The 57671-nt window shown below is 65.3% G+C and carries 48 protein-coding genes and 3 pseudogenes (1 of these 51 running past the window's edge); 28 read left to right on the forward strand and 23 right to left on the reverse strand.

The window, feature by feature from the left end:
• On the forward strand, positions 1-643 hold a 643-nt coding region (locus LGR69_RS26255; protein ID WP_230367875.1), incomplete at its 5' end, for an MFS transporter.
• A gap of 162 nt (positions 644-805) precedes the next feature.
• On the opposite strand, the gene LGR69_RS26260 is transcribed toward LGR69_RS26255, so the two are convergent.
• The 8 genes from LGR69_RS26260 to LGR69_RS26295 form a co-directional block, all read right to left on the reverse strand.
• The gene (locus tag LGR69_RS26260; RefSeq protein ID WP_307355876.1) at positions 806-1132 is read right to left on the reverse strand and encodes a CobW C-terminal domain-containing protein; all 327 of its coding nucleotides are present in this window, start codon (positions 1130-1132) and stop codon (positions 806-808) included.
• A complete protein-coding gene (locus LGR69_RS26265; RefSeq protein WP_230367876.1) occupies positions 1113-1484 on the reverse strand; it encodes a hypothetical protein in 372 nt (123 codons plus the stop codon). Before LGR69_RS26265 ends, LGR69_RS26260 begins: the two co-directional genes overlap by 20 nt.
• Before the next feature lie 461 nt (positions 1485-1945).
• Positions 1946-2848, reverse strand: coding sequence for an FAD:protein FMN transferase (locus tag LGR69_RS26270; RefSeq protein ID WP_230367877.1), 903 nt, complete (start codon positions 2846-2848; stop codon positions 1946-1948).
• 89 nt (positions 2849-2937) lie between these two features.
• Positions 2938-3741 carry a DUF4198 domain-containing protein gene (locus LGR69_RS26275; RefSeq protein WP_230367878.1) on the reverse strand — a complete coding sequence of 268 codons (804 nt, stop codon included), beginning with the start codon at positions 3739-3741 and terminating at the stop codon, positions 2938-2940.
• An 8-nt stretch (positions 3742-3749) separates the two neighbouring features.
• Positions 3750-4262: a DUF2271 domain-containing protein gene (locus LGR69_RS26280; protein WP_230367879.1), complete on the reverse strand. Its 513-nt coding sequence runs from the start codon at positions 4260-4262 to the stop codon at positions 3750-3752.
• 10 nt (positions 4263-4272) lie between these two features.
• On the reverse strand, positions 4273-4935 hold the full coding sequence (locus tag LGR69_RS26285) for a PepSY-associated TM helix domain-containing protein (protein ID WP_230367880.1): 663 nt from the start codon (positions 4933-4935) through the stop codon (positions 4273-4275).
• Positions 4932-5615, reverse strand: coding sequence for a Fe2+-dependent dioxygenase (locus tag LGR69_RS26290; RefSeq protein ID WP_230367881.1), 684 nt, complete (start codon positions 5613-5615; stop codon positions 4932-4934). The genes LGR69_RS26285 and LGR69_RS26290 overlap by 4 nt, the downstream gene beginning before the upstream one ends.
• A 2-nt stretch (positions 5616-5617) precedes the next feature.
• Entirely contained in the window at positions 5618-7798 is a 2181-nt protein-coding gene (locus LGR69_RS26295; RefSeq protein WP_230367882.1) for a TonB-dependent receptor, read from the reverse strand.
• Positions 7799-8136: 338 nt separating this feature from the next.
• Between LGR69_RS26295 and LGR69_RS26300 the strand changes: the two genes are divergently transcribed.
• On the forward strand, positions 8137-9003 hold the full coding sequence (locus LGR69_RS26300) for a tetratricopeptide repeat protein (protein ID WP_230367883.1): 867 nt from the start codon (positions 8137-8139) through the stop codon (positions 9001-9003).
• 285 nt (positions 9004-9288) lie between these two features.
• Here LGR69_RS26300 and LGR69_RS26305 read toward each other — a convergent pair whose 3' ends face one another.
• The 3 genes from LGR69_RS26305 to LGR69_RS26315 all read right to left on the reverse strand — a co-directional run bounded on the left by LGR69_RS26305 (position 9289) and on the right by LGR69_RS26315 (position 10937).
• Positions 9289-9504, reverse strand: a complete 216-nt coding sequence (locus tag LGR69_RS26305; RefSeq protein WP_230367884.1) for a hypothetical protein — start codon at positions 9502-9504, stop codon at positions 9289-9291.
• Between the two features lie 332 nt (positions 9505-9836).
• The gene (locus LGR69_RS26310; RefSeq protein WP_230367885.1) at positions 9837-10544 is read right to left on the reverse strand and encodes an RNA-guided endonuclease InsQ/TnpB family protein; all 708 of its coding nucleotides are present in this window, start codon (positions 10542-10544) and stop codon (positions 9837-9839) included.
• 15 nt (positions 10545-10559) lie between these two features.
• Entirely contained in the window at positions 10560-10937 is a 378-nt protein-coding gene (locus LGR69_RS26315; protein ID WP_230367886.1) for a hypothetical protein, read from the reverse strand.
• A 16-nt stretch (positions 10938-10953) separates the two neighbouring features.
• On the opposite strand from LGR69_RS26315, the gene tnpA reads away from it, so the two are divergent.
• Positions 10954-11361 carry an IS200/IS605 family transposase gene (gene tnpA / locus LGR69_RS26320; protein WP_230367887.1) on the forward strand — a complete coding sequence of 136 codons (408 nt, stop codon included), beginning with the start codon at positions 10954-10956 and terminating at the stop codon, positions 11359-11361.
• Between the two features lie 67 nt (positions 11362-11428).
• Here tnpA and LGR69_RS26325 read toward each other — a convergent pair whose 3' ends face one another.
• The 3 genes from LGR69_RS26325 to LGR69_RS26335 are packed head-to-tail and all read right to left on the reverse strand — an operon-like array spanning position 11429 to position 14493.
• Positions 11429-12268, reverse strand: coding sequence for an IclR family transcriptional regulator (locus tag LGR69_RS26325; protein ID WP_328505093.1), 840 nt, complete (start codon positions 12266-12268; stop codon positions 11429-11431).
• The gene (locus LGR69_RS26330) at positions 12265-13191 is read right to left on the reverse strand and encodes an SMP-30/gluconolactonase/LRE family protein (protein ID WP_230367889.1); all 927 of its coding nucleotides are present in this window, start codon (positions 13189-13191) and stop codon (positions 12265-12267) included. The genes LGR69_RS26325 and LGR69_RS26330 overlap by 4 nt, the downstream gene beginning before the upstream one ends.
• A gap of 12 nt (positions 13192-13203) precedes the next feature.
• Complete coding sequence (locus LGR69_RS26335) at positions 13204-14493, reverse strand: MFS transporter (protein WP_230367890.1); 1290 nt, start codon at positions 14491-14493, stop codon at positions 13204-13206.
• A gap of 291 nt (positions 14494-14784) precedes the next feature.
• Between LGR69_RS26335 and LGR69_RS26340 the strand changes: the two genes are divergently transcribed.
• From LGR69_RS26340 to LGR69_RS26375, 8 genes and pseudogenes are all read left to right on the forward strand, one after another.
• Positions 14785-15795 carry an ABC transporter substrate-binding protein gene (locus LGR69_RS26340; RefSeq protein ID WP_230367891.1) on the forward strand — a complete coding sequence of 337 codons (1011 nt, stop codon included), beginning with the start codon at positions 14785-14787 and terminating at the stop codon, positions 15793-15795.
• Positions 15796-15841: 46 nt separating this feature from the next.
• A complete protein-coding gene (locus tag LGR69_RS26345; protein ID WP_230367892.1) occupies positions 15842-16993 on the forward strand; it encodes an acyl-CoA dehydrogenase family protein in 1152 nt (383 codons plus the stop codon).
• The gene (locus LGR69_RS26350; RefSeq protein ID WP_230367893.1) at positions 16990-18120 is read left to right on the forward strand and encodes an acyl-CoA dehydrogenase family protein; all 1131 of its coding nucleotides are present in this window, start codon (positions 16990-16992) and stop codon (positions 18118-18120) included. Before LGR69_RS26345 ends, LGR69_RS26350 begins: the two co-directional genes overlap by 4 nt.
• 16 nt (positions 18121-18136) lie before the next feature.
• Positions 18137-19378: a CaiB/BaiF CoA transferase family protein gene (locus LGR69_RS26355; RefSeq protein ID WP_230367894.1), complete on the forward strand. Its 1242-nt coding sequence runs from the start codon at positions 18137-18139 to the stop codon at positions 19376-19378.
• Positions 19375-20178: an enoyl-CoA hydratase/isomerase family protein gene (locus LGR69_RS26360; protein ID WP_230367895.1), complete on the forward strand. Its 804-nt coding sequence runs from the start codon at positions 19375-19377 to the stop codon at positions 20176-20178. The genes LGR69_RS26355 and LGR69_RS26360 overlap by 4 nt, the downstream gene beginning before the upstream one ends.
• A 311-nt stretch (positions 20179-20489) precedes the next feature.
• On the forward strand, positions 20490-21317 hold the full coding sequence (locus LGR69_RS26365; RefSeq protein ID WP_230367896.1) for an alpha/beta fold hydrolase: 828 nt from the start codon (positions 20490-20492) through the stop codon (positions 21315-21317).
• A gap of 179 nt (positions 21318-21496) precedes the next feature.
• Positions 21497-22099, forward strand: coding sequence for an amidohydrolase family protein (locus tag LGR69_RS26370; protein ID WP_230367897.1), 603 nt, complete (start codon positions 21497-21499; stop codon positions 22097-22099).
• A 257-nt stretch (positions 22100-22356) separates the two neighbouring features.
• Positions 22357-23085 (forward strand): annotated as a pseudogene (locus LGR69_RS26375) (amidohydrolase family protein).
• A gap of 263 nt (positions 23086-23348) precedes the next feature.
• Here LGR69_RS26375 and LGR69_RS26380 read toward each other — a convergent pair.
• Complete coding sequence (locus tag LGR69_RS26380) at positions 23349-24029, reverse strand: FadR/GntR family transcriptional regulator (protein WP_307355869.1); 681 nt, start codon at positions 24027-24029, stop codon at positions 23349-23351.
• Positions 24030-24353: 324 nt separating this feature from the next.
• Here LGR69_RS26380 and LGR69_RS26385 point away from each other — a divergent pair, with 324 nt between their 5' ends.
• The 8 genes and pseudogenes from LGR69_RS26385 to LGR69_RS26420 all read left to right on the forward strand — a co-directional run bounded on the left by LGR69_RS26385 (position 24354) and on the right by LGR69_RS26420 (position 33139).
• Positions 24354-25835 carry an FAD-binding oxidoreductase gene (locus LGR69_RS26385; protein ID WP_230367899.1) on the forward strand — a complete coding sequence of 494 codons (1482 nt, stop codon included), beginning with the start codon at positions 24354-24356 and terminating at the stop codon, positions 25833-25835.
• A gap of 34 nt (positions 25836-25869) precedes the next feature.
• Entirely contained in the window at positions 25870-27201 is a 1332-nt protein-coding gene (locus tag LGR69_RS26390) for an MFS transporter (RefSeq protein WP_230367900.1), read from the forward strand.
• Between the two features lie 11 nt (positions 27202-27212).
• On the forward strand, positions 27213-28313 hold the full coding sequence (locus tag LGR69_RS26395; RefSeq protein ID WP_230367901.1) for a four-carbon acid sugar kinase family protein: 1101 nt from the start codon (positions 27213-27215) through the stop codon (positions 28311-28313).
• On the forward strand, positions 28310-29338 hold the full coding sequence (gene pdxA, locus LGR69_RS26400; protein WP_230367902.1) for a 4-hydroxythreonine-4-phosphate dehydrogenase PdxA: 1029 nt from the start codon (positions 28310-28312) through the stop codon (positions 29336-29338). Before LGR69_RS26395 ends, pdxA begins: the two co-directional genes overlap by 4 nt.
• Positions 29339-29346: 8 nt before the next feature.
• On the forward strand, positions 29347-30474 hold the full coding sequence (locus tag LGR69_RS26405) for an iron-containing alcohol dehydrogenase (RefSeq protein WP_230367903.1): 1128 nt from the start codon (positions 29347-29349) through the stop codon (positions 30472-30474).
• An 11-nt stretch (positions 30475-30485) separates the two neighbouring features.
• Positions 30486-31376, forward strand: coding sequence for a dihydrodipicolinate synthase family protein (locus tag LGR69_RS26410; protein ID WP_230367904.1), 891 nt, complete (start codon positions 30486-30488; stop codon positions 31374-31376).
• Between the two features lie 142 nt (positions 31377-31518).
• Positions 31519-31983: pseudogene (locus tag LGR69_RS26415) on the forward strand (SMP-30/gluconolactonase/LRE family protein); the annotation flags it as partial.
• Positions 31984-32043: 60 nt separating this feature from the next.
• Positions 32044-33139 (forward strand): annotated as a pseudogene (locus LGR69_RS26420) (IS630 family transposase).
• Positions 33140-33298: 159 nt separating this feature from the next.
• Here LGR69_RS26420 and LGR69_RS26425 read toward each other — a convergent pair.
• Positions 33299-34630 (reverse strand): MFS transporter, encoded by a 1332-nt coding sequence (locus tag LGR69_RS26425; RefSeq protein WP_230367905.1) that lies wholly within the window; start codon positions 34628-34630, stop codon positions 33299-33301.
• Between the two features lie 175 nt (positions 34631-34805).
• Between LGR69_RS26425 and cyoA the strand changes: the two genes are divergently transcribed.
• From cyoA to LGR69_RS26450, 5 genes are all read left to right on the forward strand, one after another.
• Complete coding sequence (cyoA, locus tag LGR69_RS26430) at positions 34806-35960, forward strand: ubiquinol oxidase subunit II (RefSeq protein WP_230367906.1); 1155 nt, start codon at positions 34806-34808, stop codon at positions 35958-35960.
• 21 nt (positions 35961-35981) lie between these two features.
• Entirely contained in the window at positions 35982-37976 is a 1995-nt protein-coding gene (gene cyoB, locus LGR69_RS26435) for a cytochrome o ubiquinol oxidase subunit I (protein ID WP_230367907.1), read from the forward strand.
• A gap of 1 nt (position 37977) precedes the next feature.
• Positions 37978-38610, forward strand: coding sequence for a cytochrome o ubiquinol oxidase subunit III (cyoC, locus tag LGR69_RS26440; RefSeq protein WP_230367908.1), 633 nt, complete (start codon positions 37978-37980; stop codon positions 38608-38610).
• The gene (gene cyoD / locus LGR69_RS26445) at positions 38607-38987 is read left to right on the forward strand and encodes a cytochrome o ubiquinol oxidase subunit IV (protein WP_230367909.1); all 381 of its coding nucleotides are present in this window, start codon (positions 38607-38609) and stop codon (positions 38985-38987) included. Before cyoC ends, cyoD begins: the two co-directional genes overlap by 4 nt.
• A gap of 120 nt (positions 38988-39107) precedes the next feature.
• On the forward strand, positions 39108-39650 hold the full coding sequence (locus LGR69_RS26450; RefSeq protein WP_230367910.1) for a hypothetical protein: 543 nt from the start codon (positions 39108-39110) through the stop codon (positions 39648-39650).
• A gap of 3 nt (positions 39651-39653) precedes the next feature.
• On the opposite strand, the gene LGR69_RS26455 is transcribed toward LGR69_RS26450, so the two are convergent.
• Positions 39654-40361 carry a Crp/Fnr family transcriptional regulator gene (locus LGR69_RS26455; protein ID WP_230367911.1) on the reverse strand — a complete coding sequence of 236 codons (708 nt, stop codon included), beginning with the start codon at positions 40359-40361 and terminating at the stop codon, positions 39654-39656.
• 2491 nt (positions 40362-42852) lie between these two features.
• Here LGR69_RS26455 and LGR69_RS26460 point away from each other — a divergent pair.
• Entirely contained in the window at positions 42853-43116 is a 264-nt protein-coding gene (locus LGR69_RS26460) for a hypothetical protein (protein WP_230367912.1), read from the forward strand.
• 189 nt (positions 43117-43305) lie between these two features.
• Here LGR69_RS26460 and LGR69_RS26465 read toward each other — a convergent pair whose 3' ends face one another.
• The 5 genes from LGR69_RS26465 to LGR69_RS32250 all read right to left on the reverse strand — a co-directional run bounded on the left by LGR69_RS26465 (position 43306) and on the right by LGR69_RS32250 (position 52224).
• Positions 43306-44124, reverse strand: a complete 819-nt coding sequence (locus LGR69_RS26465; RefSeq protein WP_230367913.1) for a phosphoadenosine phosphosulfate reductase family protein — start codon at positions 44122-44124, stop codon at positions 43306-43308.
• Positions 44117-47536, reverse strand: a complete 3420-nt coding sequence (locus LGR69_RS26470) for a hypothetical protein (protein ID WP_230367914.1) — start codon at positions 47534-47536, stop codon at positions 44117-44119. Before LGR69_RS26470 ends, LGR69_RS26465 begins: the two co-directional genes overlap by 8 nt.
• Positions 47533-48417 (reverse strand): DUF4007 family protein, encoded by an 885-nt coding sequence (locus LGR69_RS26475; protein ID WP_230367915.1) that lies wholly within the window; start codon positions 48415-48417, stop codon positions 47533-47535. The genes LGR69_RS26470 and LGR69_RS26475 overlap by 4 nt, the downstream gene beginning before the upstream one ends.
• Positions 48418-48536: 119 nt before the next feature.
• Positions 48537-49733: a cysteine desulfurase family protein gene (locus tag LGR69_RS26480; RefSeq protein ID WP_230367916.1), complete on the reverse strand. Its 1197-nt coding sequence runs from the start codon at positions 49731-49733 to the stop codon at positions 48537-48539.
• Between the two features lie 2290 nt (positions 49734-52023).
• A complete protein-coding gene (locus tag LGR69_RS32250) occupies positions 52024-52224 on the reverse strand; it encodes a zinc ribbon domain-containing protein (RefSeq protein ID WP_412768914.1) in 201 nt (66 codons plus the stop codon).
• Positions 52225-52448: 224 nt separating this feature from the next.
• On the opposite strand from LGR69_RS32250, the gene LGR69_RS26485 reads away from it, so the two are divergent.
• Positions 52449-53459 (forward strand): hypothetical protein, encoded by a 1011-nt coding sequence (locus LGR69_RS26485; protein WP_230367917.1) that lies wholly within the window; start codon positions 52449-52451, stop codon positions 53457-53459.
• A gap of 847 nt (positions 53460-54306) precedes the next feature.
• Here the strand turns inward: LGR69_RS26485 and LGR69_RS26490 are convergent.
• A complete protein-coding gene (locus tag LGR69_RS26490; protein WP_230367918.1) occupies positions 54307-54924 on the reverse strand; it encodes an RNA-guided endonuclease InsQ/TnpB family protein in 618 nt (205 codons plus the stop codon).
• A gap of 1195 nt (positions 54925-56119) precedes the next feature.
• On the opposite strand from LGR69_RS26490, the gene LGR69_RS26495 reads away from it, so the two are divergent.
• Together LGR69_RS26495 and LGR69_RS26500 are read left to right on the forward strand one after the other, a co-directional pair.
• Positions 56120-56359, forward strand: coding sequence for a hypothetical protein (locus LGR69_RS26495; RefSeq protein ID WP_230367919.1), 240 nt, complete (start codon positions 56120-56122; stop codon positions 56357-56359).
• A 657-nt stretch (positions 56360-57016) separates the two neighbouring features.
• A protein-coding gene (locus tag LGR69_RS26500) for a hypothetical protein (protein WP_230367920.1) crosses the window boundary here: on the forward strand, positions 57017-57671 show its 5' portion. Its footprint extends 257 nt past the window's final position; 655 of the gene's 912 nt are visible here — the first part of the coding sequence; its start codon is at positions 57017-57019; its stop codon lies off the right edge, out of view.

Below are 57671 nucleotides of genomic sequence, written 5' to 3' on the forward strand. Positions count from 1 at the left end.
GGCTTCAGCACCCTCCTGGAAGCATCGTCATCCCGGCCACTCAACCCCGCCTCAGACCATTTTCGGACGGGCTCTAAAGGACGCACGGATCTGGAAGCTCAGCGGCGTCTACTTCATGACCATTATCGGCCTGTACGGGATCAGTTTCTGGCTGCCGTCCATCGTCAAAGAATCCGGCATCAAAGACGTTGCGACGATCGGCTGGCTCTCGGCGATCCCCTACCTCGTCGCGATCCCGACCATCATCCTCACCGGCATCAGCGCCGACCGTACCCGCCGGCGACGGGCGCATTTTGCGGTTGCTCTGGCGTCCGGCGCCGTCGGCCTGGCGCTTGCCGGCTATGTCGGCCAGAGCCCAACCGCGGCGGTGGCATGCCTCTGCGTCGGCACGGCCGGCATGCTGTCGGCGCTGTCGCTGTTCTGGGGTGTTCCCTGCGCGTTCTTGGCTGGCACCTCGGCAGCGGCTGGCATCGCGACGATCAACTGCATCGGCAATCTCGCCGGGTTTGTTTCTCCCTACATGGTTGGCGGCCTGAACGTGCTTACAGGTGATCCGGCAATCGGTCTCTACGCCGTGGCCGCTTGCATGCTGGTGGGCGCGGGGCTGATCCGGATCATCCCGGCCTCGCTGGGCGACCGGTGACGGGACGTTTAAGGGGTGCATCCGCAAAGGTTGAGGCCGCTGCCGCGAATGTGAGGCGGCGGCCACCGAACAATCCGCGATTACTGCTGCAGGCCTTTTCGGTCGACGCGCCCTCGCGGGCATCGGCTTGCAGAGGTGGCGGCGGCCCGCTCGGGCTATCGCTCACGCCATGGTCCCTCGACCGGCGACACGGCGCGACATCGCCTGGAAGGCGTAGAACGAGGCCTCGATCCGGGTATGGTCCAGCCCGTTCACGACGAAGACGAGGCGCGACGTCCTGCGACCGTCCGGCCAGCGCTCCAGATGGATTGGCGAATGGACGAGACGCTGGACGCCGTGCACGGCCACCGGGCGCTCCTCACCCTCCAGGCTCATGATGCCCTTCACGCGGAAGACGTTCTCCCCGTGTCGGTCGAGGAGCATGGTCAGCCAGAGGCCGAAACCCGTCCAGTCGATGGGCTCCTCGATCTCAAGAGAGAAGGACGTCACCGGGGACTCTGCTCGGAACGTCCCGCCACGATGATGCGCGAGCGTTGCGGCGGGCGCGGCCGGCGCTCTCGAAGATCAGCGCGACGTACCAGCCGCGACCGACCTTGGTAAAGGTCGCGCCCAGGAGGCGCGCATCTTCGGGCAGCGACCGATCCGGGCAGAGCCGGATCGGTCGATCCATGCCTTTCAGGCGGATACGCTGATGCCGCAGATCGAGCCGTAGGCCTGTGATCTCGTAAAGTCCGAAGCTCCGCCACCGGCTCTTGGCCATGAAGCGGGGAAAGCCGGCCTTGCCGGCCCCGCGCTTCATCCGGCCGAAGTATCCGGTGAACGCGTCCTCGATGCGGGCCAAGGTCCATCGACCCATCGTCACTGGGTCCGCGCCGTGACCCGCCGGGTCCTCGGCACGGATGACCGTCAGCGAATTCTGCTGATCGAGACGCGTGATCGGCTTCTTCGCGAGCCGCCAAGCATCTCGGCGCTCCTGAAGCGCCGCGTTGTAGAGCAGACGCTGCCGCTCCAGCCGCTCGTCGAGCAGGCGGTGCTGCGCCCGGGTCGGGCGCAGCTTCTAGCGGTACGTCAGGATCACGGAGGCGACGCTACGGAACAGATCGCGAACCCGTCAAGTCGTCCTACCCGCCATCAACCCCAAATCACGAATGACCGAATAACCTAAATATCCCCAGTTCGACGCTTTGGATTAAGCCTGAGGCGCTGCCTCCGAGTTTTTCAACACAATCGGCCGAAAGCCGCCGGTCCGCTTCGGAGCACGCGCCCCAGGGAAGAAGACATATGTGCGACAGCCCCGTTGATCTAGTCGAGCATTGCACGCAAGCTCGGGCTTAGAACCTCGACGGACTGGGGACACCTCTTCGACAGGAAGCGAGCCGACAAGTTCGCCCGCGTTGCCAGTCGTGAGCCGCGCTCCAAACCGAGTGCCAGCAGCGCGGTGGCATAGGCGTCCGCCAGCATACACGACGAATGGAGCACACTCACGGCCAAGAGGCCTGTGTCGATCGGTTCTGCTCGATGCGGGTCGAGCGTATGGCCGAAGTGGCGCCCAGCGTTGACGAAGCAGCGGCGATACTCCCCGGACGTGGCCACCGCGAGGCCGTGCAGGGCAGCGACCATCTCCGGAACAGTGGCGTCGGGACTCTCCATGGCGCCCCACCAGGGGCTGCCATCCGGCTTCAGCCCAGAGCCTCGCAGTTCGCCGCCGATCTCGACAAGGTGGTCCGGTACACCTCTCTCTATTAGGAGCGCTGAGACGCGATCGACGGCGTAGCCCTTCGCGATGCCGGACAGATCGAGGCTGAGGCCGCCTGGCTGCCAGGCATCGCCCCTGGTGCGATCGAATCGAAGCTTCTGCCAGCCGCAGCAGGACGCTGCCTGGGCCAAGGCTTCAGGATCCGGCGGTACGGGAACCGGGCCCTGAGGACCGAAGCCCCAGAGGTCGACGAGGGCCCCGAGCGTCGGATCGAAGGCACCACTCGTCTCCTCCGCGATTGCAAGGGCCGCCTCCAGCACCTCCCTGAGCGCCCCCGGCAGGCTATGCAAGGTGCCGGATGGAGACCGGTTGAAGCGGCACAGCGCCGAGGCCGGCTCCCAGTGGCTCAGGTCCATCACGAGCCGGTCGAGAAGAACCGCGATCGCGGCGCCGAGCGATGCCGTCCTGCCGTGCGCGCCCGCCAAGCGCACGCTCCAGGTGGTGCCCATCGTGCAACCGCCCAGCGTCTCGACCGGACCTGAAGGCAGCCTCGACGCTGACGCGACCACTGCGGGAAGTATGACGCGACGCAAGACTTCTACGGGGGCAACACTTCGAGGGTGGCGTTGTAGACTGCACGGCGGCGCGCCTTCGGAACGGTAGCCTTGTCGTCCTGCACTTCCGCCCCAAGCCAGTAGAGGCCGGCCTCTGGCCACGTCACGCTGAAGGTGCCATCAGCGCCGGTCTTGAGCTTGATCTCGCCAATCTTGTTCCGATAGCGACCGCCGCCGCGCACAATTTCGACATCGACATTTGACGCAGGTGCGCCGTCGAGCAGCAGCGCGAAGCGCGCCACCTCTCCCGCCACGAGATTGTTTGGGTGGGTCTCGGGGCGCAGCTCCAGACCCCTGCCTGTCGGCTTGAGTGCCTCCGTGTTCGGCTTTCCCAACGTCAGGAAGGTCTCCGTGCGGTTCTGGGCCTGTGTGATGCGTACGTCGGTCGCTTCCTTCGGGACGACGCGTTCTAACTCTTCCGCTCGGCCACGCCACCGCTTCTGCTGACCGTCAAGCAGGTAGCTCGCGAACAGGAACTCGCCGGCCTCGCTCGCGCGGTATGTGCCAGGTTTGGTGAGGTGCAGATCGAAGGTGCTGCGTAGCCGGCCTGTCGCCGGGTTCTCGATCTTCACTGGAGTTCCGTCCGGTCCGGTGACCGTCAGCCCATCGAGACGCAGTGGATTGAATTCGAAAACGAAGAGATCGTTCGAGACAGCTGCATCCACAGTCGCCCAGGCCTCGACGCCGGAGAGAACGGTGGCCGAGGGCTGCATCCACAGTCTGTGCGCCTGTGCTGGACCGCCAAGGGCGAGATTGGCGAGCAGTAGGGCAGACAGTGTACGGTACATGGCAACACTCACGGCTTTGCGCTTAGGGTGACGGTGCCGAGTTCGGAGGTGCCCTTCGCCTCGGCAGCGGCGTTCGGGGCTGCCGGCCATGTGAGCGGAAGGCGGAGCACTTCGCGTTCACCGACCTCGCGCGCCGCTTCGACGGCAACCTCGTAGGTACCAGGCTTCAGGTCAGCGAACGGCGGGGTTGCTGTGTCGAAACTCAGCCGGTGCTCGCCTGCAGGCCGGGTCGCACCGCTCACGCCGTCTACAGGAAGGTCCGTCTCCCGGCCGATGCGGCGCCACCATTGACGCAGGTCCTTGAGCCATTTCGTCCCCTCGCCCCCGCGCTTTTTCAAATCGTACCAGACGGCCAGATTGGCCACCGCCTGCCCATCGGGGCCTTCGAGCCACACAGCGACGTAGGGGCGGTGATACTCCGACACGTCGAGCCGCGGGATCTGGATCCCGACGACGACTTCGCCGGCGCAAGCGGGCGCTACGAGCATGGTCGAGAACAGGGCCGTCACGGTGCGGCGCATGAGCGATCCTTCAGGCGTGGATGAACAGCAGCGCCACGAGAAGCGGCGCGAGGAGCCCCAGCCCGACGACGGGCCACGTCATGGGCCGGCGTCCGGCGTGGAAGTACAGGAGAACGAGCCCGGTCAGGCAGAACACGAGGCAGGTACTGGCAAACAGGTCGATGAACAGGGCCCAGGCCGGGCCGGTGTTTCGGCCCTTGTGCAAATCGTTGAGGTAGGAGATCCAGCCGCGGCTCGTCTCCTCGTGCACGACGGCCCCGCCGCGTCTATCGAAGCTGACGGAACCGTCGCCACCCGGGCGCGGCAGGGAGAGCAGCACCTCGCTGCGCGTCAGTTCGACTTCCCGTCCATCCGCGTCGACGCCGAGTGCATCGTTCAGCCAGGCGACGAGCTCGACCGACAGGTAAGCCCGCCCTGCATTCGGGAGAGCAGACAGCTCACCGCTCAGGGAGGCCGGCAGACGCGCCTCGCTGCTCGTCGTGTTCGGCCGACTCTCAAGACCGGAAGCGTGATTCAGGGTGATGCCGGTGATTGCGAACAGCAGCATGCCAACGAGGCACAGGCCGGAGCTGATCCAGTGCCACGCATAGAGCTGCTTCAGCCAGAACGCGCGTTGCGCGCGAGCTGCCTTACGCGGGGCAGCATCTGCCGCGGCCGCACCCTCCGCACTCACAGCTCGGCCCAGCGCCGCAGCAGATTGTGGTAGGTGCTGGTCAACGCAATCGCCGACGGGTGATCGTCGGTCAGCTCCGCACGCACACCGGTGATGCCTCGGTCGAGATCATAGAGCAGTGCCCGCTGGCCGTCGTCCTTGATCATGGACTGCGACCAGAAGAACGCCGACCAGCGTGAGCCCCGGGTGATCGGCTCGACCCGGTGCAAGGAAGTCGCCGGATAGACGATCATGTCGCCGGCCGGCAGCTTGACGGCGTGAGCCCCGAAGGTGTCCTCGATCACCAGCTCGCCGCCATCGTAGTCAGCAGGATCGGTGAGAAACAGCGTCGAGGACACATCGGCCCGCATGCGGATGCCGGCTCGCGGTATCATACGCACCGCGCCGTCGACATGGGCGCCGAAACCCATGCCCACGTCGTAACGATTGAACAGCGGCGGAAGCACCCGGTAGGGCAGCGCCGCCGCGTTGAACGGCCCCGAGCGCCCGAGGGCGCGCAGGATGAGCTCGCCGAGCTCACGCGCGACGGGCGCATCCTCCGGGATCTGCAGGTTGCGTTTGGCGCGGGCCGCCTGCGCTCCGGCGGTGACCCGCCCGTCAACCCAGTCCCCCGCCTCAAGGCGGGCGCGGCAATGGGCGATCTCCTCGGGTGTCAGGACCCCACGGATGTGAACGATCATGATCAGAACCGCGTGCCGAGGCTCACGAGCACGGTACGGCCCGAGGTCGGGATCGCCCGCGTCGAGAATGCACCGGCGTAGTTCAACTCGTCGGTGAGATTGTAGGCGTTGACCGCGACCCGGTAGTTCTCGGTCTCATAGGAGATCAGAGTGTCGAGTGAGAACGTCCCAGGAATGCGTGTGATGTTGTCGCTGGCGGGAAAGTAGCCGTCGTCGAAGCTGACGCCACCACCGATGGTGATCTTACCAGGCAGGTCCCACCATTGCCGCGTGTAAGCGGACATATCGTAGGTCGTCCACATCGTGAACGCGTTCTCGGGAACGTAGGGAGCGACCTTACCGACGTTCGCGCCCGATAGGACCTTGCCCTCCAGATGCGTGTAGCCGGCGAGAATGCTCCAGTCCGGCGTGATGCGCCCTGTCGCGGTGAGTTCGAAACCGTCCACGCGACGCCGTTCGCCCGCGTCGAGCGCGCCGAGGATCAGGCCGCCGGTGACGGGATCGATATCGAAGCTGTTACTCTTGTCGACGCGGAACAGGGCTGCGGCCAGTCCGAGACGTCCATCAAGGACGCTGACCTTGCCTCCGATCTCGTAGAGGTCGGTCTCCTCGGGCTTCAGCGCCGCGGTGCTCGGTATCTCGATGCCGGTCGAGTTGGCCACGTACTGACCTTGGGGTGAGAACCCCTTGGCGTAGGTGATGTAGTAGGTCTGATCCGGCGTCGGTTGCCAGATCGCAGAGCCTTTCGGGCTCACGCCGGTTGAGGCGGCCATGATGGTCGAGCCGAACAGGCCGGTGGTGGTGTTCGTGGTGGCGTATGAACTTACGAAGCGGTCAACACGGACGCCGCCCAGCAATGAGAATTGATCGGTCAGCCAGACGCGATCGCTGAAATAGCCCGCCAGATCAGCCCCATCGCCGACCCGGCGGCTGTTGAAGTTCCGATAATACGCGTAGCCGATCTGCCGAGGATCGGGCGTTAGCAGACGCTGGGTCGGTCGCGTGCCGAGAACCGCGAAGTTGGTGCGGTCGTCATTCTGATAGAAGGCGTCGATGCCGGCGACGACCTCGTGGCGCAGGAAGCCGGTATGGAACTTGGCGATCGCCGTCGTGACGTTCTGGGCTCCCCAGGCGTCCTGATCGAAGGCCGACCCGCCGCCGGCCGTGTAGGCGATCAGCGGATTGCTGCCGCCGAAGAAGCCGCTGATGCAGGCACCGGCACAGCTGGATGGGGTCGAGATAAAGTTGCGCGAGTAGAACGACAGCCGTGTGTCGTTGGTCACGGTGAGCCAGTCGGTGACCGTCCATTTCATCAGCGACGTCGCGAGATGGACGTTGGCGTTGTCGCGATCGGTCGCGCGGGCGTAGGACGTCGAGCGGTCAAGGCCGAACTCGGTGATCGGTTTTGCGTAGCGGTCACCAGGCCGGAGCACGACCGGGACGCCGTAGTCGGGTGTGCGCTCGCTACGCTGGAACAGGTAGTTCAAGTGCCAAGTCGTGTCGGTTCCCAGACCGAAGCCGAGCGAGGCGGCCAAGCCGTAGCGGTCGGACTTGATGTAGTCGCGGTCCTGGATGTCCTGCCGGTTGGCGACCCCGGTGATGCGGATTGCAGTGGTCTCGTCGATCTTGCGGTTGACGTCGAAGGTGCCGCGCGCGGTAGGGCCGCTGCCACCGAGAACGTCCACGGAGGTAAAATCGAAGGGCTGGGCGCGCTTCGAGACGATGTTGATCGCGCCGCCGGCCGTGCCGAGGCCAAGGGACTCTGAGGACGGCCCTTTGATGACGACGACATCTGCGATGTTGAAGCTGTCGCGAGCGTAGACGCCGAAATCGCGCAGACCGTCCAGATAGACGTCGTTCTTGGCCTGGAAGCCGCGGATGCGGAACTGGTCACCGTTGAGGCCGCCGTTACCTTCCCCGGAGGAGAGGGTAACGCCGGGGACGTTACGCAAGGCCTGCTCAAGGGTTGTGGCCTGCTGCTGGCGGATAACCTCGCCCGGCACGACTGAGATGGCCTGTGGCGTGTCCTGCACGCGGCCTGGGAAGCGGGAGAGCCCGAGATCGGCGTTCAGCGTGTTCGGCTGGCGCCCGTCGTACCCGACAACGCTGATCTCACCGAGCGCGATGGTCGCTGGCTCGCCGTCTTGAGGGGCGGGCTGTTGAGCGATGACGTCGAGGGGCATGAATGCTCCAAGGGTCGCAGCGAGGCCAACGCCGATCGAGCCTACTCCGCCCGCGTCCCTCAAAGACAACTCTGTACGCATCACCGGTCTCCGATATCCATTCGGGCATAGACGCTCACATCCGCGTGATGCAATAGATCGTCCTAAGTTCTTTGCTGATGGTGCGCCTTTGCAACAATCTAAAACGGTTCAAAGAACGGGATTAGGCACTCCCGAGTCCTACATTAAACCTATTCTAAACAGCGTGGGATGGAATGATTTCTGAAGTTGATCTCCACGTAACGCATGTCTCTAGCCGGGTGCCTGGTCCGACAGCGGCAGAGCCCGACGTTTGGGAGTTGCATCACAACAGCGAAGCCGATTGGCGCTGTATCCTTGACTGCCACCCGGAGCTGGCCGTTCGCTGGATACAGTTCGCGGCCGAGCGAGGCTTCAAGACCGCGCAGCTTGTGCTCGGTCAGATGCACCTGGATGGTCGTGGCGTTTCCTGCGACCCGGTGATTGCCTACAGCTGGTTCGAGAGAGCAGCGCGCATTGGCAGCCTCGACGCGCGAAACATGCTCGGGAGGTGTCATGAGTTCGGCTGGGGGGTGACGGCCGACCACGCGGCGGCGATGACCCATTACCGCAAAGCCGCAGCAGCCGGTCACCCGTGGGCCTTGTACAACGTCGGCTGTCTCCTTCTCTACGGTAAGGCTGAGCGCAATCACGCCAAGGCATTTCGCCATTTCATGGCAGCGACCGAGGCCGGTCACGCAGAGGCGCGAGCCAAAGCTTTCGGTTTACTTGGGCGCTGTCATGAGGAGGGTTGGGGCACACCGGTCGATCGAGCGGCCGCACTACGATGCTACCAGTTGGCGGCCGAGGGTGGCGACTGCTGGGGAGCGCTGAATCTGGGCCTCCTGGCGCTTGATGCTGGTCGCAAGGAGGTGGCGATGTGCGAACTGGAGCGGGCGGTGGCCCTTGCCACGCCACATGCACGCGACGCCATCGCCCGCACGCTGTCCAGACACCCAGACCCGGCTGTCGCGAAAGTGGTATCCCACATCGCGACGAGTCGGGCAGATCGGACCGCGGCGGCAAGCCAAACTCTCGATCCGCGATCCTTCCTGCATCGTCTGAACCTTCGGCACAGGGCTCAGTTCTGCCTTGCGCTGATTCTCGTTTTTGTCTTTGTGGCAAGAAGACAAGGTAAACTTTTGTAATCACAATTTAGCGCCTGGGTGGCGTTGATCAAGTGCAAGTATTGTTGCCGGTGCGGTGGGCATCCGTGCCTCGGCGTCCGGGCCGCCATCTCAGGTGACTCGCGAAATGCTGCGCGGTAGCTGTCAGGCAGGACCAAAGTGCTTCCTGGCGTCGGCGGCCTCCGCCGCAACCCCGAGACTGCGGACGCCGCGGCATCAAGGCGACGGTCTTTCACCTGATCCGGAGCCGCCTCACCTCCCTGCGGGAGGCGACCTCGAAGATGGCAAGGTCGCCCGTCTTGACGCTCACGACCAGGACGTGCCCGCCGTCCGCGGTGACGGCCAGACGGTGAGCGCGCCGCCGAGCCCGGTCTCCTCGAAGCCCGTCACCGTGCTCGTCTGCAAATCCACGACGGACAAGGTGCCATCGGGCGTCGCGGTCCAGAGCTCCCGCCCACTAGGCGAGACGTCGAACCCTTCGGCGGCCTTGCCCACGGGCAGGACCGTTTGGACCCAGTCCATGCGAGGCTTGGCGCTTGGCGGCAGCACGCCCGTTGGTGGCATGGCCGGCTGCAGGAGTTCGATGGCGAGGAGGCTCACGGTGCCGGAGCCGACTTTGGTCGCGTAGACGCGTTTCCCGTCCGGCGTCACGTGGATTATGTGGGTGGTGTCCTGGCCGGTGCCCAGGATTCAGTCGATCCGGCCCGTGGCCGGGTCGTGGCGGCCGATGGACTTGGACCCCTGCTCCGTGACCCAGAGCTTCCCATCGACGCAAGCGAGGCCGTTTGGACCGAGCAGCGGTGCCGAGTCTATTCAGTCGAAGACGCGGTTGGCCATAGTGATGTCTCCCTGGCTTAAAAGCCGGGGCTTTCATGCCCGGACGGGCACGGCGTCTCACATCCGAGACGAGCGATATTCCGAGCAGCGTTCTGGTCGCGGTCATGTTCCGCTCCGCACTCGCTGCACGTCCACCGCCTGACACTGAGACCGATCAGTCCGGTGGGGCCACTGAGGCAGCCACAGGATGAGCAGGTCCGGGTCGTGTTGGCTTCGTTCACCTCGGCATAGGCCACTCCTGCGTGATCGCATTTGTACCGTAGCATGCCGCGCAACATCGACCATCCGGCGTCGAGCACGCTCTTCGCCATCCGGGTCTTCGTCATCGCCGAGGCCGACACATCGCCGACCGTGATTTTGCGGGCACGATCCACCAGCGCCCGTGAGAACTTGTGAAGGACATCCTTCCGCCGATTGGCGCTCTTGGCGTGAATCGACTTCACCTGCCGCTTGCGCCTCTTACGCTGGGCCTCGGCTAGTTTCGGTTCGAGGTCGCGATAGAACCGGGCCTGTTCGAGTTCGGTGCCGTCCGAGCACTTCGCCACGGACTTCAGCCCGAGATCGATGCCGATGTCATCGCGCCCGCGGCGCTGCGAACGGGGCACCTCGCATACGAGGTTGCAGTACCAGCGGCCCCGCGCGTCTTGGGAGAAGTTGCCTGACTTGATCCGGCCTTCGACGGTGCGGTGCAGCCACAGGCGGAAGCGCTGGCCACGCAGGAGCACGGTTGCCCCGTCGAGCTAGATGTCTTGGTTCGTGAACGGCACCCACCCGAGCGCCCGCTTGGGCCCACGGCTCGCGCGCCAGCGCAGCTTCGGACGGCGCGCAGCCTTCCGTTTCATGACGAACTCGTCGATCACCTCTTGCACGACCTGCGACGGAAGGCCGAGCAGCTTGCCACTGCCCTTGGTCAGGTCGCGAAGCTGCTTCTTGGCCGCCCAGATCGGACCACGCTGTGCCGAGCGCATGCTGATCTCGTTGACGTAGTTCCAGACCGTATTGACCGCATCGCCGAGCGCGATCAGCCGCTTGCCGCTCGTCGCGTCCTTGACGCGAGAGCTGAAGGTCTTCAGACCCGTTTGGTCTGTCAGGGTGGTCACGCTCTTGATATAGGGCATCGAGACGGTTTGGTCTATGGAGCTTCGCACCGGGCGGCACGTCGTCTTCACCCTGCACGCCCACCTCGTGTTCACGACGAAGCGGCGGGGCAAGGTGCTGACCCGTGCGCACCTCGACCGGCTCCAAGCGATCTTCGCCAGCGTGTGTGCGGACTTCGAGGTCGAGTTGCGCGAGTTCAACGGCGAGCGGGACCACGTTCACCTGCTGGTCTTCTATCCGCCGAAGGTTCGGCTCTCGGAACTGGTCAACAGCTTGAAGGGCGTGTCGAGCCGCCTGCTGAAGAAGGAGTTCCCCGAGATCGCCTCGTTCTGGTCTGTCAGGAAGAGCCGGGGCGTGTTGTGGACACCGAGCTACTTCGCCGGGTCGGTGGGCGGCGCCCCTCTCTCGATCCTGAAGCAGTACATCGAGAACCAAGATCGCTGATCGCGGCTGTCGCCGCGAGCGCGCCTACATCCTCTCCCTGAAGGAAGAGGGATTGGCGCGCGTTCCGCTAATCCATATGCACCAGGAAGCGGGCGATCGCATCCTGGATCGTGGCGACGATGTGAGCCTCCCGTCGCTCGAACTCGTCGACCAATCCGGAGATCGCGACAGCGAGAGGCCGGCCTTTCCGGTCGATGCGCTTGGGCAGCGGCACTGCAATAGATCCGGCGCCGGGTGTGACGAGACCGCGGGAGAAGAAGTGCCCGTCTCTCCGCACTCGCGCCAGATTAGCCATGACGGCGGCTACCTGGATCGGCGGCTGTTCGGCCATTGCCTCCGCATTCGTGCGGCGCACGAGCGGACTGATCTCGGCGTCGGGGCTGTCTGCGAGGAGCGCAGTGCCTGTAGCCGACCACACAACGAGGCGGCGCGTGCCGGTCGGGACGTGGAAGCGCATAGCGGTGCGCGCCTGCAAGACGTGGACGTACTGCGAGAAGATCGCGTTGCGTGCGGCAAGGATCACCGTGCCGCCCGTGCGCTCCGACAGGTGCTCAAGCATGCGCACGAGGCTCCCGTCCCGCACGGGCCCCTTGTCAAGCCACGCGCCAAGCAGCGCAACGCGCGGGGATGGCAGAAAACTGCGGCTCCCGGCGTCGTAATCGAGGTAGCCCATCTGGGCGAGGCACTTCAGAAGGACCGAAGTCGAGGATTGCGGAAAGTTCAGCCGTTCGGCGATCTCGGAGACCCTGGCCTCGCGCTGGATCTCGTCGAACATCTCTAGGATCTGGAGCACTCGCCCCGCCGACTTCACGAGAGCCAGACTGGAACCGACCGCGTCGGCGCCCACCGTTAGATCGGTGCCTAGTTCGCCGGCCCGATCGCGTGCAGGACGGCCAAGCTCTGTCACACGTGCCTCCGCGTTGCGTGGGAGGCCATCGGCTGCCCCGGATACGGCATCAGTGCGCTCAGGACCGTCCCGCGACCCGAGTCCGTGATGAACAATTCGCGGCCATCCGCGCCGCCAAAGGCGATGTTAGTCCAGAGTGAGTCGGCCGGCGCCTCGACCAAGTGTGTCGGTCGGCCCCGCGCATCGAAGCGCCAGACGCCGATGCCCACGTGACAAACGCACAGGCCGCCCTCGATGTCGAGGGCGAGACCGTCCGGCCCGGCCGCGCCCCCGGATAGTTGCACGAACAGACCAACCTTCGACACGCCTCCGTCCTGCATCAGCGGTAGACGCCAGACCGCGTTGGCACGGGTTGCCGCCACGAGGAGGTGCGTACCAGCGCGGTTTAAAACGAGGCCGTTCGGACTCGGAACGGTGCCAATGAGGCAGTCGAGCCCGCGCGTCTCGCTCCACCGGTAAACGCGACCCGTCGGATCCTGGAGGCCGGTCTGACCCTGATCGGTGAAGTAGAGCGCGCCGTCAGGACCGAAGTATAGGTCATTGCATCCCTTGAACCCTTCGCAGCGGTAGCTGTCCAGCACCGTCTCGGCGGCGCCCGTCGCCGGGTCGACCCGGAGGATCCCACGGCGGTAATCAGCCACAACGAGGTAGCCGTCGGGATGGACTTTCAGCCCATTCGGCCAACCGTCGTACTCTGCGACGAGATCCCACGCGGCGTCGGGCCGGATCCGGAAGATACGCCCGAACGGAATATCGACGACATAGAGGTTACCGCTTCGGTCGAAGCTCGGGCCTTCGAGGAACGAGGTCAGGGCGTGAGCGGCGAAGTTGATCCGGCCCCAGCTGCTGTCGCGGCGCCCCTTGAAGCGCTCAGGCAAGCTGGCGAACGGTCTGGCCGCGATGATTTCTGGAGGCGGGTACATCCCTACGTCTCCTCATGCGGCGTGGAGTATGCGCCCGCGCGTCTCCGGCAGGAGCAGCGCACCGACCAGCAGCAGCGCATAGGCACCGCACGCGAACACGGCGATCGCCGTTCCCAGCGAGAGCGTCGACGACAAATAGCCAATAAGCGTCGGGAACAAGGCGCCGAGACCGCGGCCAGCGTTGTAGCAGAAACCCTGCGCCGAGCCGCGGATCCGGGTCGGGAACAGCTCAGTAAAGAAGGCCCCCACGCCTGAGAGGTAGCCGGAGGCGAAGAAGCCGAGGGGAAAGCCGAGTAGCCAGATGAACTGTGCCGACATCGGAACCTGCGTGTAGACCAGGACTGTCGCGACCGCGCCCACGGCAAACCCGACGAACAGTTTGCGCCGCCCGAACCGGTCTGAGATCCATGCCCCGGCGAGATAGCCGGTGAACGAACCGAGGATCAGGAAGGCGAGGTAACCGGTCGAGCCGACCACTGAGATCTTGCGCTCGACTTGAAGATAGGTCGGCAGCCATGTGGTCACCGCGTAGTAACCCCCCTGAGCACCGGTGCCGAACATCGCCGCGAGCAGCGTGGTGCGCAGGACGCCGGGACCGAAGATCTCCCAAATCTTCGGCCGGTCACCGATCGCAGCCGCGGCGGCGCGGGTTTCGGCTGCGACCTGCGGCTCCTCGACGTAGCGGCGCAGGTAGAACACTAGCAAGGCCGGCAGCGCGCCGATCGCGAACATCCACCGCCACGCATTCTCGGGTGGCAGTAGCGAGAACAGGACGGCCTGGGCGAGAACGGCGAGTCCCCAGCCAACGGCCCAACCAGACTGAACGGAGCCAACGGCGCGTCCCCGATACTGTGCTCGGATCGCCTCGCCCATGAGGACAGCCCCGGCCGCCCATTCTCCGCCGAAGCCGAGCCCAAGCAGGGCGCGCGCGACGAGTAACTGCTCGAAGGTCTGCACGAAGGCGCAGATCAGCGAGAATGCAGAGAACCACAGGATGGTGATTTGCAGCATCCTCACTCGGCCCACCCGGTCGGCGAAGTACCCGGTGAGCCAGCCGCCCAGGGCGGAGGCGAGCAGCGTGGCCGTCACGGCGAGGCCTGCCGAGCCGCGGTCGACACCCATCTGCTGGATGATCGTGCCGACCACCAGTGGGTAGATCATGTAGTCCATGCCGTCGAGCGCCCAGCCCGCTGCGCAGGCCCAGAAGGTCCGTCGCTCGGGCACCGTCATGTCGCGGTAGAAGGCTGTGAGGCTAGTGTCGCCGTCTGCCGGCGCAGAGGCGGTGAGGGCTGCCGTAGTCATCGCGACGCACTCCAGATGAGCGTTTCCTCGACTCGCGTGATCCGGGCGTCTGCGACCCGATCTCACGTTGCTCACTATGATCGCGTCGGAGCCGTATTCCATACTTGCTCGGCAATATTACACATATGATGGCTATCCTTTCCATCACATATGTGATATTTATTGCCACATCTGCGATGACGGTTGAAGCTCGATAAAGCCTCTGCCCTAATCTTCACCAGCGGCGGGCGGCGAGTGCGGCCAGTGCTGGAAACCGCGCGACGAGCGCAGCCCCGTCCGGGAGGAATGTCGATGCCGATCCGCCTCGCGGCCGTCTCCGTGCGCCTCCTCATCGCCGTGCTGATGCTTCCGGTCGTCGGGGGTGCGGTTCGCGCCGAGACAACATCAGTCCGCATCGGCCTCCAATACGGCCTCGTCTACTTGCCGGTGATGATCGCGCAGAGCGAGGGGCTGTTCGACAAGCGCGCCAAGGCGGCGGGGCTCGACGGGTTGTCGGTTACGCTGACCCGCTTCAGCGGCTCGACGGCGATGAACGACGCGCTGCTCTCCGACAGCGTTGAGCTCGGCACACTCGGGGCGGCCGGTGCCCTGATAGCCTGGGACAAGACGCGCGGGCGCCAGCAGATCAAGAGCCTCACCGCCCTGAGCTCGGTTGTCTACACGCTGTTCACCGGCAAGCCCGGCGTCGCCGCGCTGAAGGATTTCACCTTCGGCGACAAGGTCGCGGTCCCGGCCTTCAACTCGCCCCAGGCGATCCTGCTGCGGGTCGCAGCGGCCCAGCAGCTCGGCGATCCGGCCAGAGCGGATACGCTGATGGTGAGCCTGCCCCACCCCGACGCCACCGCGGCCATGCGCGCTGGGCAAGGGATTGCTGGCTACTTCTCGACGCCACCGTTCACCCAGGTCCTGCGGGCGGATCCCAAGCTCCGGGCGATCATGACCTCGACCGGCCTGATCGGCGACGGCGACCCTACCGCCGCGACCTTGAACGCCAAGCAGGGCTTCGTCGAGGCGAACCCAAAGGTCGCGCAGGCGATCCTCGCCGGCATGGAGGACGCAGTGGCGTTGATCCGCAGCGATCCGAAGCGTGCGGCGTCGATCTATCTCGCCTCCGAGCAGGTTCAGATCGATCGGGCCCAGGTCGAGACGATCCTGACCGACGGGTCCATCATCTACGACGTGGCCCCAAAAGGCATGGTCAACCTCGCCAAGGCGATGGCGGCGCAGGGATTCCTGCGCAAGCTGCCGACCGACTGGCAGGAGATCTTCTTCCCGGCGCTCAAGGATCGCGACGGGAGCTGAGTGAGCCGCTCAGGCGACCGCTGATCCGACAGACTACGGAGCATTGATGCAAAGCTTTCGCTTCAGCGCCGAAAAGCTGCCGGCCGAGGCCGAGGAGACCCGCGTGGCCATCCGCGCCTTCCTCGACGGCGAGTTGGAGGCCGGGCGCTTCGTGCCGCACCGGACCTCGTGGACGACCTTCGACGCCGGCTTCAGCCGGCGCGCCGGGGCGGCCGGGTTCATTGGCCTGACCATGCCGAAGGCATATGGCGGCCACGACCGCTCCGGGCTCGTCCGCTTCGTCGTCACCGAGGAGATGCTAGCGGCTGGCGCACCCTGCGGCGCGCATTGGATCGCCGATCGCCAGTCGGGCCCGCAGATCCTGCGGCACGGGACCGAGGCGGCCAAGCGGGCGATCCTGCCGGGCATCTGCCGCGGCGAATGTTCCTTCGGCATCGGGATGAGCGAACCGAATTCCGGCTCCGACCTCGCCGCCGTGCGGACCCGCGCGGTGCGCGACGGTGACGATTGGGTGATCAACGGCTCCAAGATCTGGACGACGAACGCCCATCAGGTCGACTACCTGCTGGCCCTGGTCCGGACGGGGGAGCCCGGGCCGGACCGGCACGGCGGGCTGACCCAGTTCATCGTCGACATGGCGGTACCTGGGGTGACGGTGCGGCCGATCCTCGACCTGTCGGGCCACCACGAGTTCAACGAGGTGTTCTTCACTGACTACCGCGTCCCCGACGCGATGAGGGTCGGCGCGGAGGGCGCGGGCTGGGATCTGGTCACGGAAGAGCTCGCCTTCGAGCGCTCGGGACCCGACCGCTTCCTGTCGGATTACCGGCTGCTCGTCGAGCTCATCGACCGGATCGGGCCGGACCCGGACCGGTTCCAGGCGGTCGAGACTGGGCGGATGGTGGCGCAACTCACGGCGCTGCTGGGAATGTCGGCCTCGGTGGCCCGCCTCCTCGACCAGGGCATCGTGCCGGGCGTCGAGGCGGCTCTGGTCAAGGATGTCGGCAACGGCTTCGAGCGTGCGGTGCCGGAGATCGCCCGGCGCCTCGTGCCGGTCGAGCCGAGCCTCACCGCGCAGGGCGACGCCTTCCGCGAGGCGCTGGGCGGCGTAACCCTGCGGGCGCCGTCCTTCACGCTGCGAGGCGGGACCCGCGAGGTCCTGCGCGGCGTCATCGCCCGGGGGCTGGGGCTGCGATGAGCGGGACCGGACACGCGGCGGACGATCTCGGCGACGAGCTCGCTGCGATCATCCTGGATCAGGTCGAGCGGCTGCTCGCCCAGCACCTCACGCCGGCACTGCTGGCGGCTTGCGACGGGGCTGCGGGAGCGGCCTCCTGGCCCGTGGGTCTCTGGACGGCGCTCACTGAGAGCGGCCTGCCGCTGGCGCTGGTGCCCGAGGCGGCCGGCGGGATCGGCCTAGAGGCCGCCACCGTCGCCCGGCTGATCCGACGCTGCGGCCGGGCCGCCCTGCCCCTGTCTTTGCCCGAGACCATCGTCGGCGCGGCGCTTTGGGCCTCGGTGGACGGGAACGTGAACGAGGATGCAGTGGCTCTGGTCCCGGGCGGCAGCACCGTGCGGCTAGTGCGCCAAGGCGACGGTTTCGTCCTGGACGGAAGGGTCGCGCAGGTGCCCTGGGGCGGTTCGGTCGCCGCCCTCCTCCTCGACGCCGTCGATGCGGCGGGTGTCCCGCAGCTCGTGCGGATCGCCGGGCCCGGCACGATCTGCGACACGCACCACAATCTTGCGGGCGAGCCGCGCGACACCCTCGACCTGACGGGTTGCACCGTCGCCGCCGAGGATGTCCGCGCCGCGCCGGTCTGGGCGACCGGAGCGGGCGTGTCGTCCGTCGAATCTGTCGGCGCCTGGGTCCGGGCGCAGCAGATGGTGGGCGCCCTGGAGACCTGCCTCGGCTCGGCCCTCGATCACGCCCAGGAGCGGCAGCAATTCGGGCGTCCACTCGCCAAGTTCCAGGCGATCCAGCACATGCTGGCCGAGGCCGCGGGCCACGTCGCGGCGGCGAGCGCGGCCGCCGATCTCGCGGCCGCCTGCTGGGGCGACCCGCGCTTCGTCCTCGCCACCGCCATCGCGAAGGCGCGCTGCGGCGAGGCGGCGGGCCACGTAGTCGCGATCGGCCACCAGATCCACGGGGCCATGGGCTTCACCCAGGAGCACCCGCTCCACCGCGCGACGCGGCGGCTCTGGTCCTGGCGCGACGAGTTCGGATCCGACGCCCTCTGGCAGGAGCGGATCGGGCGCGCGGTCTGCGCGGGCGGCGGCGCGGCCCTCTGGCCGATGCTGGTCCGGCTCCGGGGCGGCGCCGGCTGAGATGGGAGAGCTGTGCGTGCCGGATCACTCCGCCGAGACGAACAAGGCCGGGCCGCTCGCGGGCGTGCGGGTCGTCGACCTGACCAGCGTGATCATGGGGCCCTCGGCGACGCACATCCTCGCCGATCTCGGAGCCGACGTGATCAAGATCGAGACGCCGGAGGGCGATTCCTTCCGGCATTACCGGCCGGCCCGGGGCACCGGGATGGGCGGCAACTTCCTGCACCTCAACCGCAACAAGCGCAGCGTCCGCCTCGACTTGAAGCGGGCGGCGGCGCGGGCCGCCCTCGACCGCCTGATCGCCACGGCCGACGTCTTCGTCCACTCGATGCGGCCCGACGCGATCCTGCGCCTGGGTTACGGCTACACGCGCGTGCGCGCGCTCAAGCCCGACATCGTCTTCTGCGGCGCCTACGGGTTCGGGGCTGACGGGCCCTACGCCCACAAGGCGGCCTACGACGACCTGATCCAGGCGGGCTCGGGCCTCGCGGCCCTGCAGACAACCGTCACCGGCCAGCCCGGCTACCTGCCCACGGTGCTGTGCGACAAGATCGCCGGTCAGGCCATCGCCTGCGCGATCCTCGCGGCCCTCTACGAGCGCCGGGCCGGGGGCGGCGGGCAGGCGGTCGAGGTGCCGATGTTCGAGACCATGGTGGAGTTCAACTTCGTCGAGCACATGGTCGGCTACGCCTTCGAGCCGCCGCTGGGGCCGCCGGGCTTCAACCGGGTGCTGAGCCCGAAGCGCAAGCCCTACCAGACCCGGGACGGCTACGCCTGCATCCTGCCCTATTCCGACCGGAACTGGCGCGACTTCTTCATCCATACCGGCCGGCTCGAGTTCGTGGACGATCCGCGCTTCGCGCCGCTCGCCGTGCGGGTGGAGAACATCGAGATCCTCTACGCGCTGGTCGAGGAGGAGGCGCCGCGCCGGACCACCGCCGAATGGGTGGCGTTCTGCGACTCGGTGAGCATCCCGTGCATGCCGGTCCTCGGTCTGGAGGATCTGCCGGAGGACGCGCACCTGAAGGCAGTGGGCTTCTTCGGCAGCGCCGAGCACCCGAGCGAGGGGCGTTACCGCACCATGCGCCGGCCGGTCTCGTTCAGCGGCAGCCGCTTCGCGATCCGCCGCCACGCCCCCCGGCATGGCGAGCACACCGCCGAGGTCCTGGCCGAGGCCGGGCTCGACCCGGCGGAGATCGCCGCCCTGATCGACACGCCGGACGATCCCGACACCGCGCCCCTGGAGGCTGCCCGATGAATGCCGAGACCAAGGCCCACGGCGGGGGCGAGGACCTGCTGTTCTCCGTCGCCGACGGGGTGGCGACCATCACGCTGAACCGGCCCGAGCGGAAGAACGCCTTCACCTTCCCGATGATCGAAGCCTGGACGGCGGCCCTGCAGCGCTGCCGCACCGACACAGCGATCCGCGTCGTCGTCGTGACCGGGGCGGGCTCGGCCTTCTGCAGCGGCGGCGACATCGTCGAGATGGGCGAGCGCCTCGACCAGCCGCCGGCCCGGCGTAAGGAGGAGCTCCACGGGCGGATCCAGCGCATTCCGCTGACGCTGGAAGATCTCGATAAGCCGGTGATCGCCGCCCTGAACGGGGTGGCCACCGGCGCGGGCCTCGACCTCGCCCTGATGTGCGACCTGCGCTACGCCGCCAAGAGCGCCCGCTTCGCCGAGACCTACGTGCGCGTCGGCCTGGTGCCGGGCGCGGGCGGCGCCCACTTCCTGCCCCGCCTCGTCGGGACCGCGAAGGCGCTGGAGCTGTTCTTCACCGGCGATTTCGTCGATGCCGACGAGGCCCTGCGGATCGGCCTCGTCAACGGCGTCCACGCCGACGCGGACCTGATGCCGGCCGTCGCGGCACTGGCGCGCAAGATCGCCAAGGCGCCGCCGCTGACCCTGAGCCTGATCAGGCGCGCGGTCTACCAGGGCATGCGCAACGACCTGCGCACCAACCTCGATCTGATCTCGTCGCACTACGCGGTCGTCACCGCGACGCCCGAGCATCGGGATGCGGTACGAGCCTTCATCGGCGGGCGCGACAAGCCATGAGGCGAACGGCTGATGCCTGGATGGAGCAGGAGAGAAAAATCATCGTCGCCGGCGCTCAGGGTGTCACCGGCGCGATCACCGCTACGGACTTCCTCCCGACCTTTATCGACTAGCTTTAGGCGGTAAGGCCGCTGGCGAGTGCAACGGCGTTATTTGCTGTGATCTTGTATGATCTCCTGTTCATCGCGGCGGTATCTGTCCCGACAACACTAGGACGGAATCTCGCCACAGTAGATGGGTTTTTCGCGCGATGGACTGCCTCTCCGGAGCAGCCCCGACGCACCTACACCAAGAGCGGATGAGAGGGCGCGTTGCCGAAGCTGCGGAATGATGGGCGCACCCTAGACTACGAGATCGTGGATTTTGTTCCGCCTTGGAACACGCGCGCGGGAACGATCATTTTCCATCATGGCGTCGGCGTAGACCGGCATCTATGGCGGCAGTGGATCCCAATCCTTGCGGGCGCCCACAGGATCATCCTTTTCGACATGTTCGGCTGGGGCGCGTTCCCAGCAACCGAGGACGAGAGGAGTTGGTCGGCGCCAAGCCGCGTTGACGACGTCCTCGCGTTGGCCGATGCCGTCAAGGCGAGGACTTTCCATCTCGTCGGGGAGTCGTACGGGGGCACGATCGCTCTCATGGTAGCCCTCCGCGCGCCCGGTCGTGTCGAGACACTCACGATCTCAAATGCGGCCCATGTGGGCTCTTCCATCGCTGCCACAGGCATTTGGGAGCGCCTTCTTAGCGAAGGCGGCGTGCAGGCGTGGTCAAATCATATGATGGAGCAGCGTTTCTTCCCGGACACGCTGCCGCCCGACATGGAGTTATGGTTTGCGGCTCAGCAGGCGGCTTGTGAGTCCGGCGCGATTCGAGAGACCTTGAAGGCCCTCGTTGCGGTCGACATCGCGGCGGAAGTATCTCGATTGTCCATGCCCGTGCTTCTACTACACCCCGATTCGAGCCCGTTTATCTCCGTGGCGCTGATGGCTGACCTGCATGGTCGGCTGCATAATTCAGAAATGCAGGTATTCGCGCACGCACGCCACGGCCTTCCGTTCTCTCACGGACGCGAATGCGCGACGGTATTGAAGCGCTTTCTCGATCGACATGCGAGTCTAGCGTCAGCCCAGGCAGACTAACGGCCGGCCATGACAGCTCAAGGCGCATGCTCGCCCTGGACTGTAAGATCAACGTCCGCGACGGACCAACCCGCTAGCTAATATAGAGTAACCATCCTTGAGCTGGTTCAGCGCCCCGCAACGGTGACGTGGGGTGGCATGTACGGCTTTGCACTGCTGTGGGTGTCCGTGGGTTCACAATGAGCCTGTTCATCGGCCTGCTGGCGTTCGTGAGCAGGCCAGAGCTTGAAGCGGAAACCAAAATCGGGGACGCAATCGGCATCCGCGGCGTGCGGTTCGGGACGCGCTTGCCGGGCGGTGCGCTGATCACCGACATGGTGCCGGTCGCCCTCAAGATCGCCGACCTCGGCTGGCACATTCAGCTGGTGTCCGACGGCGACAAGATCGTCGAGCTGGCCGACACCCTGAAGGGCATGCCGGTCCCGGTCGTGTTCGACCACATGGGCCACCTGCCGGAGCCTGCCGGGCCCGATCATCCGGGCTTCAAGGTCATCGCCGACCTGATCGAGAAGCACGGAGCCTGGGTGAAGCTCACCGGCGCCTACATCGCCTCGAAGGTTGAACCGCCAACCTACGCAGATCGCGGCCGCCTCGCCCGCGCCTACGTGCAGCTCGCCCCCGAGCGCCTCGTCTGGGGGACCGACTGGCCGCATCCAACCTCGCCTGCCGATGCCAAGCCTGACGATGCCGTGCTCCTCGACCTTCTAGCGAACTGGGCCCCGGACGAGGCGGTGCGAAACAGGATTCTCGTAGCCAACCCGGCCAAGCTCTACGATTTCTGAACGCGCTCGTACTCGCCGAGGGCCACAACGATGGATCAAGCCCCCGAACCCGTTGGAGCATCCTGAAGAGTGGCAGCGCTCTCACCCTCACCGCGGTCTAAAGCTTCCGTGGCCGTTCGGCAGCCGTCGGGGTCGACATCCCGTTCTCTACGGGAACGGAGCCGCCCTCGATCCGCGTGCCACCGGGTGCCTGCGACTGCCACATCCACATCCTGTCGACTCGCTTCTCGGCCTCGCCTCACTGGTAGGGTCAGCCGGTGCTGGACAGTGATGTCGCCGCCTACCGCCGCCTGCAGGCGCGCCTTGGGACGAGCCGGGTGGTGGTGACACCCTCGACCTACGGCACCGACAACCGCGCGACCCTCGACAGCGTGGCGCAGTTCGACTCCTCGGCCCGCGCGGTGGTGGTCGATCTCGACATCACCGATGCCGAACTCCGAGTGATGGCGGCACAGGGCGCGGTGGGCATCCGGGTGAACTTCGGCACGCCGCAATCCTGGGGCGCGACTACCGCCGAGCGTCTGGAGGCGATGGCCTGCAAGGTCCGGCCCCTCGGCCGGCACGTCCAGATCTACGCGACCGGCGAACAGATTGTGGGACTGGAGCCCGTGCTGCGGCGTCTGCCGACACCCCTCGTCATCGACCTCTTGGCGCGGCTCCCGCCGGTCTAGGGTGTGAGTCATCCCGCCTACGCCGTCGTGCGCCGGCTGCTCGACGGCTGCCGGACATGGATGAAGTCGTCGGGCGCCTACCTTAACACCGTGCTCGGACCGCCCACCTATGCCGATGCCACGACAGTCGCGAAGTCCTTCGCAACGGCCGTCCCGGAACGGATGGTCTGGGGCAGCGACTGGCCGCACAGGGGCGAGAAGCACATGCCCGACGACGCTCGGCTGCTGGATCTTCTGGCCGAATGGGTACCCGACGAACATGCACGAACGCAGGTTCTGGTCGACAATCCTGCAACGCTCTACGGCTTCAACTGAACGAAACTAGAGAAATTCTTGAGATGACAGCTTTCCAGCCTGTGTTCGTTTTCAGGAAATGCCTTAATCCTTTCGGATGACCGAAATGGTCGCAAGGCCGAATATCTGATCTTGCGAGCTCCGGAGATTTAGCGTGGCGTAGTATGGCCGATTGCAGCCCGTCCGCTTCGGAGAAGGTTTGCCGCAAAAGCGGACGAGCCCTTATGGACTCGGCTCGGGCATCTCACTCCATAGTATTGATCCGCTGGACAGGCGCCCTGAGTTCACAGCGAGAGGTCAAGCAAGCGTCCTTCGAAAAGGCGATCCCGCGATGTGCAGATATGCGCGGCCATAGAGTTGCGCGCCGCCTCGGCCTCACCATCCCGGATCGCACGGAAAATGGCTTCGTGCTCTTCGAGCACGCCTTTCAGGCCGGAACTCGGTCCGAGCAAAGACAGACCGTGGATCTTCATGCCGACCGCGACGTGAGAGCGCAGCGCCTGGAGCGAGGCCGCGTAATAATGATTGTTCGACGCCTCCGTGATCGCGTGGTGGAACGAGAAGTCGGCATCCTCCCGGTGCTGCTCCTGGCGCGTCGCCGCCGCGAGGAGGTCTAGGGCGGCCTCGATGGTCCTGAGTGCTGAATTGTCCCGCCGCAGCGCGGCATGGAAGGCAGCGTCGGGCTCGATGGTCAGGCGGAACTCGTAGCAGCGCTGGATGTCGGCGATGCTCTCCACCGGCGCGTATCCCAGAACCTGCTTCGCCTCAGCTGACCGGACGAAGCTTCCCGCACCGCGCCGGGACACAATGGTGCCTTCGCGCCTCAATCTATCGAGGGCGGAGCGCACCACAGGGCGCGAGACCCGGAACTGGCCTGCCAGATCATGCTCGCTCGGCAGACGATCATTCGGGGCGTAGGTACCGTCCGCCACGCCGGTGAGGAGCGCCCGGTAGACGGTATCCACCAGACTCGTCGGGCGAGGCGTTAGCGCCTCCGGTGCTGAGGCTAAGGGTGCTGTCACTGTCTAGCCGTTCCCGCACTGCCACAAGGGCAGCCCATCGGTTCGAGGAAGCTCCAATCTGCCATATCCCGGCGCCCCAGTCATCCAACTTGTAAAAGAGATGTAAGATTGCTGCGGACCCGCAAGGACCCGCTCCCAGCATCGGCTATCCGTAACTGCCATCTCGAAGCGTGCACTGGCTCCGTGAACCTGTCTGGAATTTGGCGGCCAAAACTCCTTGACCTGTTCTGTAAGGCCGCGTAATCGACTTACAACTCTATAACAGGTTTGACGCCGGGGCAGACCCTGGCTCAATGGGAGGTCGCCATGAGTGATGCTCAGGGCTTGATTGATCGCCTAGCCGCCATCGTCGGCCCGCGAAACGTGATCGGGCCGGAAGGCGACCTCGCCCCCTACATCACCGATTGGCGCGAGCGCTATCACGGCCACGCCGATGCAGTGGTGAAGCCAGGCAACGTCTCCGAGGTATCGCAGGTCGTCGCCCTCGCACAACGCGAGGGCATCGCTATCGTCCCACAGGGCGGCAATACCGGTCTATGTGGGGGCGCCACCCCAACGGCGCCGGGCCGCAACATCGTGATCCGGCTGGATCGGATGCGGGCGATCCGTGCGGTGAGCCCGCTCGCCAATACCATCACCGTCGAGGCCGGCTGCGTGCTGGCCGACATCCAGGCCGCGGCCGATGCGGCGGACCGCTACTTCCCCCTGAGCCTCGGGGCCGAGGGCTCCTGCCAGATCGGCGGCAACATCGGCACCAACGCGGGTGGCACGGCCGTCCTGCGCTACGGGCCGACGCGTGAACTGGTTCTCGGGATCGAGGCGGTGCTGCCGGACGGCCGGATCTTCGACGGCCTGCGCGCCCTGCGGAAGGACAATACCGGCTACGACCTGAAGCAGCTCTTCATCGGCGCGGAAGGCACGCTTGGCATCATCACGGGCGCCGTGCTCAAGCTTTTCGCCAAGCCACGTATCTCGGTCACCGCGCTGGCCATGCTGCCGGGCGTCGAGCAGGCGCTGGAGACCATGGCCCTGCTGCGCTCCCATGTCGGAGATCGGCTGGGCTCACTGGAGATCATGTCCCGGAGCCAGATCGAGGCAATCCGGGACCATGTTCCGGACACCGCGATCCCGTTCAGCCTGGACGCGCCCTGGTACCTGATCATCGAACTCACCGACACGCTGGCTGGCGCGGACCTCACGACGCCCCTTGAGACGGCACTGGGCGAGGCCCTGGAGAAGGAGTTGATCTCCGACGCGCTGGTCGCCTCCAGCGAGGCGCAGGCCAGGGCGATCTGGCGGGTTCGCCACAGCGTCTCGGAAGGCAACAAGCGCTCCGGCCTCGTCGTCTCCCACGACAGCGCCGTGCCGCTCGACCGGCAAGCTGCCTTCGCCGTCAAGGTCGAAAAGCGGATCCAAGAGGCGGTGCCGCACGCCCGCGTAGCAATGCACGGCCATATCGGCGACGGCAACATCCATGTCTGTGCGCTGATCGACCGCGCCAAAATCGCGGACAGCGCCGAGGCCGAGAGGCTTGTGGCGCTCATAAACGGCATCGTCGACGACGAAACGCGTCTCCAGCGTGGCGCGATCAGCGCCGAGCACGGCATCGGTCTGTCCAACCGAGGCCGTCTCGCCCGCGTGGCCGACCCGCTGGAACTCGACCTGATGCGCGCGATCAAGGGCGTCCTCGACCCCAGCGGGCTGATGAACCCGGGCAAGGTTCTGATGGACAAGGCCGAGCAGATCTGAAGCGCCGAACAACGATAAGACGGAGGAGCACGCCGTGACGGGACAGACATCGCTTCCGCTGCCGAAGCAGCGCTGGCTCATCGTGCTGATGTGCTTTCTGGCAGTCGCCATCAACTACATCGACCGCGCCAACCTCGGCGTCGCCGTGCCGATGATCCAAAAGGAGTATGGGATCGATCCGGCTCTGATGGGCCTAATCTTGTCAGCCTTCTTCTGGTCCTACGTGCTGATGCAGCTGCCAGGCGGCTGGCTGATCGACAAGTTCGGCTCGCGCCTGACCTACACGGTCGCCACGCTGATCATGTCGGTGGCGACGCTGGCCACAGCCTTCGCGGGCGGTGTCGCCTCGCTTATAGCCTGCCGCATGGTGCTGGGGATCGGCGAAGCGTTCTGCTACCCCGTGAACGCCAAGGTTACGTCTCTATGGTTCCGCCGCTCCGAGCGCGGCCTCGCCACCGGCATCTGGGCTTCCGGCTCCCGCGTCGGCTCGGCCATGACCCTGCCGCTCGTAGCTTTCCTCATCGCCAATTTCGGCTGGCGCGAGGCCTTCCTCGTCACCGGCAGCATCGGCGTCGTGTGGATGGTGGTGTGGTATCTCGTCTACCGCGATCCGAAGAACCATTCCGCCGTTTCGGCCGAGCAGCTCGCCGTCCTTGAGGCCGATTATGCCGTGAAGGCCGGCGTCAAGAAGATCCGCTACGCCGAACTGTTCCGCTACCGGACGATCTGGGGGATGATGATCGGGTTCTTCTGCCTGAACTTCGTCATCTACTTCTACACCACGTGGTTTCCATCCTACCTCACCGAGTCCCGTGGCTTCTCGCTGGCCAAGCTCGGCACGCTTGGGCTGCTGCCCGGCCTCGTTGCGATCCCGGCAGGCTGGCTTGGCGGCTACCTTTCCGACCGCCTGTTCAAGGGGGGCTGGAGCCTTACCGCCGCCCGCAAGACCTGCCTCGTCGGCGGCCTGCTCGCCTCCTCCATTGTGGCGCTGGCTCCTCTCGTTCCGGGCGACGCGGCGGCCCTGACCCTGCTGGCGATCTCGTATTCTGGTCTCGCCTTCGCCGGCGCAAACATCTGGACGCTGCCGGGCGACGTCGCTCCGACGCCGGCCCATGTCGCCTCGATCTCCGGCATCCAGAACTTCGCCTCGAATATCGCGGGTATCGCGCTCACTACCTTCACCGGCGTGATGGTCTCGATCACCAAGGGATCCTTCGTGGTTCCCCTGGCGGTGGCGGGCACGCTCAGCATCGTCGGCGCCTGCTCGTACCTGTTCATCGTCGGCGAGATCGCGCCGCTGAAGAGCCGTGACGACGAGGCCGAGGGCGAAGTCCTGGCTGCTGGCGCCAACCCCTCTAAGGCCTGACGCAGGGCCCGATGCCGACCCTGCGCCTCATCGCCGACGATCTGACCGGGACGCTGGACACGGCGGCCGGGCTCACTGGCCTCTGTGGCACCATCCCGGTCGTGTGGCCGGAGATCCTGCCAGATCGTGCATCGGGGTCGCTGGCCGTCGATTCCGGAACGCGCGAGCGCGGACCGGAGGAGGCCGTGCGGATCACGGGCGGCCTCCTCCCCCTGCTTGACGGTGCGGACATCGCCTTCAAGAAGCTCGATAGCCTCTTGCGCGGTCCCTGGGCGGTTGAGCTCGCAGCCACGGTGAAGGCGGGGGGCTGGCAGCGCTGCATCGTGGCTCCGGCCTTCCCCTACCAGGGTCGGGTGACGGTGGAGAGCCGGCAGCAGGCAAGGCAGGCCGATGATTGGCTCCCGGTCTCGGCCGACATCGCGCAGGCCCTGTGCGAGGCCGGTCTCCCCGCCCGCCGGGCGTCGGTGAAGGACGGGTCCGTGGACGGCGTCGCCGTCTACGATGCCCGGACGGACGAAGACCTCGCCGCCATCGCGGCCCTGCCGGCGAGCGGCCCGGTCCTGTGGTGCGGCAGCGGCGGCCTTGCCGCCGCCCTGGCCAGGGGGACGAAGCGACCAGGCGATACACGCCTGGAAGGCCCGGTGCTCGGCTTGTTCGGCTCCGACCGGGATGAGACTGAGGTGCAGCTCGCGGCCTGCGGCGCCCTGCGGCTTATTCTACCGCACAGGGCGAGGCATCCGGATCTGATCATGGACCGCTTGGCCCGGGACGGGGCGGTGCTCGCGAGCCTCGAACTGCCCCACGGCACGACCCGCGAGGCTGCCAGCGGCCAGATCGGGAGCGCGTTCGCAAGACTGACTGAAGGCATCCCTCGGCCGGGGACCCTTCTCGTCGCCGGAGGCGAGACGCTCAAGGCACTCTGCCTGGGCCTGTCCGTCGATTGCTTCGACGTGACCGGGGAGATCGCACCCGGCCTTCCACGCTCGACGCTCCGCGGCGGCCGCTGGGATGGGCTCGCGGTGGTGTCGAAATCGGGCGCCTTCGGCGCGCCCGGCGTCTGGCGCGACCTCCTTCACCAGAACGGCTTCCCGCACGACAGGAGCGGCACGTGACCCAACACCTGGCCATCACCATGGGCGATCCGGCCGGCATCGGCCCGGAGATCATCGTCAAGGCCGCGGCCCGCCTGAAGGACCGGATCGCCGCGGGCGACCTGCGCCTGATGGTCATCGGCAGCGCCCCGGCCCTGCGCCGCGCCGAGGCCGCGCTGAAGCTCCTGCCGGAGCAGATCCCCGAGGTCGCCGAGGACGGCGACTGGCCGGCCCTGTGCTGCCTCCAGGCGGATGCCGAGGGCGCGCCGATCGAGCCGGGCCGGCTCTCGGCCGATGGGGGGCGCTTCGCCTACAAGGCGATCGAGGCCGGGGTGCGCCTCGCCATGGCCGGCAGGATCGGCGGCATCGTCACGGCGCCGCTCAACAAGGAGGCGCTCAACAAGGCCGGCTACCATTATGCCGGCCACACCGAGATGCTGGCGGAGCTGACCGGCGTGCGCGGCTCGGTGATGATGCTGGCCCACGGCAACATGCGGGTCTCCCACGTCACCACCCACGTGGCGCTGGAGGACGTGCCGAAGCGCCTGACCCCGGAGCGCCTGCGCCTCGTCATCGACCTCACCGACAAGGCCCTCAAGGGGCTCGGCCTCGCGAAGCCCAAGATCGCCGTGGCGGCGCTCAACCCCCATGCCGGCGAGGGCGGCCTGTTCGGGCGCCAGGACATCGATGTCGGCACCCCGGTGATCGAGACGGCCAACGCCGACGGGCTCGACATCCACGGGCCGGTGCCGGGCGACACCGTGTTCGTGAAGCTGCGCGCCGGCCAGTACGATGCGGTGATCGCCATGTACCACGATCAGGGGCACATCCCGGTGAAGCTCCTCGGCTTCGAGATCGACCCGGCGACCGGCAAGTGGATGGATCTGTCGGGGGTGAACATCACCCTGGGCCTGCCGATCATCCGCACCTCGGTCGATCACGGCACCGCCTTCGACATCGCCGGCACGGGCATCGCCAACGAGCGCAGCCTGATCGAGGCGATCGAGTTCGCTGAGCGCCTGGCCGCCAACCGCCAAGCCGCTTGAGGATCGCCATGGACATCGCCGCACCAATCGACCTCATCCGGCCGCAGGAGATCGCCTTCGGCGCGGGCACGCTGTCTCGCGTCGCCCGGTTCGCCGCTGAGCGCGGTTACCGACGTCCTCTCGTGGTGGCAGATGCGTTCAACGCTAGCCGGGTAGACCTGCTCGGGCTGCCGGGCGAGGTGGCCGTATTCGGCTCTGTGAAGCCCGAGCCGGATATCCCAAACCTCGAGGCCGCCCTGGCGCTCGCGGAGGAGGTTCGGCCCGATCTCGTCGTCGGCTTTGGCGGCGGCAGCGCCATGGACCTCGCCAAGCTCGTCGCGGTCCTGCCGGGCAGCGGCCAGAGCTTGCGGGACGTGGTCGGGCCAGAGAAGGTCGCGGGCCGCCAAACCGGCCTCGTGCAGGTCCCGACCACCGCTGGAACTGGCAGCGAGGCCGGCACCCGCTCCCTCGTCACCGATCCGGATGCGCAGGCCAAGCTCGCGGTGCAGAGCCGCCACATGTTGGCCGACCTCTCGGTGATCGACCCCGACCTAACCATGACCGTGCCGGCTGCCGTGACCGCCGCGACGGGCGTCGATGCCATGGCCCATTGCGTCGAGGCTTTCACCAGCCGCAAATCGCATCCGACGATCGACCTCTACGCGCTCGAAGGCACCCGCCTCGTCGGGCGCTACCTCCCCCGGGCGGTGGCCGATGGCTCCGACCGCGAGGCGCGCGCCGGGCTGGCGCTTGCCTCGCTCTACGGCGGCTTCTGTCTCGGGCCGGTGAACACCACGGCGGGCCATGCGGTGGCCTATCCGCTCGGCACCCGACACCACATCGCCCACGGACTCGCCTGCGCGGCGATTTTCCCGCACACGCTGGCCTTCAACGCCCCCGCCGTCCCGGAGAGGACGAAGCTTGTGCTTGAAGCTCTAGGCGCCCCGGCCAGCGCCGACGAAGCCGCCGTGCGCGAGCATGCCACCCGCTTCTGCGCCGACCTCGGCCTGGAGCTGCGCCTGTCGCGTATCGGCCTGCCGGAGGGTGATCTGGAGGAGATGGCGAGCGAAGCCCACGCTATCCGCCGGCTCCTCGACAACAACCCGCGCGACATGAGCCGCGCCGACATCCTCGCGCTCTACCGAGCCGCCTACTGAAGGCCCCCGCGATGACTACCACCGCCCTTTACCCCCGCGGCGTGTTCTGCGCCGCCGCCACGCCGCTGACGGCCGATTACGCGCCCGATCACGGGCTGTTCGTGGCCCATGCCAAGCGACTGATCGCCCAGGGCTGCGACGGCGTCGCGCTGCTCGGCACGACTGGCGAGGCGAACTCGTTGTCGCTCTCTCAGCGCAAGGCGCTGCTGGAGGCCAGCGTCGAGGGCGGCGTCGGCCCGGAGAAGCTCATGCCCGGCACGGGCGTCGCGGCGATTTCAGAGACGATCGACCTGACCCGGCACGCCCTTTCTCACGGCGTGACCAGCGTGGTGATGCTGCCGCCGTTCTACTACAAGGGTGTCACCGATGACGGCCTGTTCGCGGCCTATTCGGAGGTGATCGAGCGGATCGGCGATGCGCGGCTTCGGGTCGTGCTCTACCACATCCCGCAGGTCTCGGGCGTGCCGATCTCCCACGACCTGATCGAGGGGCTGCGGGCGCGCTACCCGGAGACCGTGACCGGCATCAAGGACTCGTCCGGCGACCTCGCCAATCACCTGGCGATGATCGACCGCTTCCCCGGCTTCGCGGTGCTAACCGGTGCCGACCCGCTGCTGCTGCCTCTGCTGCCGAAGGGCGTCGCGGGCTGCATCACCGCCACGTCGAATCTCTGTGCGGCCGATCTCGCCTTCGTCTACCGCAACTATGCCAATCCGGCACAGGCGGACGCCGTCGCCGCGGCGCAGGCCCGCGTGGTTGCCGAGCGCGAGCGCACGGTGGGACCCCGTCAGATGGCTTCGATCAAGGCGCTGCTGGCGAAGGCCACGGGCGAAGAGGGCTGGCTGCGCCTCTGCCCGCCGCTGATGGCACTGTCGGAGGAAGAGCGGCGCGCGTTGCTGTGAGCCTGATCAGGGCATCCTGGGCATGAATGGACAGGGAGACGGGACGGTGACGACATCCACACGCCGAGGCTTCGCAACGCTTGCGGTCGGAGCCGCCTCGCTCCTAGCCACCTGGCCAACGGCCGCGCGCTGGGACGACACGGTGCGCTACCCCGACCCGGCCTTCGAGATCCTCGACCCGAGCTTCGCCCGCTACCGGTTGGACGCCGGCGGGGTGGAGCGGCTCTGGACCGGGGCCCGCTGGAGCGAGGGACCCGTCTGGATGGCAGACCAGCGCTGCCTGATCTGGTCGGATATTCCGAACGACCGCACCCTGCGCTGGCACGAGACCACCGGTATGGTCGATGAGTCCCGGAAACCGGCTGGCTATCCGAATGGTCACACCCGCGACCGCCAGGGCCGGCTGCTCACCTGCGAGCATGGTGGCCGGCGGGTGACGCGGCTCGAACCGGACGGCAACACCACCGTCATCGCCGACCGCTACGACGGCAAGCGGCTGAATTCGCCCAACGACATTGTCTGCAAGTCTGACGGATCGATCTGGTTCACAGACCCGCCGTTCGGCATCCTCGGCAATTACGAGGGCGACGCCGCTCCTCAGGATTTGCCGACTGATACCAAGTCTCTTTGAGCCGGACTCACGCTGGGTAGCGGTGCGGAAGGGGCTGTGATTCTGTCCTCGGGTTTGAAGCCTGAGAGGATGGGATGGCCGCTCCTGTGCCACTACGGCCGGACTACGATGCCGAGGCCCTGCGTGTCCTGGCGAAGCGTTCGCGCGACCCGGATCAGACCCGCCGCCTGCTGGCTCTGTCGGCGATCTATGCAGGCGGCTCGCGCTCCGAGGCGGCCGCTCTCGGCGGGGTCGGGCTTCAGACGGTGCGGGACTGGGTGCTCGCCTTCAACGCTGATGGGCCAGATGGGCTCATCGGCGGCAAGGCTCCCGGTGCCCGCCCGCGGTTGAACGCGGATCTGCGTGCCGTGCTGAAGGCCCTGGTCGAGCAAGGTCCGGTGCCAGCCGCGCACGGGGTCGTGCGTTGGCGGCTGATCGATCTGGCTCAGATCCTGTTCGAGGACCACGGGGTCTCGGTCTCCGAGCAGACGCTGAGCCGAGTTTTGCGGAGCATGGGCTACCGGAAGCTCTCAGCCCGTCCCCGCCATCACGCTCAAGATCAGGACGCCATCCCTGCTTTTAAAAAGCCTTCCCCGCCCGCCTGGCAGAGATCGCGCGGGCTACGGGTGGCAAGCCGATAGAGGTTTGGTTCTGCGACGAGGCCCGGGTCGGGCAGAAGAACACCATCACGCGCCGCTGGGCACGCCGGGGTACACGGCCTTCAGCCCCGAAGGACCAGCGCACCGCCTCCGCCTACCTCTTCGGCGCAATCTGCCCGGCTCGTGGCACGGGAGCCGGGCTCGTCATGCCTCGCTGCACCACCGAGGCGATGAACCTGCACCTGGCCGAGATTGCCAGGGTCGTCGCCCCCGGCGCGCACGCCGTGCTGCTGCTCGATCAGGCGGGCTGGCACATGACCCGGAAGCTCGTGATCCCGCCCAACATCACCCTGCTGCCGCTGCCAGCCCGCTCGCCCGAACTGAACCCAGTCGAGAACCTCTGGCAGTTCATCCGCGAGAACTGGCTCGGCAACCGGATCTTTGCTTCATACGAGGCCATCCTCGACCACTGCTGCGATGCCTGGAACAAGCTCATCGACCAGCCCTGGCGCATCATGTCCATCGGCCTGCGCGCCTGGACCCATGAGTTCTGATCAGTGAAAGTTGGTATGAGACGGGCGCGAAGGGGCCGACCGAAGCCGGCCGAAAGCTGTTTGTCCGGTTTCTAGCAATTAGTGGCGTGAAGCAGACGGGGTGGATCGCGGCGCTTCGGCACCAAGATGTTTCTGTCACGCAGCGGGAGCTTCGAGCCACTACGATGTACGCCCCCCGCTCCCGTTGAGTGCCAGCGCCAGGAGCGTGCAGACCGCTCCAGAGAGGAGGTAGGCCCCCACTGAGATCAGCCCGAAGTTGCTAGCCAGCAGCAGGGCGACAAGCGGCGCGAAGCCGGCGCCGATGAACCACGCGGCCGTCGCCGTCGTGCCCGCGCCCGTGTACCGATGCTTAGACGAGAAGCTGTCGTTCAGCGCGCCCGAGGACTGACCAAAGGCCAGCCCCAGAAGCCCGAAGCCGAGCAGCACGTAGGTCCATTCGCCCGCTACGCTCCTGTCGAGCAGTTGGGGGGCGAAGCCGCTGTAGGCGCCGATCAGCACGGCGGACAACCCGAGCACCGTCCGGCCGCCGATCCGATCGGCGATCAGCCCGGACAAGACGACGGTCAGCAACCCAACGGCCGCCCCAACAAGCTCGATCACCAGGAAGTGCAGCGGCGCGTCGCTGGACGTGAGGACCACCCACGACAGCGGGAACACGGTGACGAGATGGAACAGCGCGAAGCTCGCAAGAGGAGCGAATGCGCCGAGGATCACAGTCCGCCACTCCTCGCGGAACAGACCGGCGACTGGGGACGGCTGCAACTCGCGGCTCTCGTACAGGCGCTCGAATTCAGGAGTCGAGATCAGGCGCAGTCTGGCGAACAGCGCCACGACGTTGATCACGAAGGCGACGAAGAACGGGTACCGCCAGCCCCAGTCGAGGAAGTCCGCCGGTCTTAGCGTGACGAGCAGAAACGCGAACAGGGCGCTCGCCACGAACATCCCGATGGGCGCGCCGAGCTGCGGGATCATCCGGAACCAGCCGTGCCGCTCCGGCGGTGCGCTGAGCGACAGGAGCGCGGGCAACCCATCCCAGGTGCCGCCCTGGGCGAAGCCCTGCCCGATCCGCAACACGGCCAGGATAACCGCTGCGACACCTCCGACCTGCGCGTAGCCGGGCAGGAACGCCATGGCGGCGGTCGATCCCCCGAGCAGGAACAGCGCTGCAGTCAGCTTGACCCCGCGCCCGTGCCTGCGGTCGACCCACATGAACGCGAGCGCACCGAAGGGCCGAGCAACGAATGCCAGCGAGAAGATCGCGAAGGAGTACAGCGTGCCGGTCAGCGCGTCGGCGTGGGGGAAGATCAGTGACGGGAACACCAGCACCGAGGCGATCGCGTAGACGAAGAAGTCGAAGAACTCCGACGATCGCCCGATGATGACGCCCACGGCGATCTCGCCGGGCCGGATCCGATGCTCCCGCGCGTTGACAAGGCGGGCGTCGCGCTCCAGCGGCGTCGAGTTCGCGGCACTTGCGGTCGTGGCTGCCATTCGTTCGATCCTCTCCTCAACCCCGCCGCGGGGCATCACTCCGTGCGCCTGCGCGACATCAGGGCCGGCCGCCGACCATAGCGGCTGAAAATCCGGCGCGGTTTGACCGCGGTCAAAGTCGACCGGAAGCTCGGCGGCTATCCGAGGGGCCATGCCCAGCCCAGATTCCAGCCTTATGAGACGGGCCGCCGGCCTCCCACTCCTCGCCCTGTCGCTGCTGCTCGGCGGCTGCGACATGGTGGTGATGAATCCGACCGGCGATGTCGCCTATCAGCAGCGCAACCTGATCCTGTTCTCGGTCGGGGTCATGCTGCTCATCATCGTGCCGGTGATGGTGCTGACCGTGCTGTTCGCCTACCGATACCGGCGCGGCAACCCGAACAAGATTTACGATCCTAGCTTCGACCATTCGACCACGCTCGAACTGGTGATCTGGTCCTGCCCACTGCTCATCATCATCGCGCTGAGCGCAGTGACCTGGACGAGCACGCACCTGCTCGACCCGTTCCGACCATTGGAGCGCCTCGCGCCCGGCGTTCCCGTCCCGCCCGACGCCAAGCCGCTGAACGTCCAGGTCGTGGCGCTCGATTGGAAGTGGCTGTTCATCTATCCCGATCTCGGGATCGCGACAGTGAACGAGCTGGCGCTGCCGGTGAATGTGCCGGTGCGCTTCTCGATCACCTCGACGGACCAGTTCAACACCTTCTACGCACCGACACTCGCCGGCATGATCTACGCCATGCCGACCATGCGTTCGGAACTGAACGCGGTGCTCAACAAGCCCGGCGAGAGCTGGGGGTACTCGGGCAACTACACGGGCCGCGGGTACTCCGACATGCGCTTCAAGCTGCGCGGCGTCGAGGGAGCCAATTTCGACCGCTGGGTGGCGGACGTGAAGGCGGTCGGGAGCGGCCTGGAGCTGTCCACCCTCGTCGAGCTGATCAAGCCGAGCGAGAAGGTGCCGGTGATGCACTTCGCCACCGTTCAGGATGGCTTGTTCGACCGTGCGGTCAACCGCTGCATCGAGCCCGGCAAGCCGTGCATGATCGACATCATGCGCCAGGACATGCAAGCGAGCGGCGGACATCCGCACCATTCCCACCCCGCTCCCGCCATGCCGCCGGGCCGCGAGGCGGAGCCGCTGACCGGCGCCAAGCCGAAACCCGCGCTGCAGAAGGCGCCGGACGAGAAGGGCACGAGCCCGAACGTCACCAAGCCGGTCGCGCCCGAACCCCCCGGCCAGACCAAGCCGGGCGACGCGAGGAACCGCGACCAGTCCGCCATCGAACCCCACCCTGTCACCGGCGCCCGGCGCGCGGGACAGGCCTGACCCTTCGCCATCGGGCCCGTCATGACCGAAACAACACTCAAGACGATCTTCGGCCGCCTCGGCTGGGAATCGTTCCCGATCCACGAGCCGATCCTGTTCGGCACCTTCATCGTCGTCGCGCTGCTCGGCGTCGCCATCGTCGGCGCGGTGACGTGGTTCCGGCTTTGGGGCTATCTCTGGAAGGAGTGGTTCACGAGCGTCGATCACAAGAAGATCGGCATCATGTACATCATCCTCGGCATCATCATGCTGCTGCGCGGCTTCGCCGATGCGCTGATGATGCGGGCCCAACAGGCGATCGCCTTCGGGGCCAACGAGGGCTACCTGCCCGCCCACCACTACGACCAGATCTTCACCGCCCACGGGACGATCATGATCTTCTTCGTGGCGATCCCGCTGGTAGTCGGCCTGATCAACTTCGTCATGCCGCTCCAGATCGGCGCGCGCGACGTCGCCTTTCCGTTCCTGAACAATTTGAGCTTCTGGCTCACCGCCGCCGGCGCGGTGCTTACGATGACCTCGCTGTTCATCGGCGAGTTCGCCCGGACCGGCTGGCTGTCCTATGCGCCACTGGCGGAGCTGTCGTATAGCCCGGATACCGGCGTCGATTATTATCTTTGGTCGCTGCAGATCGCGGGTGTCGGCACGACGCTGTCGGCCATCAACATGGTCGCGACCATCATCAAGATGCGCGCCCCGGGCATGACCATGATGAAGCTGCCGGTCTTCTGCTGGACCGCGCTGTGCTCGAACGTGCTGGCGATCGCCATCTTCCCGGCGCTGACCGCCGCCTTCTTCCTGCTGATGCTCGATCGCTACGTCGGGACGAACTTCTTCACCAACGAGCTCGGCGGCGCGCCGATGATGTACTGGAACATGGTCTGGATCTGGGGGCATCCGGAAGTCTACGTGCTCGTCCTGCCCGCGTTCGGCATCTACTCGGAAATCACCTCGACGTTCACCGGCAAGCGCCTGTTCGGCTATACGTCGATGGTTTACGCGACGGTGGTCATTACCATCCTGTCCTACCTGGTCTGGCTGCACCACTTCTTCACGATGGGCGCGGGACCTGCGGTGAACAGCTTCTTCGGCATCGCCACGATGGTGATCTCGATCCCCACGGGGGCCAAGATCTTCAACTGGCTGTTCACGATGTACCGCGGCGACATCCGGTTCGAGCTGCCGATGCAATGGGTGGTGGCCTTCATGCTGACCTTCGTGGTCGGCGGCATGACCGGCGTGCTGCTCGCGATCCCGCCGGCGGATTTCGTGCTCCACAACTCGCTCTTCCTCGTGGCGCACTTCCACAACGTGATCATCGGCGGCGTCGTGTTCGGCCTGTTCGCCGGCATCGTCTACTGGTTCCCCAAGGCGTTCGGCTTCAAGCTCGACCCGTTCTGGGGCAAGGTCGCCTTCTGGGGCTGGGTCGTGGGCTACTGGGTGGCCTGGACGCCGATCTACGTGGTCGGCCTGATGGGCACCGCCCGTCGGATCCGGCATTTCGACGATCCGTCCTTCCAGCCTTACTTCGTCATCGCCGCGATCGGCGCGCTCATCATCCTGGTCGGCATCCTCGGGTTCGTGATGAGCATCGTCATGGGCTTCGTGAAGCGCGAGGAGTTGCGCGACACGACAGGCGACCCCTGGGACGGCCGGACGCTCGAATGGTCCACCTCCTCGCCGCCGCCGGCCTACAACTTCGCCTTCCTGCCCGTCGTGCACGACCTGGACGCGTGGTACGACATGAAGGCGCGCGGATACGAACGCCCCGAGGGCGACTTCCGCCCGATCCACATGCCGAAGAACACCGGCACGGGCGTGATCCTCGCCGGCCTGTCGCTCGCCCTCGGGTTCGGCATGGTCTGGTACATGTGGTGGCTCGCCGCCCTGAGCTTCATCGGCCTGCTCGCGGTGGCGATCGGGCACACCTTCAACCTCAAGCGCGACACCTTCATCCCGGCCGCGGAGGTCGCGGCGACGGAGCGCGCGCGGCAGCCGCTGATCGTGGGGGCGTGACATGACCGACCATGTAACGGACGCCCCCGGGGCCGCCATCACCTGGCACCACCTGGATCCGGACGATCACGACCATGGCGGCGGTGCCACAGTCTTGGGCTTCTGGATCTACCTGATGAGCGACGCGCTCATCTTCGCCTCGCTGTTCGCGATGTTCGGCGTGGTGAGCACCAGCTATGCCGGCGGCCCCGTCCCGCGGCAGATCTTCGACCTTCCGCTCGTCGCCCTCAACACGGCGCTCCTGCTCGCCTCGTCCATCACCTTCGGGCAGGCCATGCCCCATATGGAGGCGGGTCGAATCGGCCCTACGCGGCTCTGGCTCGCTGTCACGGGGTTGCTGGGCGCCGCCTTCGTCGGCATCGAGCTCTACGAGTTCTCGCACCTGATCGCCGAGGGGGCCGGTCCGCAGCGCAGCGCGTTCCTGTCGGCCTTCTTCACCCTGGTCGGCACCCACGGCGCGCACGTCACCGTCGGACTGATCTGGATCGCGACGATGCTGATCCAGATCGGCCAGCACGGGCTCACGGGCGAGATGAGGCGCCGGGTCATGTGCCTGTCGATGTTCTGGCACTTCCTGGACATCATCTGGATCGGCGTCTTCAACTTCGTCTATCTATATGGAGTGATCCGTTGAGCACCCACTCCCTCCACGCCGCGCCCGGGCCGCAGGGGTCCGCGCGCGGGCACGGCAGCCGCCGCGGCTACCGGATCGGCGCCGTGCTCTCGATCATCCTCACGGTCGTCCCGTTCTGGCTGGTCATGTCCGGGGCGCTGCCCGATCCGGCGGTCACGGCGGCGATCATCTTTGCCCTGGCCCTCGTCCAGATCGTCGTCCACGTCGTCAGCTTCCTGCACCTCGACACGCAGTCCGAGGGCGGTTGGACGTTGCTCGCCTTCCTGTTCACGGCCGTGATCGTGGTGCTGACGATCGGCGGCTCGGTCTGGGTGATGTACCACCTCAACGCGAACATGATGCCGATGCCGGATAGCGCCACCTCGACGATGCGCTGAGCTGGTCGGTCGCGGCCGTGACGGGATAGACTTCCAACAGCGGCCGAGTTGCACCCGTCTCATCAATTATGAAGCCGCCGACGCCGACATGACCACACGAGTGTGAGTCAGGAGAATTTGATGATGGCGCCAGATACATCCAGCGACAGCCCGATACACGCCTCGGGACGGTCGTGCGGCATTCAGGAAGCAGACCTGAATCGCATGGTGAAACGTCACGAGCAGGTGGCGTGCCTATGCGATCTGTTGGAAGCCTGTGCCGACAGCTTGCCCATCTGGCCGACAGACACCCAGGCTGAACAGCTGCGCCTGGCGCTCGGCGCATTCGTCGAGGGAGAGCGGGAAGGCGATGCGTTCATCGCCAGGGTCTTCAGGTGCGGGTTGCAGGATCCGCTGGCGGCGGCCTTGATGCGCCACGTCGATGCCCGCCACACCGATGACCTCGTGCACGCTGAGGACCTGATCTCCGCGCTGCAAGTAGGGCCGGTGCCGAACGGCAGGATCTCGGCCGAGACGTTCGGGTACATGCTCCGCTGCTTCTTCGCGGCGGGCCGCCAATCGATGGTTTTGGAGGAGTTTGCGGTCCTGGCACTCGGCCGCGATCACCTGACGGCCAGCGGCGAGTCCCTGCTCCTCGACAGCCTCTGCCGGCGGGCGAGTTGACGCCTATCGGGCCGCCGCCCGAGCACGAAGGGCATGTGCATCTTTGATCGTCACTGTCCGATTGCCCGAGAGGGCGAGCACGCCGGCGCCCTTCAGCTTCGTCAGTTGTCGGCTCACCGTCTCGATCGTCATCCCGAGCACGTCTGCCATATGACCGCGGGTCATCGGCAGATCGAAGGTCACCGGCTGGTTCAGTCCCGATCGGCGGGCACATCGCTCCGCTCGTGCAGCCATGTCGATGAGGAGTCCGGCCACCTTCTCGCCGGCCGAGAGGCGCGCCAAGCACAGCATGCGGCGGCGCGCCTCCTTCAGCGCTCGCAAGGTACGTTGGAGCAGGAGGTTCTCCATCCGCGAGTGCTCCTCCAGGAAGTGTTCGAAGGGCCGTCTCTGGATCGTGCACAGTTCCGCGTTGGTCAAGGCCGTGACGGTGAAGGCGTGCTCTTCTGCGTAGGGTTCACCGACGAAGTCCGCCGGGTAGAACAAGCCCACGATCTGCTCTCGTCCGTCGGCCGTGGCGGCGACCATCTTCAGGACGCCCGACAGCAGATTGGCACAGATCCGGCTCTCGTCGCCCGCCCACATCACGGTCTCGCCCGCCATGATGCAGCGGCGCTGGCACAGACCGGTGAAGGTGATCACGCCCTCGTCATCGAGGCTGCTGCACAGCGCGTGTTTGCGGACGGGGCAGTCCGCGCAGATCTCGGTCGACACCGGTCTAATCCTTGAAGGTGACAGCAGGCAGGCGCGCTGGCCGAGACCTGCGTGAGATAAGATGCATGGAGCATCGGCCACGAGCTTGCAGCCGCGCCCCGGGGCGGGTCGACATGGCTACCGAAGCGGGCAGCTGACTTGCGGTGCCCGGCGCCGCCTACGACAAGCCGGGCTTGCGCGGAGATGGCTGGGGCGGTTGAGCTCGCGTGTCGGGCATCGGTTTCTCCGGGACCAATGCCGTCGAGCTGATCTTGTCGGGCGACCGGGTCCTTGTTCTAGATCAAGGCAACTGCACCGAGGAGCGGGGCGTCCGTTTCCGCAGGCCCATCGGGAGTGGTATCCGCCGTGGCGGTCGAGCTGGGTCCGATCGAGCAGGCGGATCCTGCCGGGCACGATCAGGATTACCTTCGAGCAGTCGAGAGGCCGTCAGCGTCCGGCTCACCGTCTCAGGGGTGAGGCCTCGAGGTCGTCGGCAATGTGCTGCGGACCCATGGGCAGCTCCAGGGTCACCGAAGTCACGACCGTGACCAGAGCGCCGCGCTGAATATCGCCCATTTTGGGTGTGAGACGCCGTGCCTGTCCCAGCATGGAAGCCCGCCTTTCAAGGCGGGGAGACGTCACGTCTTTGGCGATGGCTCGACGGCTGCCGCACCAAGTTGCGGCCTCGGTCCGCCCACTGGCTCGATCCCGTGCTTGCGCGCCTGAGCCACCAACCACCCGCCGAGCTTGAGGGCAGCGTTCCAGTCGAAATCAGCGTAGGCGTGCTCCTCGTCCCCATGCATCGTCAACGTGACGCCGTCCCTCCCTGCCTCAGCCCGAAGATCACCAGAGTGAAAGCGGGCCTCTACTTGGATGCTCTCACTCAATGCCTCACCCCTCTGTCAGCCCAGACTTCCAAACGAACGCTTCATTCAGTCGGCTTCGGAGGCGAGCCGCTTCGACGGCTATGAACTAGACCATTCGAGGCATCGAAGGTCATTTCGCAGCGCTGCTTCGATTGGGTTCATGCCTGCGGCCGGACGTCCTTGCGCTAGATCAAAGCCATCAGCGCTTCGTCGCATCCAAACTTGCCTGCGATGGAGCGGAGGCCGATTGATGCGCACCTATTTTGTCGCCTTCCACAAGGTCGTTGCTGACGATACCGGCCACGATCACCGCGTCCTGCAGCGGCAGATCGTAGTCCGCGAAGCCTAGAGGCGGTCACGGCACGCAGTTGATCCAGGAGGCGCTGCCCTACGCGCTGCAGGCCGAGGTCGACTACCACCTGGGACCGGATGGGGTGCGCTGCCGATTGAGATGCCGGTCTTCTGACAAGTAACCTGACCGATGCGCTCACCGGGCTCTTGAGCCACCTCGCCGAGCGTGACCGCGACTTGGCTGACGCGGATGCCGCCTTGCGGGATCTCCGCGCCGTGCTCGCCGCACATGCGTGCAACCTCGAGCACGCGGGCGGCCCCGCCCCCGCCTGACGATCATCGTCGCCGGCCATACCCCACGTGGAACGAGCTGCTCTCTGAGGTAAGAGCAGCTCGCGCCAAGAGCGGGATTGAAGATTGCACACCATGCGTACTGTGCATTCAAAGAACCGGTGCCCGCCGCCTTTGTTCCGACGACTGTTCATCCCGCGACCGGCACCGTTCTTGCGCACGTCGATCCGCGGTTGAGCCTTGGCCGTTGAGGAAGAATGGCTCGTCGGGCCAGCGCCGAACGGCGGTCACCCTCAGCGAGATCGACAAATCCCAGAATGCGTCTGCGCAAGCCGCTGCGGGCGAGAAAGGACGAGCGCGTGAAAACTGCCGCCGCTGGCCCGTGCCCCCTTTGCCAGGGTCGCACCTGGATCGATGTCCGGCCCGGCCAAACCTCGACCTTCCGTCAGCGCTGGCCGCTAGCGCGGTTTCTGCTTGGTTTGAACGACTGCCCGGCCTGTATCCAACCCCAACAGGCGTCAGAGCCGCTGCCGGCCGCCACAGCTTCGCAGCAAATTTGGCATTTCCGAGAAACATAAGTGCAATCGCAGGAAAAAATCCGTTGTATCACTCAGTCGTACAGTCCTCCTGCAACAAACCACACAGGCCGACCGGGCGTTTCATCCGAGGAGATCCATCGTGCTCGACCACGCTGTGACCGGCCCGACCTTAGGTGTCGACAGGATCTCGCTATGCCTGATCGTCGGCCTCGTCGCCGCCGAAGCGACCGTGTTGCTCGGCCTGTTCTGGATTTGAGAGCCGCCGGGGAAAACGCGGCGGGACAAAAAATTCAGAAGACCGTATTTTGTGCACGCAGCGGACCCGATCGCGCGATGTTGAACCGCGTGAGTTGATCGAGCCATCGAGGGTGCGGTACTCACGACAGTACCTCGGGATGTCTTGATAGAACCTCCTGCCGGGTAGCGGGGACGCATCGCTGCGTCACCGCTACCCGGCAGGAAAAGGTTAAGTGGCGCGAGGATAACATCGGTCTCGATCTATCCTCTCGAGGTCTCTCCGTCGATTTGCGCGAACGCCTGCGCTCGGCGCAGGTGGAGGTCGCGCGGCTGTGGAACAATATTGCCGGCTATCACCATCTTTGCCGACAGGTGAATGAGCCGTGGCCTTCTGAGACCGAACTTCGCGCTGAGACGAAGGGCGGCCGGTATGGCCTGAATAGCCAAACGGTCCAGTCGATCGTCGCGCGATTCATCGCCAACGTCGATGCTGTCCGTACGCGCCGCCCGCGGGCCTGGGGCGCAGCGTTGGTTGCGAATTCCCTAACGTGAGAAGCGCTTCCAGCCCCTGCCCTGGTCGGCTCAAGCCGTAAATTACGACTTGCTGGCGAAGCGCCTGGTGCTGCCGATGGGCCGCGGTAACCGCGCGCTCGAGCTCCGGCTCAACCTGGACTGCAGATGCTTCAGACTCGCTCCCCAAACCGAATCGCACAAGGCCCCGTAGCCCGGGCGTGCCGCCGATCAAATCGTACAGATGACACACGCCGCGTCGTCGTCTTCGCTCGGTGGTGCGAAGCGATTGGCGTAGACCTCCGCCAAGGTCAGGTCGGCGCGTGTCTCCTCGCGATTGGCGCGGCGGCGCTCAGCCTCCCGCCGGACCGCTGCCGCGCGCTCCGGGCGCTCCAACTCCTCGAGGCTCTCTCCCTGACTCCAGGTGAAGACATTTCCACTGCCAGGATACGGGCGCTCGTAGACCTTTGCGGCCTCATAAAGATCGGGATACTTATCCTTGAGCTGTAACCACTCGATCTTCTGCTGGTAGAAGCAGAAGAAACAACCCGAGCGGGTCCGCCCCCATTCGGTATAAGGGGGCATACCGACGCCGGAATCGCGGAGGATGCGCTCGATGTCGGCGAGCTTCAGGCCGTCCTCCCGGAACGGGTAGACGGGCGTGATGTTCGGCTTGTGACTAATGTACCCGGATCGCTCCTCATCGGCACGCAGGCCGACATAGTTCAGCACCGGCTCTTCGCCAATGAATGTCTCGAATGGCTTCAGTTTGAGCATCTTGGTGCACCAGCGGCGATGATTTGAGGGAATCATCCCGCCGTAAACGTCGTACCAATGATCGAACCCCTGGTCAGCGTTCAGTCGGATCACTGGCTTTCCAAGATAATCCTGAATGCGATCGAGGTACGCGTAGGTCTCAGGTAGCTCCTTACCGGTGTCGTTGAAGACGTACTCCATCTGCGGGATCCGCTCGCGCATGTAGAGGGCGAGCGCGGCACTGTCTTTGCCTCCCGACAAGCTCAAGACGTGACGGGGCGGCGCGTCAGGCATGGAGATTGTCCTTTGTCGCGCGGGTGTGAACCTCCTCGCTCAGAAGTTGACCGAGCAGGAACGCCGCATCCCCACGGCCCTGGAGCAGGGCCCGGATCTGGTCCGCGAGCTCTTCGCGGCCTCCGGGATCGGGATGAACGACGAGAGAGGCCTCCCCACCATCAGGTGAGACCACGTGAACGCTGAGAACCGGCGCCTTGGCGGCGGCGCCCGCTCGAGCCGCGGCCAGCCAGCGTGCCAAGCGCGGGACGAGTGCGCGCACCTCAAAGGCAAAGACATCGAGGTCCCGGTCCCGCCACGCGTCAGGGCGTCGGCCCGTGAGCAGGCTCGCGATCGAATCGATCCAGGCCTCGTCCGACATGCCCGGGTCGGCCGAACGTCGCACGAAGGCGCGCATCCGCGAGTCAGTCAAAGCAGTTTCGAACGGGAGATATTCGAGGCGCACAAGGTCGCGCACACGCCCGACATCGCGCGCGCTGAAGGCTTCGACAAGGATCTTGGTGGCTTCGGCCCTCAGCCGCTCGTAAGCCGCCCCGATCTCCTCAAGACAGTCGTCGAGGAGCGTGGCGTACAGCTCAGCGTTCAGAGCCGTCCCCGGCTCCGGCGCCAGGCCGCAAGCGGATGGCAGCGCTTCAAAGACGAGATCGATCGGGTCCCGTGCCTTCTCGAGAGCCGCGCGGACAGCCTGGGCGAGCGGCCCGATTGAGCGCGTCTCCCGCGTGTACCCGGGCAGCGCCAGGAACCAGCGCATCAGGCTTTCGGTGATGCTGGCCGCTTCCGGAAGGGGCTGCGTATTTCGCCAGATCGCGAGATCGGAGGCGAGACGGTTTAGGACACACTCCCTGCTCGGTTCGCGAGCGACGAGGCGGACGGCGAAATTCCGCGGATTGCGTGCGACGCGCATCAGCAGCGCGCCCGTGACCTCGGGTACAAAGCTGTTGCGCTCGAACAGGGCGGCATCCTGACGACGGGCGAGGATGAAGGCGGTCAGCAGCACAAGGGAGACCCCCTGCCGAAGGCCGTAGGGTGCCTGCGCCAGCCGCATCATGGCGGTCTCGAGGTCGATGGGCTTTGCGGCATCCGCCAGCATCGTCTCCAAGCCCTGCCACACGGCTGCCCAGCGCGCCGGGTGGCCGGGTGGGGGCGGCGCGAACGCCCACTGGCCACGCTCATTCGCCCGGTGCAATCCACCGGCCTGGAGAACGGAGAGGAGCACAGCCCGCTCCGGCGGAGTGCCCGTCAAGCCGAGATTGGGGTCCGTGCCGTTCGTGGCCATGAGTTCGAGCAGGCGCATCCTGGCGCTGGCAGCAGCCGACGACAGCTTCGAGCGGTTGATCAGCTCGTTATGGACGATCGGAGCACCGGCAAAGACCGCGTCGCAAACGTCGCTGAGCAACCTGTGCAAGGCGGCACGATCCGGAACGGTGACGACGCGTCCCGCATGCAGCCAGATGGCTGACGCGTCACCGTCGGAGGCCGGGCCGGTGAGCGGCGCGAGCGCATCGGCCAGCGCGGCACCCGCCTCCGTGAGCCGCTCGCGCACCTCGCGCCTGGCAAGATCATCGACGGCGAGCTCCTCGCAATTGTCCGCGACCCACTGCCAGACCTTCAGTTCGCTCGCCGCGGCGAGAACTGTGGGGGAAACCTGGCGCACACAGTGCACGATGGCTGGACCGGCATCAGCCATCGCGGCGTTCACCGCGGTTGTCAGGTCCTCGTCGGGATGGACCGGATGGACGACAACCCAACCGTCAATGCCCGGTGGCGGCAGAGTTTGTGTCGCGTCCGAAAGCGCGAACCGCACTCCGAAGGCCCGCAGCGTACCGGTCTCGTGATAATGCTTGTGCGCGACGATCGGCCGAGGCGCTGGAAGCGCGGCCAGGACGGCGGTGACGCGCGTTACGCCCGCGACCTGACGGCGAGCCTCTTCCAACCATCCATCCAGATCGGCGCTGCTGCTGGCCCAAAGACAGTAGTCCGAGCGGTGCGGGCGTCTGTAGATCATCCGGCGTCGAACGAGCGCGTCGAGGGCTTCGAGAACGGCGTCGCGAGGCTGGGTATCAAGGCAGAACGCCAAGCTCTCGGCGTCGGCTCGCAGACCTGGGAGCGGCTCGAGGATGCTGAGCAGGCCGACGCATTTCAGAACAGCCGCCTCGAGAGCCGGCATATCGCGGTGGACCGTCAACGTGTCGGAGAGCAAACGCCAGCGGCGCGCGAGCAGGCCGTCGCGCGGTCCCCCCTCCCCGCGAGCGGCCAAATGGTCGAAGAGGTGGCCGAGCTGGTACCAGTTGTCAGCCGTATAGGCAGAATTGGCGGCGAAATCCTGAAAGCCGCTCGGCTCGGAGCTCTGCAGGAAACTGATAGCGGACCGCTCATTCTGTCCGAACCGCCGGGCCATTGCCGCAAGGGCCACCACGGATGTCGGATGCAGCGGATAGAGGCGGCGTCCCAGCGCGCCGATCTCGGCTCCTCGCCCAGGGAAGAGGCCGAGACGCGCCGCCTGCTCATAGACCGCATCAGCCGCGGCTACGATGGCCGGCTTGTGCTTGCCGCGTACCTGAATGGCCTCCGCCAGCAAGAAGGCCATTTGCTCGACCGATTCCTGAAACGGCAGGTCCTCGAAGCGCTCTGCGGAACGGGACCACTCCTCGCGAACCGTCTGCCCCAGGCCTGAGGCGTACTCGGAAAAGCGCTGGTGGAGGACGCCGACGATCGCAAGCGGCGCCTCGCCCGACCCGGCAGCGAGTTCGCCAAGGGCCTGAAAGAACGTCGTATCGCTTCCGCCCCTCCGCGAGGCGGCGTACTCAAGGCACCGACCCATTTCATCGATGATCAGGAGGACGCCTCCTCCCCCATCCCGCGAGCGGTCGACGTACCGCGCGAACTCGCGCAGGGTCTCGAGAACCTCTGCGTCCTCGCAACGTCCGTCCCGGCGCTCGCCTTGGAGGCGCGCGACCGTTTCGAAGACAGCGGGCCGCCGACCTGGAGCGCGCCAGTCGTCGAGCTTGCGCGCGAGCGCTTCGAGGATCAGATCCGCGAGGGGTGCGCGCCGCCCAACGATCACGAGCGGCTCGTAGGCGCGCGTGGCCTTCAATTCGGGAACACGGTCCGGACAGCGCGCGCGAAGCAGACGCGTCGCCGCGGCGGCCTGCTCCTTCTCCGAGAACAGGCGGGCGAGGAACAGGAGAAATGCGGATTTTCCCGCCCCGTAGGGTCCGGTGATCCGAAATGCGCGATGGGTCGACCCAACGGCCAAGCCGCGAAGAAGCCGGTGCAGCGTGTCGTCGACCGTCGGCGTCGGCACATAGCCTTCAAGGGCACTTGAGTCGTCGAGATCGCGTAGGACGTCGATCGACCGAACGTAACGGCGCGCGACGGCGATCCGGTCGGCAATGCAGGACAGGTCGGTCACGCGGCAGCCTCTTGAAGATGGGACAGGGCATCTTCGCGCAAGGCCACGAGATGCATGCCGCCGACGCCGTCCTCGCGAACCGCGAAACTTGGCACCGCGCGGCACATCGCTTCCAACCGGTCCAGCAGCGCCGCCTCGTCGAGCTTGAGCACCTTACCCGGGGCAAAGCGCTCGTGCAGCAAGGCTCGAAGCGAGACGGTGCGGTTCTCGCCCAAGCGATTTCGCCAATGGTCGAGCAGAATGTGCGCGAAGGCCGCCACGGTCAGGCCAGGCTTCGGTCCGCGCGGCATCTTGACGATCTGATCACCGACCCCCTCGACCAAGCGGCAGAGCCGCAGCTCCTGCAGAGGGCAGCCGAGCGTATCTTCCAAGACGAGCTCACTTTGGTCCGAACCCGCGTAACACTGCAAGAACACCGCGACGTGCGTGCTGAGGGTCGCCGGGCTGATCTCACCGCGAGTCCGCATAGCCCGTTGGCGTACCATGTTGGTGAGGTGCCGACGCGAGATCTCAGGATCGGAGATCTCGTCGAACACCACGTTCCAAGCGCCGAGATGCCCCCGCGTCGTCAAAGCCCAGTGCAGCTGCCAGAGGGTCTCGGTCTTCTCAACATAGCGGTCGCGCCCGTGCACGGGATCTAGGATCGCGGTCGCCAGCGGTGTCGGGTGAACGGCCCGCCCGTCTGGCGCCAGCAATCCGAAAGCGTCGCCCCAAAAACGCAGGGCTCGCACCATGTTCTTTCCCAATCCAAGCCGGGCGATGGCCGCGTCTTCGTCGGCGAACAACTTGGAGTCGTCGGCGACAGCGTCGTACAGCTTCGGCAGCCACCCATAGCGCAACGCGAAGCTCTCATGGCCGGAGTAGGCTTCACGCACGCTCATACGCACTCTCGGATCCGGCACAGCCTTTGGGGACGGGCCCTATGATCGTCGCCGCCGCGGTCGCCAACAAGGGCCTGCAGGCCACGACCCACCGCTTTTGCGACGCAGCGCATCGAGTTCTATGCCACAAGTTTCTGGGCGACTTCGATAATTCGGTCTGCGCCTCGAATGACATCGTTCTGGGTTGTGAAGCGACCGAGCCCGATCCGGATCGCCGATTGTGCGCGGCGCGGGTCGGCACCGAGAGCCTTCAAGACATGCGAAGGCGCGAGAGCGCCCGACGCGCAGGCCGACCCCGTCGAGATGGCAACGTCGCCGAGCGCCAACACGAGTGCGTCGGCCTCAACGCCGGGAAGGCTGACATTCAGGTTTCCGGGCAGACGCTGATCGAGGCTACCGTTGACCGTCAGTTGGGGTATCGCGTGACGTAGACGTTCCAACAGCGCATCGCGCAGATGGCTCAGGCGCCGGGCCTCGGCGGCCATCTCCTGGGCCGCAATGCGGCAGGCCTCACCGAGCCCAACGCAGAGCGCGAGCGGCAACGTCCCCGGACGAAGGCCGCGCTCCTGTCCGCCCCCGAAAACGACAGGTCTGAGGCGCCTGCGAGCGCCCGCGCTGCAGTAGAGGGCGCCTATGCCCTGCGGACCGTACAGCTTGTGCCCGGACAGGCTGAGCAGATCGATACCCGTCGCCCGGACGTCGAGCGGCACCTTGCCGACAGCTTGAGCCGCATCCGTATGGAAAAGACAGCCATGAAGGTGACAGAGCGCGGCCAGATCGGAGAGAGGCTGCAGTGTCCCGACCTCGTTGTTCGCCGCCATCACCGAGGTGACGATCGCACCGCAGGCAAGCCTGTCCTCGACCACATCAAGGTCGATCAAACCGTCCGCATCGACCGGGAGTTCGAGAGCCTCGACCCCCTCCGCCTGAAGCGCGTGGGCCGTTTCCCGCACGCAGCTGTGCTCAATCGCGCTGTACAGAAGGCGGGTGACAGGCTTGCCCTTCGCGGCCTTCTCCCGCGGCTCAAACAATCCGCGCAGAGCCAGGTTGCAGGCCTCTGTCGCACCCGCGGTGAAGATGATGTCCTCCGGCTCTGCTCCGATTAACTGCGCCACCTGCCAGCGCGCCTTCTCGACCGCCACGCGGGACATTTCCGCACGCGCGTATCCTACGGAGTGAGGGTTGCCGAACTGTGCGCCATAGTAGGGCAGCATGGCTTCCAACACGCGTCCGTCCAGCGGGGTCGTAGCATGATGGTCCAGAAACACGCCCTGCTCGAGGACGGCTGAGGGGGCATCCTGGACGAGGTCAGGCATCTGGTTTTCTGAGCGGCTCGAGAAATCGCTACCTATCACCGGAAGCTTTCCCTTCCTACGGGAAGGGGCTTCCAGGATCGTTGCATCGGCCCCTCCGGAAGGCGATATAACAGGGTTCAAGCATGCCTTTCGTGGCGGTGCAACGTTTCAGCCTTCCTGGTCGCGATGCCTTGAGGCGGGGATCAACAGCGGTTCGCTGAGCAGCGGAGCCGCCAACTCGATCAGTTCGGACCCGCACCGCGCCATTCTCGCTCCTGGCGGCCCTACACCGCTCGCCGCCGAAGTAGAGACCGGTTTGGTGCATGTGTGCGCGTCACAACATGCTGAGAGCGCCATCCGATCGCGACCGGACGGGATGCGGCTCTAGCAGCATCGCGGTGTCGGGCGCAGAGCGCGCTTCGGCGGCCGCTGGTTCAGAGCGCGAGGCGCTCCCGGACACGCAGAACTGGATACGTCGGAGTCCAAGCACCGTTCGCAGGTCGCGCAGCCGAACACAAACATACGTGTAGTCCGGGTCCTCGAGAGCCGACGAGCACCCCGTAACGGGATTGCCGTTGCCGGGTGCCGGTCGTCAGATCCTCCGGACGACATGCCGGACAGACGACACCATGCGTTAGTTCCCAATCACGAAAGGTGTCCGTCCTTGTGGTGAGTAGCAGCCTTAATCTTTTCTGCTATCTGGCTGACTACCGGAAGTCCATCCGGGTTGACTCGGGTTGGTATTCGGCTTTCCAGGGCTCAATCGATCTTTTCCTTCGTCTCTGGAGCCGGATTTATTCGAGGTTGTCGCACTCATGCTCGTCGAATCCGCGGACGAGCCACTCGCTGTCGATTTAGAATTCGATGAAGAACCAATTGTATTTTGAGCGAAAGCGTCAAAACTTATCCCGAGCGCACAACCTACTAGAATGCTCAAAATGAAAAACTTGTTTGGCATGGTCATCTCCCTGCACGCTCCTTGAAGTGGTGGTGCGTGGGCCAAGAACGTCTCTGCCTTTTGGCTGTTCCGGCAGTTGTGCCGCTCCAGGCATGACAGAAGCACGCGCGCTGTAGTTTTGACGATTCGGATTGCGCACTGAACCGCAGTCGAGCGCGACACCGATGTTCGAACTAGCCGGCACCAAATGAGACCACGCGCGGCCTAGACGCCACATCGCTTACTTGGCACGCCGCGCGTCCAGCCGGCCCGGAGATCCGGAACCGGGCCTTGCGCTCAAGCCATGGGGGTCAAGCGCCGCCACTCTGATCGAGAGGCTAGCTATCCGCCGTCTTCAACGGGCGCCGTATCAGAGCCGCCTCCGCTCCAAGACTATCCTCACAGCGCGACGCTCAGGGCGCCTGATCAGGTGGCGAAAATTGTCGCTGAGTGGGGGGCGCCAGGCGTGAGGGGCACCGAAGCTCCTGCTGTCACGCCGAGATGGCCTCACGTGTAAACTCCTCAGAGCTCGAAGTCGAAATAGAGGAAATTGATTGTCACGCCAGCGACCGGACCGGCGGGGGATTGGTCGGTGCGGAAGACGCGTCCGCTTGTGCTCTTATGTAATAGGTCCCGGATTCGCCGGGGCTGCGCCCCAGGCTCGGCGTGTCTAACGTACACTTCACAGGCCATCGCCGGGGTTGAGACCCGGCTCTTACCTCGTAGCTCGCGGCCAGGAGGTTCTGCGCTGCGTCGGCGTCCCGGTCATGCGTGACACTGCAGGTGACGTAGGCTCCGATCCATACGGAGAGCGCCTTTTTCGCTCCGACGCAGCCGCACGCCGCACACTTCCGTGTACTCGGGACGCACCAATCGGTCGCGACGACCTCGCTCACATGCGGCGCAACCTCGTGCCGGCGCGCCGCCACGAGCGAGCACGCGCGGGTTGAGGTCTCTCACTGGAGCGCCCGGTCCAGCCGAACCGACAGCTCCGAAAGCTTGTTGGCGGGTGATTCTGCACACCTGCTGGTCCCTCTTCGGGTCCACACTCGACCTCAAGATAGGGCGACAAGGCGGACAGATGGGCGGTGGACCGCCCTGTTCACGTCGCAAACCTCCGCGACGTGCGGTGTGGTCGGATCGAAGCGCCGCGAGAGTCGAGCGCACTTTTCTTGTATCGGTTGCCGCTACACCGATCACGCCGACATCACGCGGCGATCGACATCAAACGGCGGTGGAACATACCGTTGCTGGACCTGGAGAGTGTGCATCGGCAGCCCGACGAAGCGTCAACTGGACGAGATTTCACAGTCCCCGAAAATCCCCGTCCTGCAGAGTGGGGAAGACGGTAAGCTCACCCCCTTTGGACGCAGATTATCGAACCGCGTGCTGATCGGCGTCAGCCCCATGGCGGCACGCAACATAGCGGATGACCTTACCCCGCCGTAAGCCCAGACACCCGCCGCACGAGCACGACTGGCCCGTGTAGGCGGGTTCAAGGGCTAACACCGACACTCCGGCGAGCTTCGTCTTGGAGGTCAGGAAAGCGCGCGGTTGGTGGGAACTGCGGCCGATGCAATCCCGGCACCAAGTGGGGCTTGCTCAAGCTCGGGACAGGAGCCCGGCCCAGTCTTCGTTGCCGCCCTCTACCTGTTCGACGTTCACTTGTTTGCAAATGCCTGATGTGACTGATTTGTCGCAGAAGCACTTTCCACCGGAAACTGGACAAACCCCGATTGCAACGAACCGTAGAATGCTGAAGCTTGAGGAGGTGAGACATTGCTTCACCGAGTTGCAGGATGGCAAAAAAATCCTTGTTGATCGTAGTCTTGGCGGCCTTGTTGGCCGGCTGTGTGGCGATCGACGATGTTGGCTCACGAGCTGGTTTGGTCAACCGCAGCGCTGGGCGTTATGCCAATGAGTCTGTCTTAATAAATATTATTCGCGCAGAAAAATTTGAGCCTCTCAGTTTCGCCTCATTCAGCAAATTCACCGGCCATGACGACTTTCTCGTCGCCCTTCCCTCGGCAACATTGTTCCCTACCGCATCTGCATCCCTATCCGTTGGCGGATCCACAATCGGGGCTTCGCTCAAAAACGACTTTGATGTGAACCTTCTGGATGATCCGGAATCATATAGGGCGCTAACTAATCCAGTCGAGCCGAAATATATAGATTTATTTTTCAGACAGGGATACCCACGTGAGTTAATATTTACTTTGATGATCGAGCGCATCAAAGTGACAAAAACCGGAAGAACTGAATATTTTATCAATACGCCGGACTCTGGTTCATTTAATGACGCATATGGACAGCTGGCGACTTTGCTCACCGCTGGGTTAACAACCCAGACATTCAGCCCGAAAGCAGGAGTTCTCAGCTACGGGCTATGTTTCGATCCTTCGCTTCCGCCGCCACCTTACCTTGGCAAAGAGATACCAGCGTTTGGCCCAAAATGTAGCCGCGAAGCTCATCTATTACGCGAGGCAATTCGGGCTCCGGATGGCACGACCTATCAGATACAGACGCGCTCGGTGTACGGGATCTATACGTTCCTCGGATCCTTACTCCGAACTCGCATCAACCTGCTTGACGTCTTGCCCGCCTCGACAGGGGATCACAGTCTGGTGACGGTTACGCAGCAGGAAGACGGGTGCTTCACTTCCACGACGTATATCGGGAACCGGTATTGCGTTCCGTTGGAAGCTAATAACACGAAGATTATTTTTGCCGTTCTTCGACAACTTGTAAATGTGCTGACCAAGCCTTCGAACACTTCCGCGACCACCACAGTCAGAGCAATATTGTAGTTGCAAAAGGATATGGGAGGCCTGCAATGACTAAGGCTGAGCTCGAGGCAGAGTTATATGAGTCCCTGAAGCCGGCGATCGCTAAGGCCAGGCAACTGGGTTTCGATCTCGAAGCGGTGCGTTTCAAAAAGAGACCTGCTCACGAGGACGGTCAACTTGCAACCACGTTGGGACTCGTTGGTTGCCATTTGGAATGCGTAACCAAGCCCGATGGCAGTCAGGACTGCAGGGTGGTCTGCTGACTCTTTGGTTGCGGAACGTCGTTGCGATGCGGCGTGTTGGGCAATCAAGGTGTATGCGCAGCGGTCCGAGAGCGCGGTCCACCGTGCTGCCAGGAAGGCTCGCTGATGCTCGCCATGCATCTCCGAGCCCGCGCAACTCAGGCCGCCCGGGCTCCGGTCGCTCGCTCTTACGAGAGCTCCGGAGCGGGGGGGTTAATCGCTACGGTGTGTCCACGTACCGCCGGCGCGGTACCTGAAAGGCTTGCACCGGCGGCGCAAGGAAACGGCGCGCCGGGTTGCCGATCAGCGGCACGATTGGCTGCACGACGTCAGCGCGACCCTCGCACGGCCATTCGCGCCGGTCGTTATTGTACTCCGGACCCGAAACTCGCCGGGCTCGGCCGCTGTCCCGGCGAACGAGCCGGGCCTCAACGTCGCCCATAAGCGCGGCTTTGAGCGCGAGATCCTCGACGCAGTGTGACAGTGTCCAATTGCATTGATCCACGACACAGCCGTGAAAGCTGGTGGCGAAACGGTGACAACTCCGCCTGCTGAAGCAGGCGGCTTCTCAGGACAGCTCCGCGGCAACCCGCCCGCTTAAGTCCTGAAGGCAGGATGTCCCGGCCTTATCCGAAGGCCCGCCGATGCACGATCTTGGCTGCGGCAACGTCACGATCCAAGACACAGCCACAGGTGCAGCGGTGCTGGCGTTCCTTGAGCGCCTTCGGCCCGATCGCGCCGCATGACGGGCACGCCTGCGATGTGCCGCGCGGATCGACCAGGACGACCTCGGCTCCGGCGCTTGCAGCCTTGAACCGGACGAACTGGACGAGCGTGCTCCACGCGGCATCATGAACGGACCGGGCCAGCATACCTTTCTTGAGCCCGGTGAGATTGAGTTCCCCAAAGGCAATGCCATGGTACCGCGACACCAGGGCTCGCGAAAGCTTGTGCAAGTGATCGCGGCGCTGGCGCGCGATCTTCGCCGATGCTGCCGCGAGGGGGGCCTTGGCCTTCAGTCGACGTTTCGACCCGATCTTGCATCGGGCGAGTTGGCGCTGTCGCCTGCGCTGGGCCTTGTGGGCTTGGCGGGCGTAGCGGGGAGCCGAGATGGTCTCCCCATCGCTGTTCGCGACGAGGCTGTTCAGCCCGAGATCGATCCCCACGGTTCCGGTCCCGCAGGTCTCGACGAAAGCCGCCTCGACCGAGAACACGACGTACCACTTGCCCTGCTGACGGGTCACGATCGCGGTGGCAAGCGTCGCGTCTTCGGGCAGGTCCCGATGCCAGACGGCTTTGATTCCCGCCCGGCACGCCGACCACGCCGAGGCGGCGGTCCTTCCGCACGGTCAGCCCGTCGCCGAACCGGAACGTGGCGGCATGGTACCGGGCCGCAGCGCGGAAGCGCGGGAACCCGTGCCCGCGCTTGAAGAAGGCGGCGTGGGCCTGCTGGAGCCGGCGCAGCACCTGCTGCAAGGCGGTGAATGACCAGCGTCCGAGACCGTCGGGATCGGCTGCGCGGCAGGCTTTGAGTTCGGTTGCCTGCTGCGCGTAGCCCAGGCTGACACGTCGACGGCGGAACGCCTCAATGCGCTGCTGAAGCCCAGCGTTGTACAGGCTGCAGAAGTCTCGCAGCATGGCGTCGAGCGCCGCGGCCTGCGCGCGATTGGGCCGGAGCCGGTATTCGTACGATCTCAACGCCACAGGCAGAACGTACCCGATCTGTTCTCAGGAGCAATCGCCGAGCCGCATTCCCCCTACGCCTAAAGGCGACTGTCCCCTTCTAAACCTCTTATGGGATCATCAACCTCGAGTGTCGAAGAACCGTTGAGCCCTCCTCTCGCTCAATCCCGTGACCTAAGCTTAGCTGGCGAGATTGACCGCCTCCGCGTCCGGCGCGGCACCGTTAGGTCACGTGCAGCTGCGTCAAATCGGCTCAGTCTAGTGGCATTTAGTCCGGCGAAACTGAGCGTTGTCGTTTCTTGGACCCTTCTTGCATCATCTTCGCCAGTTCTCGACAGATCTAGGTCATTTCTGAGGAATTTCCGAGTAAACGGCAAGATAAGAGAACGGCCAGTTCGAGCCCGCCGCGGTGTGCGAACGGCGTATCGTTATTGACTTAGGCTTAAAGCTGAGTTGTTCTTTGCATCTACCATGAAGGAGATCGCGATGTAGTTTCGCTCCTCTGCGGCCCGAACCACATGGGCGTGCGATCAAGGGCAGTGCAACTCTAGGACCACCCGCTTCGCACGGCCTAATAACGGACCAGATCGCCGAAGCGAGGAACTTATGTAGAGACCGTCGCCTAGAGGGTGTGCGTTATCCGACTGTTTTGGAGGCCGATCCGGCGCGGGTCGCGCCGTACCGTCACCGACCTGGACCAATCCAACCGCTCAGTCCGCTTCGACGACCAACCCGGCAAAGCCGGGTGGGCGCAGGATGCTGGCTGAACAGCCAAACCTGCGCCAGGACCTCGGCCGGGTTTCCGGACTTCGCAACCTTGCGTTGGAGCCGGGAACCCGCGACGCCACGACCTTCATGAAGTTCATCGGCTATCCGTCAAACCCGGACGGCGCAGGTCCGGCCTTTAGCCCAACTGAGCGCCGCCCCGAGCACATCTTTGTGGGTGAGGATCGCTGCTCGTCTCCTGAAAGCGCAGAACGAGCCGAATTCAAATAGTGAAGGTCGCAACGTCGACCGCGCAACAAAGCATCTCTCAGGAAATGAGAAAAGATTTCGGTCTTTAAGGCCGGGCTTGCGTGAATCGCTTCATTCACCGCAAAATTTCAGTTGAGAGCAGTGTCAGACTTCGACGAGAACCCCATGAGTGACGATCTTAGACGAGAGCCAGGGCCGACGGCCCAGGAGTGCAGTCGGGGCAACACGACCAGTGTGGCGACTGGCGAGAACACCGTACTCTTTCATCTGCCATCGGAGCGGAAGCAGGGTAACGGCCTCAAAGTGGCGTCTCTCGGCGATAAAGAGGCCTCTTAGAGGCCGAGCGCCGACGGCCGGATTGCGCGAAGCTCGGCCAAGGCGCGCGCAAAAAGCGAAGTGCGGGAGCTGCCTCTGTCTCAAGGCGCCTGGCGACGATCTCGCTCTTGAGGACGGCGCCACTGCAACGGCTCTCGTCATCGCCTGTTCGGTGCATGTCTCCTGCGATATCCACGCAGATAAATTTTCGAGCGAACGAACGCCGTCGTACGGCCGTACGTTCCATCCTTCGCCAGTGGTCGCGCTGTCTCAATCTGAACGTGCTTAACGGATGTACGCAACATCGTCTACGTTACAGGCGGAAATCTATCAACAACTTTCGACATTTGCTGTGAGCTCCTAATGAATCTCATGTTCGCAGGTCATCTCGACCGGGCTTATTTACTCGGAGGGAAGCCGGACCGCTTCCGTCCGCCGCTGACACGCGCGGGTTCGCCGCACGCGGATGCGTTCGATGCGTACAGGTCGTTTTTTCATCGCTCCGCGATGGCGGTGGCTCTGAGTTCCGCCCTCGTACGCCATCTGGATCGTTCGCCGCCCGGCGAGACTATCGTCTCCCATCGTGGCGAAGACGGTCGGCTCTACGACTCGATCCTTCGAGCCGAACTCGAAGATGACGCGCTGCGCCTGGCCAAGATTTCCGTGGCAGCGGAGGCCTTTTCGGACGCGACGGCGGAGATGATGCGCCTGCGCGCGCCCGGTGATCCGCACAGGGCGAACCTAATTCATCATGTAGAGGGCATTTTGTTCAACGTCCTACATGCATGGCAAGCCCGCGCGACACTCGTATTGGCGGACTGCGATCGGCAGGTTCTCGTCGAATTACTGAACTGCGTGATCGCCAATGGCATCGCCTTGCCATACGGCATCCCCGACCTTCGCAAAATGCAATCATCCGATAGCAGGACGTCCGGCGTTATCGCCAACCTCGAGCCGGGCGACTACAACGATCTCAACGCGATGTTAGAGGACTCCGCGATTCGAACATATCAGCACC

The sequence above is a fragment of the Methylobacterium brachiatum genome (genome assembly GCF_020523825.1).
GTDB classification, from domain to species: Bacteria; Pseudomonadota; Alphaproteobacteria; order Rhizobiales; family Beijerinckiaceae; genus Methylobacterium; species Methylobacterium brachiatum.

Coding starts and splice junctions, on each gene's coding strand:
- LGR69_RS26410 (WP_230367904.1), top strand. CDS start 30,486: ATGACTACCACCGCCCTTTACCCCCGCGGCGTGTTCTGCGCCGCCGCC.
- LGR69_RS26395 (WP_230367901.1), top strand. CDS start 27,213: ATGCCGACCCTGCGCCTCATCGCCGACGATCTGACCGGGACGCTGGAC.
- LGR69_RS26340 (WP_230367891.1), top strand. CDS start 14,785: ATGCCGATCCGCCTCGCGGCCGTCTCCGTGCGCCTCCTCATCGCCGTG.
- LGR69_RS26405 (WP_230367903.1), top strand. CDS start 29,347: ATGGACATCGCCGCACCAATCGACCTCATCCGGCCGCAGGAGATCGCC.
- LGR69_RS26330 (WP_230367889.1), bottom strand. CDS start 13,191: ATGTACCCGCCTCCAGAAATCATCGCGGCCAGACCGTTCGCCAGCTTG.
- cyoB (WP_230367907.1), top strand. CDS start 35,982: ATGACCGAAACAACACTCAAGACGATCTTCGGCCGCCTCGGCTGGGAA.
- LGR69_RS26495 (WP_230367919.1), top strand. CDS start 56,120: ATGCTGGCTGAACAGCCAAACCTGCGCCAGGACCTCGGCCGGGTTTCC.
- LGR69_RS26290 (WP_230367881.1), bottom strand. CDS start 5,615: ATGATCGTTCACATCCGTGGGGTCCTGACACCCGAGGAGATCGCCCAT.
- cyoA (WP_230367906.1), top strand. CDS start 34,806: ATGAGACGGGCCGCCGGCCTCCCACTCCTCGCCCTGTCGCTGCTGCTC.
- cyoC (WP_230367908.1), top strand. CDS start 37,978: ATGACCGACCATGTAACGGACGCCCCCGGGGCCGCCATCACCTGGCAC.
- LGR69_RS26480 (WP_230367916.1), bottom strand. CDS start 49,733: ATGCCTGACCTCGTCCAGGATGCCCCCTCAGCCGTCCTCGAGCAGGGC.
- LGR69_RS26295 (WP_230367882.1), bottom strand. CDS start 7,798: ATGCCCCTCGACGTCATCGCTCAACAGCCCGCCCCTCAAGACGGCGAG.
- LGR69_RS26425 (WP_230367905.1), bottom strand. CDS start 34,630: ATGGCAGCCACGACCGCAAGTGCCGCGAACTCGACGCCGCTGGAGCGC.
- LGR69_RS26450 (WP_230367910.1), top strand. CDS start 39,108: ATGATGGCGCCAGATACATCCAGCGACAGCCCGATACACGCCTCGGGA.
- LGR69_RS26345 (WP_230367892.1), top strand. CDS start 15,842: ATGCAAAGCTTTCGCTTCAGCGCCGAAAAGCTGCCGGCCGAGGCCGAG.
- LGR69_RS26315 (WP_230367886.1), bottom strand. CDS start 10,937: ATGCCCTATATCAAGAGCGTGACCACCCTGACAGACCAAACGGGTCTG.
- LGR69_RS26485 (WP_230367917.1), top strand. CDS start 52,449: ATGGCAAAAAAATCCTTGTTGATCGTAGTCTTGGCGGCCTTGTTGGCC.
- LGR69_RS26350 (WP_230367893.1), top strand. CDS start 16,990: ATGAGCGGGACCGGACACGCGGCGGACGATCTCGGCGACGAGCTCGCT.
- LGR69_RS26335 (WP_230367890.1), bottom strand. CDS start 14,493: ATGACTACGGCAGCCCTCACCGCCTCTGCGCCGGCAGACGGCGACACT.
- LGR69_RS26305 (WP_230367884.1), bottom strand. CDS start 9,504: ATGGACTGGGTCCAAACGGTCCTGCCCGTGGGCAAGGCCGCCGAAGGG.
- LGR69_RS26370 (WP_230367897.1), top strand. CDS start 21,497: ATGAGCCTGTTCATCGGCCTGCTGGCGTTCGTGAGCAGGCCAGAGCTT.
- LGR69_RS26270 (WP_230367877.1), bottom strand. CDS start 2,848: ATGGGCACCACCTGGAGCGTGCGCTTGGCGGGCGCGCACGGCAGGACG.
- LGR69_RS26465 (WP_230367913.1), bottom strand. CDS start 44,124: ATGCCTGACGCGCCGCCCCGTCACGTCTTGAGCTTGTCGGGAGGCAAA.
- LGR69_RS26280 (WP_230367879.1), bottom strand. CDS start 4,262: ATGCGCCGCACCGTGACGGCCCTGTTCTCGACCATGCTCGTAGCGCCC.
- LGR69_RS26275 (WP_230367878.1), bottom strand. CDS start 3,741: ATGTACCGTACACTGTCTGCCCTACTGCTCGCCAATCTCGCCCTTGGC.
- LGR69_RS26360 (WP_230367895.1), top strand. CDS start 19,375: ATGAATGCCGAGACCAAGGCCCACGGCGGGGGCGAGGACCTGCTGTTC.
- LGR69_RS26475 (WP_230367915.1), bottom strand. CDS start 48,417: ATGAGCGTGCGTGAAGCCTACTCCGGCCATGAGAGCTTCGCGTTGCGC.
- tnpA (WP_230367887.1), top strand. CDS start 10,954: ATGGAGCTTCGCACCGGGCGGCACGTCGTCTTCACCCTGCACGCCCAC.